At 53.1% G+C, this 57,671-nt stretch carries 52 protein-coding genes (2 of these 52 running past the window's edge); 11 read left to right on the forward strand and 41 right to left on the reverse strand.

Annotation, left to right across the window (positions count from 1 at the left end; genetic code table 11):
• From KNP95_RS10580 to KNP95_RS10630, 11 genes are all read right to left on the reverse strand, one after another.
• Positions 1-639, reverse strand: the 5' portion of a protein-coding gene (locus KNP95_RS10580) for a class I SAM-dependent DNA methyltransferase (protein ID WP_021066646.1). It extends 87 nt beyond the left edge of the window; the window shows 639 of its 726 coding nt (coding positions 1-639); its start codon is at positions 637-639; its stop codon lies beyond the left edge, outside the window.
• Positions 639-986: a ribosome silencing factor gene (gene rsfS, locus KNP95_RS10585; RefSeq protein ID WP_021066647.1), complete on the reverse strand. Its 348-nt coding sequence runs from the start codon at positions 984-986 to the stop codon at positions 639-641. Before rsfS ends, KNP95_RS10580 begins: the two co-directional genes overlap by 1 nt.
• A 10-nt stretch (positions 987-996) precedes the next feature.
• Positions 997-1,554, reverse strand: a complete 558-nt coding sequence (gene yqeK / locus KNP95_RS10590) for a bis(5'-nucleosyl)-tetraphosphatase (symmetrical) YqeK (RefSeq protein WP_021066648.1) — start codon at positions 1,552-1,554, stop codon at positions 997-999.
• Positions 1,544-2,113: a nicotinate-nucleotide adenylyltransferase gene (locus KNP95_RS10595; protein WP_058763065.1), complete on the reverse strand. Its 570-nt coding sequence runs from the start codon at positions 2,111-2,113 to the stop codon at positions 1,544-1,546. The genes yqeK and KNP95_RS10595 overlap by 11 nt, the downstream gene beginning before the upstream one ends.
• Entirely contained in the window at positions 2,110-2,406 is a 297-nt protein-coding gene (gene yhbY / locus KNP95_RS10600; protein ID WP_021066650.1) for a ribosome assembly RNA-binding protein YhbY, read from the reverse strand. The genes KNP95_RS10595 and yhbY overlap by 4 nt, the downstream gene beginning before the upstream one ends.
• A 5-nt stretch (positions 2,407-2,411) precedes the next feature.
• Positions 2,412-3,197, reverse strand: a complete 786-nt coding sequence (gene aroE, locus KNP95_RS10605; RefSeq protein ID WP_021066651.1) for a shikimate dehydrogenase — start codon at positions 3,195-3,197, stop codon at positions 2,412-2,414.
• Positions 3,194-4,306, reverse strand: a complete 1,113-nt coding sequence (yqeH, locus tag KNP95_RS10610) for a ribosome biogenesis GTPase YqeH (RefSeq protein ID WP_029595938.1) — start codon at positions 4,304-4,306, stop codon at positions 3,194-3,196. The genes aroE and yqeH overlap by 4 nt, the downstream gene beginning before the upstream one ends.
• Before the next feature lie 134 nt (positions 4,307-4,440).
• Entirely contained in the window at positions 4,441-5,067 is a 627-nt protein-coding gene (locus KNP95_RS10615; RefSeq protein WP_021066653.1) for a YqeG family HAD IIIA-type phosphatase, read from the reverse strand.
• A 128-nt stretch (positions 5,068-5,195) separates the two neighbouring features.
• Positions 5,196-5,978, reverse strand: coding sequence for a phosphatidylserine decarboxylase (locus tag KNP95_RS10620; RefSeq protein WP_051627745.1), 783 nt, complete (start codon positions 5,976-5,978; stop codon positions 5,196-5,198).
• Entirely contained in the window at positions 5,975-6,394 is a 420-nt protein-coding gene (locus KNP95_RS10625) for a thioredoxin family protein (RefSeq protein ID WP_021066655.1), read from the reverse strand. The genes KNP95_RS10620 and KNP95_RS10625 overlap by 4 nt, the downstream gene beginning before the upstream one ends.
• Before the next feature lie 66 nt (positions 6,395-6,460).
• Positions 6,461-6,655, reverse strand: coding sequence for a YjzD family protein (locus tag KNP95_RS10630; protein WP_021066656.1), 195 nt, complete (start codon positions 6,653-6,655; stop codon positions 6,461-6,463).
• A gap of 164 nt (positions 6,656-6,819) precedes the next feature.
• On the opposite strand from KNP95_RS10630, the gene KNP95_RS10635 reads away from it, so the two are divergent.
• The gene (locus KNP95_RS10635; RefSeq protein WP_029595940.1) at positions 6,820-7,632 is read left to right on the forward strand and encodes a Cof-type HAD-IIB family hydrolase; all 813 of its coding nucleotides are present in this window, start codon (positions 6,820-6,822) and stop codon (positions 7,630-7,632) included.
• Between the two features lie 56 nt (positions 7,633-7,688).
• On the opposite strand, the gene KNP95_RS10640 is transcribed toward KNP95_RS10635, so the two are convergent.
• From KNP95_RS10640 to KNP95_RS10690, 11 genes are all read right to left on the reverse strand, one after another.
• The gene (locus KNP95_RS10640; protein ID WP_021066658.1) at positions 7,689-8,360 is read right to left on the reverse strand and encodes a 5'-methylthioadenosine/S-adenosylhomocysteine nucleosidase family protein; all 672 of its coding nucleotides are present in this window, start codon (positions 8,358-8,360) and stop codon (positions 7,689-7,691) included.
• Between the two features lie 74 nt (positions 8,361-8,434).
• The gene (locus tag KNP95_RS10645) at positions 8,435-9,283 is read right to left on the reverse strand and encodes a YitT family protein (protein WP_214837051.1); all 849 of its coding nucleotides are present in this window, start codon (positions 9,281-9,283) and stop codon (positions 8,435-8,437) included.
• A gap of 145 nt (positions 9,284-9,428) precedes the next feature.
• Positions 9,429-11,726: a glycoside hydrolase family 65 protein gene (locus KNP95_RS10650; protein ID WP_021066660.1), complete on the reverse strand. Its 2,298-nt coding sequence runs from the start codon at positions 11,724-11,726 to the stop codon at positions 9,429-9,431.
• 210 nt (positions 11,727-11,936) lie between these two features.
• The gene (locus KNP95_RS10655; protein WP_021066661.1) at positions 11,937-12,344 is read right to left on the reverse strand and encodes a general stress protein; all 408 of its coding nucleotides are present in this window, start codon (positions 12,342-12,344) and stop codon (positions 11,937-11,939) included.
• Positions 12,341-13,150 carry a YsnF/AvaK domain-containing protein gene (locus KNP95_RS10660; protein WP_021066662.1) on the reverse strand — a complete coding sequence of 270 codons (810 nt, stop codon included), beginning with the start codon at positions 13,148-13,150 and terminating at the stop codon, positions 12,341-12,343. The genes KNP95_RS10655 and KNP95_RS10660 overlap by 4 nt, the downstream gene beginning before the upstream one ends.
• A gap of 87 nt (positions 13,151-13,237) precedes the next feature.
• Positions 13,238-14,209, reverse strand: a complete 972-nt coding sequence (locus KNP95_RS10665; protein WP_214837054.1) for a YsnF/AvaK domain-containing protein — start codon at positions 14,207-14,209, stop codon at positions 13,238-13,240.
• 236 nt (positions 14,210-14,445) lie between these two features.
• A complete protein-coding gene (locus KNP95_RS10670; RefSeq protein WP_214837056.1) occupies positions 14,446-15,489 on the reverse strand; it encodes a LacI family DNA-binding transcriptional regulator in 1,044 nt (347 codons plus the stop codon).
• Positions 15,490-15,539: 50 nt separating this feature from the next.
• Positions 15,540-17,051 (reverse strand): alpha-amylase family glycosyl hydrolase, encoded by a 1,512-nt coding sequence (locus KNP95_RS10675; RefSeq protein ID WP_214837058.1) that lies wholly within the window; start codon positions 17,049-17,051, stop codon positions 15,540-15,542.
• 23 nt (positions 17,052-17,074) lie between these two features.
• Positions 17,075-17,908, reverse strand: coding sequence for a sugar ABC transporter permease (locus KNP95_RS10680; protein ID WP_021066667.1), 834 nt, complete (start codon positions 17,906-17,908; stop codon positions 17,075-17,077).
• A gap of 1 nt (position 17,909) precedes the next feature.
• A complete protein-coding gene (locus KNP95_RS10685; protein ID WP_021066668.1) occupies positions 17,910-19,265 on the reverse strand; it encodes a carbohydrate ABC transporter permease in 1,356 nt (451 codons plus the stop codon).
• 105 nt (positions 19,266-19,370) lie between these two features.
• A complete protein-coding gene (locus tag KNP95_RS10690; protein ID WP_214837060.1) occupies positions 19,371-20,636 on the reverse strand; it encodes an extracellular solute-binding protein in 1,266 nt (421 codons plus the stop codon).
• A 372-nt stretch (positions 20,637-21,008) separates the two neighbouring features.
• Here KNP95_RS10690 and KNP95_RS10695 point away from each other — a divergent pair, with 372 nt between their 5' ends.
• Both KNP95_RS10695 and KNP95_RS10700 read left to right on the forward strand, forming a co-directional pair.
• Complete coding sequence (locus tag KNP95_RS10695) at positions 21,009-22,793, forward strand: glycoside hydrolase family 13 protein (RefSeq protein ID WP_214837062.1); 1,785 nt, start codon at positions 21,009-21,011, stop codon at positions 22,791-22,793.
• A gap of 156 nt (positions 22,794-22,949) precedes the next feature.
• Positions 22,950-24,308: an MATE family efflux transporter gene (locus KNP95_RS10700; protein WP_021066671.1), complete on the forward strand. Its 1,359-nt coding sequence runs from the start codon at positions 22,950-22,952 to the stop codon at positions 24,306-24,308.
• A gap of 46 nt (positions 24,309-24,354) precedes the next feature.
• On the opposite strand, the gene KNP95_RS10705 is transcribed toward KNP95_RS10700, so the two are convergent.
• Positions 24,355-25,089, reverse strand: a complete 735-nt coding sequence (locus tag KNP95_RS10705) for an enoyl-CoA hydratase/isomerase family protein (protein WP_029595950.1) — start codon at positions 25,087-25,089, stop codon at positions 24,355-24,357.
• A 155-nt stretch (positions 25,090-25,244) separates the two neighbouring features.
• Here KNP95_RS10705 and ybaK point away from each other — a divergent pair, with 155 nt between their 5' ends.
• The 6 genes from ybaK to KNP95_RS10735 all read left to right on the forward strand — a co-directional run bounded on the left by ybaK (position 25,245) and on the right by KNP95_RS10735 (position 30,477).
• A complete protein-coding gene (ybaK, locus tag KNP95_RS10710) occupies positions 25,245-25,709 on the forward strand; it encodes a Cys-tRNA(Pro) deacylase (protein WP_021066673.1) in 465 nt (154 codons plus the stop codon).
• A 20-nt stretch (positions 25,710-25,729) separates the two neighbouring features.
• Positions 25,730-26,428, forward strand: coding sequence for a CDP-diacylglycerol--serine O-phosphatidyltransferase (gene pssA / locus KNP95_RS10715; protein ID WP_021066674.1), 699 nt, complete (start codon positions 25,730-25,732; stop codon positions 26,426-26,428).
• 87 nt (positions 26,429-26,515) lie between these two features.
• Positions 26,516-27,268 carry a carotenoid biosynthesis protein gene (locus KNP95_RS10720; RefSeq protein ID WP_021066675.1) on the forward strand — a complete coding sequence of 251 codons (753 nt, stop codon included), beginning with the start codon at positions 26,516-26,518 and terminating at the stop codon, positions 27,266-27,268.
• Positions 27,234-27,932, forward strand: a complete 699-nt coding sequence (locus tag KNP95_RS10725) for a lysophospholipid acyltransferase family protein (RefSeq protein ID WP_214837064.1) — start codon at positions 27,234-27,236, stop codon at positions 27,930-27,932. Before KNP95_RS10720 ends, KNP95_RS10725 begins: the two co-directional genes overlap by 35 nt.
• Entirely contained in the window at positions 27,929-28,996 is a 1,068-nt protein-coding gene (locus KNP95_RS10730; RefSeq protein WP_214837067.1) for a glycosyltransferase family 2 protein, read from the forward strand. The genes KNP95_RS10725 and KNP95_RS10730 overlap by 4 nt, the downstream gene beginning before the upstream one ends.
• A gap of 14 nt (positions 28,997-29,010) precedes the next feature.
• Positions 29,011-30,477, forward strand: coding sequence for a phytoene desaturase family protein (locus KNP95_RS10735; RefSeq protein ID WP_058763052.1), 1,467 nt, complete (start codon positions 29,011-29,013; stop codon positions 30,475-30,477).
• A 429-nt stretch (positions 30,478-30,906) separates the two neighbouring features.
• On the opposite strand, the gene KNP95_RS10740 is transcribed toward KNP95_RS10735, so the two are convergent.
• From KNP95_RS10740 to addB, 9 genes are all read right to left on the reverse strand, one after another.
• Positions 30,907-31,746 (reverse strand): phytoene/squalene synthase family protein, encoded by an 840-nt coding sequence (locus KNP95_RS10740; protein ID WP_058763050.1) that lies wholly within the window; start codon positions 31,744-31,746, stop codon positions 30,907-30,909.
• Positions 31,715-33,193: a phytoene desaturase family protein gene (locus tag KNP95_RS10745; protein WP_214755689.1), complete on the reverse strand. Its 1,479-nt coding sequence runs from the start codon at positions 33,191-33,193 to the stop codon at positions 31,715-31,717. Before KNP95_RS10745 ends, KNP95_RS10740 begins: the two co-directional genes overlap by 32 nt.
• A complete protein-coding gene (locus KNP95_RS10750; RefSeq protein ID WP_125318023.1) occupies positions 33,190-34,716 on the reverse strand; it encodes a phytoene desaturase family protein in 1,527 nt (508 codons plus the stop codon). Before KNP95_RS10750 ends, KNP95_RS10745 begins: the two co-directional genes overlap by 4 nt.
• A 73-nt stretch (positions 34,717-34,789) precedes the next feature.
• The gene (locus KNP95_RS10755; protein WP_021066683.1) at positions 34,790-35,791 is read right to left on the reverse strand and encodes a class I SAM-dependent methyltransferase; all 1,002 of its coding nucleotides are present in this window, start codon (positions 35,789-35,791) and stop codon (positions 34,790-34,792) included.
• A 102-nt stretch (positions 35,792-35,893) separates the two neighbouring features.
• Complete coding sequence (locus tag KNP95_RS10760; RefSeq protein WP_029595956.1) at positions 35,894-36,274, reverse strand: YisL family protein; 381 nt, start codon at positions 36,272-36,274, stop codon at positions 35,894-35,896.
• A gap of 144 nt (positions 36,275-36,418) precedes the next feature.
• Complete coding sequence (locus KNP95_RS10765) at positions 36,419-38,977, reverse strand: HAMP domain-containing sensor histidine kinase (RefSeq protein WP_214837070.1); 2,559 nt, start codon at positions 38,975-38,977, stop codon at positions 36,419-36,421.
• The gene (locus tag KNP95_RS10770; protein ID WP_021066686.1) at positions 38,974-39,336 is read right to left on the reverse strand and encodes a response regulator; all 363 of its coding nucleotides are present in this window, start codon (positions 39,334-39,336) and stop codon (positions 38,974-38,976) included. Before KNP95_RS10770 ends, KNP95_RS10765 begins: the two co-directional genes overlap by 4 nt.
• A gap of 115 nt (positions 39,337-39,451) precedes the next feature.
• Complete coding sequence (gene addA, locus KNP95_RS10775) at positions 39,452-43,054, reverse strand: helicase-exonuclease AddAB subunit AddA (protein ID WP_214837073.1); 3,603 nt, start codon at positions 43,052-43,054, stop codon at positions 39,452-39,454.
• Positions 43,038-46,478, reverse strand: coding sequence for a helicase-exonuclease AddAB subunit AddB (addB, locus tag KNP95_RS10780; RefSeq protein ID WP_214837076.1), 3,441 nt, complete (start codon positions 46,476-46,478; stop codon positions 43,038-43,040). Before addB ends, addA begins: the two co-directional genes overlap by 17 nt.
• Before the next feature lie 159 nt (positions 46,479-46,637).
• Here addB and KNP95_RS10785 point away from each other — a divergent pair, with 159 nt between their 5' ends.
• The gene (locus KNP95_RS10785) at positions 46,638-47,018 is read left to right on the forward strand and encodes a truncated hemoglobin (RefSeq protein WP_021066689.1); all 381 of its coding nucleotides are present in this window, start codon (positions 46,638-46,640) and stop codon (positions 47,016-47,018) included.
• 55 nt (positions 47,019-47,073) lie between these two features.
• Positions 47,074-47,430, forward strand: a complete 357-nt coding sequence (locus KNP95_RS10790; RefSeq protein ID WP_021066690.1) for a hypothetical protein — start codon at positions 47,074-47,076, stop codon at positions 47,428-47,430.
• A gap of 29 nt (positions 47,431-47,459) precedes the next feature.
• On the opposite strand, the gene KNP95_RS10795 is transcribed toward KNP95_RS10790, so the two are convergent.
• The 9 genes from KNP95_RS10795 to KNP95_RS10835 all read right to left on the reverse strand — a co-directional run.
• Complete coding sequence (locus tag KNP95_RS10795; RefSeq protein ID WP_021066691.1) at positions 47,460-47,870, reverse strand: hypothetical protein; 411 nt, start codon at positions 47,868-47,870, stop codon at positions 47,460-47,462.
• A gap of 130 nt (positions 47,871-48,000) precedes the next feature.
• Positions 48,001-51,069, reverse strand: coding sequence for an efflux RND transporter permease subunit (locus tag KNP95_RS10800; RefSeq protein ID WP_214837079.1), 3,069 nt, complete (start codon positions 51,067-51,069; stop codon positions 48,001-48,003).
• A gap of 108 nt (positions 51,070-51,177) precedes the next feature.
• Positions 51,178-51,627, reverse strand: a complete 450-nt coding sequence (locus KNP95_RS10805) for a competence protein ComK (protein ID WP_251026131.1) — start codon at positions 51,625-51,627, stop codon at positions 51,178-51,180.
• Positions 51,628-51,749: 122 nt separating this feature from the next.
• The gene (locus tag KNP95_RS10810) at positions 51,750-53,096 is read right to left on the reverse strand and encodes a sensor histidine kinase (RefSeq protein ID WP_251138527.1); all 1,347 of its coding nucleotides are present in this window, start codon (positions 53,094-53,096) and stop codon (positions 51,750-51,752) included.
• Positions 53,097-53,125: 29 nt separating this feature from the next.
• On the reverse strand, positions 53,126-53,788 hold the full coding sequence (locus KNP95_RS10815) for a response regulator transcription factor (RefSeq protein WP_021066695.1): 663 nt from the start codon (positions 53,786-53,788) through the stop codon (positions 53,126-53,128).
• A 345-nt stretch (positions 53,789-54,133) separates the two neighbouring features.
• Positions 54,134-54,340: a copper chaperone CopZ gene (copZ, locus tag KNP95_RS10820; RefSeq protein WP_214837082.1), complete on the reverse strand. Its 207-nt coding sequence runs from the start codon at positions 54,338-54,340 to the stop codon at positions 54,134-54,136.
• Entirely contained in the window at positions 54,337-56,448 is a 2,112-nt protein-coding gene (locus tag KNP95_RS10825) for a heavy metal translocating P-type ATPase (RefSeq protein ID WP_214837085.1), read from the reverse strand. The genes copZ and KNP95_RS10825 overlap by 4 nt, the downstream gene beginning before the upstream one ends.
• Before the next feature lie 12 nt (positions 56,449-56,460).
• Complete coding sequence (locus KNP95_RS10830; RefSeq protein ID WP_021066698.1) at positions 56,461-56,763, reverse strand: metal-sensitive transcriptional regulator; 303 nt, start codon at positions 56,761-56,763, stop codon at positions 56,461-56,463.
• Positions 56,764-56,859: 96 nt separating this feature from the next.
• On the reverse strand, positions 56,860-57,671 hold the 3' portion of the coding sequence (locus KNP95_RS10835) for a long-chain-fatty-acid--CoA ligase (RefSeq protein ID WP_214837088.1). It continues 736 nt past the right edge of the window; only the last 812 of its 1,548 coding nucleotides appear in the window; its start codon lies off the right edge, out of view; the stop codon is at positions 56,860-56,862.

A 57,671-nucleotide genomic window follows, 5' to 3' on the forward strand; every position in this document is an offset into this window, starting at 1 on the left:
GCCGGCTCCGATGAGCCATTGCATATATTGCCCCGGCTCATACGTCCGTTGCTCATGCGTCTCTTCGACACGCTCATACGTGCCATCCTCAAGGGCGACAAAGAACGTCAAATCGTGAACGACCGAGAGCGGTGCTTCGCCTGGGTCGGCGAACCAGATATACGAGCAATCTTCCCCGTTCGAGGCATACGTCTTCTGGTTGAAAAGCGTCTGCATCTTGTTCGGCGAATGCACATCAAAGATGAACATGCCGCCCGGTTTCAATTGTTCGTACACCGCCTCGAACGTGTCGATGACATCGGCCTCATCCTCGAGATAGCAAAGCGAGTCACAAAGGATTGTCACGGCGTCGACCGGGTGTGGCAATTCAAGCTCCCGCATATCCTGTTGCCAGAGCGGAAGCGTGATGCCTGCCTCGAGCGCTTTCTCTTGGGCGACTTCGAGCATCGACTCAGATAAGTCGAGTCCGATCGTCTCGTAATACTGCGCCAAGCGAATCGTCGCCGAGCCCGTCCCGCATCCGACGTCAGCAAGCGATGCACCGTCTTTGACATGGCGGCGCACGAAGGCGACCCAGTCCTCGTACGGGGCATCTTTCATCAACTCATCGTAGACGTAGGCGAACCCTTCGTACGCCATTAGCCGACTTCTACTTCCACTTGTGGCGCATCTGCCCACAGTTTTTCAAGGTTGTAGTAGTCGCGGTCATCGCGATGGAAGATATGGACGACGACGTTTTCGAGGTCAGCGAGCACCCAACGTGCCGAGTCCATGCCTTCGAATTTGTGGAGCGGAAGCTCATGCTCTCCGGCCACGTCTTTGATTTCGCGCGCGATCGCTTGGACTTGCTTCTCTGAGTTACCGTGGCAGATAACGAAATAATCTGCAACTGGTGAGATGCCTTCCATGTCGAGGACGACGATATCTTCGGCACGCTTATCGTCAGCGGCCTTCACGATCAATTCTAATTCTTCTTTTACAGTCATACTGTACCTCCTAGGGTGTTTTCACAAAATGGTTATACGTCTCAATCGTCAGCGGGAAAATCCGCACCGACTTGTTCAATAAATAAGCAATCGTCTGGCGCAACGTCGCGACGACGGCCGCTTCGAGCGAACGATCCGCGAGGTCACGTAAGACGTCGACGCCGGGATACGACCGATTCGGTTCGATCGCGTCCGCAACGAATAAAATCTGGTCGAGCCGGGACATGCCCGGTTCTCCGGTCGTGTGGTTCTTGATGGCCGACACGACGGCCGGGTCAAGGTCGTACGCTCGGTCTAACAGGATGGCCCCGACCGGCGCATGCAACAGCTCGTCATCGAACGCAAGCAAGCTCGGGTCGAGGTTCTCCTCGACCACGACTTGCCGCATCATGTCGGCATCCAAATATTTCGCATAGTCGTGCAACATCGCCGCGAGTCGCGCCGCTTCCACATCGGCACCGTACAAGCGGGCCAACCGGTCGGCCGTCTCGACGACACCGAGCGTGTGGATGTAGCGTTTCTCGGGCAACGTCGCCTCAATCAATGATTGTGCTTCCTCATACGTCATACAAGTCGCGCTCCTTGATATAAGTTTCGACATCGAGCGGGACGAGATATTTGATGGACTTGTCCCGTCTCGTCCGCTCCCGGATATCGGTCGACGAGATCTCGAGTTGCGGCATATCGATCGTGCGCACATCTGCCTGTTTCGGGATGCGGTAGCGGCTGCCCGGACGCGCGACAGCCCCGAACGTGACGAGGGTGACGAGCGTCTCGTAATCGTACCACTTCTCAAGTGATTCGAGCGAGTCCGCCCCAATCAAGAAGAAGAACGTGTCGTCCGGAAACAAGTCCCGCAACCGTCTCATCGTCTCGACCGTATAGGACGGTTCGTCACGTTCAAACTCAATCAAGCTTAGTTTGAACGCAGGTTGATCTGCAATCGCCCGCCGGGTCATTTCGATTCGGTCTTTAGCCGGGCTGAAGCCCGCCTTGTGCGGCGGAATCGCCGCCGGCAGAAACCAGACCTCATCGAGTTCCAACTGTTCGCGCGCCTGTTCGGCGATCAATAAATGACCGAGATGTGGCGGGTCGAACGTGCCTCCCATCAGGCCGATGCGGCTCATGGGAGTTTGATTTGGCGATTTTCTTTCTCAGTCGCCTGTTTGTACAAGACGATGACTTTTCCGATGACTTGAACGACTTCGGCTTTCGTGCCTTCAGCCAATTCTCCGGCTACGTCTTTCGGCGTATCGGTACAGTTTTGAAGCACTTGAACTTTCAAGAGCTCACGTTTTTCGAGCGCGTCGCTGATGTCTTTACACATCGCTTCACTCACTCCATTTTTTCCGACTTGATAAATCGGCGAGAGGTGGTGTGCCTCGGCACGTAAAAAGCGTTTTTGTTTACCTGATAACATACTATTTATTCCTCCAATAAGCGTTCAATTAACTTCATTCCGACAAGTTGATCCGGTCTCACACCTGTCCAATATTCAAACGCCAAAGCGCCTTGTCCGACGAACATGGCAGTTCCGTTGACGATTTTCGCGTCTGCTTTGGCGGCTTCCTTTAAAAACGGTGTGACGAGTGGACGATATATGATATCACAAACGACGGTGTTTTGTCGTAAACCTTTTAACGATCGTGGTGAATCGACGCCGTCCATGCCGACCGATGTCGTCTGGATGATGACGTCATACCTTGCGATCTCGACATCTGTGAGCGCCTGCGCCTCGATCCCGAACGCGTCCGCGAGACGCTCCGCCCGTTCCATCGTTCGATTCGTGACCGTGACGTCACGGGTCGGCAAGGCACTGATGATGCCGCGCGCTGCCCCACCCGCCCCGATGACGAGCACATGGCCCGTCCAATCAGTCCAGCGGTCGAGCGCGGCGACGAGGCCAGCACCGTCCGTGTTCGTCCCAATCAGCTTCCCGTCCCGCTTATACACCGTGTTGACGGCACCAGCGGCTTCGGCCGCCACATCGAGTGTATCAAGGTACGGGATGACAGCCTCTTTATACGGGATTGTGACGTTGAATCCGTCCCAGACACCGTCACGCATCTGTTGAAACAAGTCCTCGATTTCGTCCGGGGTGACGTCGAGCGCCTCATAGCGCCCGAAAAGCCCAGACGCTCTCAGCCACTGCTCGTGCAGGACGGGAGAGAGCGAATGAGCAATCGGGTGACCGATGACGGCCAGTCTCATACGAGCGCCTCACGCAATGTGACGGCAACTCCTTTTGGTGCCCACGCGGCGATGCGTCCACCTTTTCCGTGAATCGCAACCCAACCGAGTCCGCTGAAGACGATGTCTGTCTTGACGCCGTCACGGAGACTGAACTCGTGACGCACGAGCGGAGGCAATAGTTGCAACGTTTTCTCGTTCGGCGGATTGAGCATCTTACCGATATGGTTTTCGTATAGTTCATCTGCTTTGTCGAGCTTGGTCCGGTGTGTCTTCAACTCGTTCGACATGTAGACAACGAACGAGCGCTTGTTGCCTTCCATGTAGTCGAGACGGGCGAGTCCACCGAAGAAGAGTGTCTGCTGCGGGTTCAATTGGAACACGTGCGGCTTAATCTCTTTTTTCGGGGTGATCGTCTTCAAATCTTTCGCATCGACATAATGCGCCATTTGATGACGGTTGATAATCCCCGGCGTATCGTACAGGTTCGCATCATCGTCGAGCGGGACGTCAATCAAATCGAGCGTCGTTCCCGGGAAATGACTGACCGTGATGATGGCCTCGTCTTCTGCTCCGAAACGCTTGATGATTTGGTTGATGAGCGTCGACTTCCCGACGTTCGTACAACCTACGACATAGACATCCTTGCCTTTACGATAGTACTCAATCTTCTCTGCGAGCTCGTCGATGCCGTGCCCTTTTTTGGCACTGATCAAGTGCACATCGACCGGGTTCAAGCCGAGTTCTTTCGCTTCAGACTTCATCCAGTTGGCCATCCGGTTCGGGTTGACCGACTTCGGTAACAAGTCGACTTTGTTCCCGACCAAGAGGACGGGGTTCGTGCCGACTGAGCGTTGTAGCCCTGGCAACCAGCTGCCATTGAAGTCGAAAATATCGACGATTTTAATGACGAGCGCTTCTTTGGAGCTGATGCCGTTCAAGATGCGCAAGAAGTCGTCATCTGTCAATTCGACGTCTTGAATTTGATTGTAGTGCTTCAATTTGAAGCAACGTTGGCAAATGACGATCTCGCGATCGAGTGCCGATTTTGGTGCATAACCGGCACCGGTCGGGTCTTCCGTTTGAATAGCGACACCGCAACCGGCGCAATAACGTGTTGTTTCTTCCATAATGTTGTCTGCTGTCATTTAAGTTGCCTCTTCTTCATTCACTGTAGCGCCTCGCCGCTACTCCTGAAGCGTTAATTCCGACGCCTTACGCGCCGTACATGGACAGCCTCCTTCTTCCTGTGCGTTCGAGGTCCTTATTCATCTTTTTTATGTGAATCTTCGGAACGTGAGTGCATCGCTTCACCGATTTTCTCAGCGACGGCCACTTTGGCGCGCTTCGCATCGACGGCGAGTTCCTCAACTTTTTTCGTGATCAACACGTACTTTCCGCGACGTTTCATATGGGCGAACACGACTTTTTCAAGCATGCGATTGAACTTCGTGACGAGTCCGTCCGTCTTGACGACCGGTTGCACGTGGATGACGTGAATCCCGGCCATGTTGGCACCGAGTACGTCCGTGAACAATTGATCGCCTAAGAAGATGGCTTCTTTCGTCGAATAGCCATATTTTGCGAGCGCCTGTTTGAATCCAGACGGTAACGGCTTTTTCGCACGTGCCACATAGTGAAGGCCGAGCGGTTCCGTGAACGTACGTACGCGGTTCTCGTTGTTATTCGAGACGACGATGACATCGAGGCCGTGTGACTTCACTTTTTCAAGCCATAGCAAAAGAAGCTCTGGTGCGTGCGGGACGTCCCAGGCCACGAGTGTATTATCAAGGTCCGTCAAAATTACACGTACCCCACGGTCTTTCAATTCTTCAAGGTCGATGTCAAATACTGACGCGACGAACTGTTTCGGATAAAGTCGATTAAACACGGTTAAATTCCTCCAATTAGCTAAAGCGATTCAACTACTATACATGTAGTGATATCCCTTCTATGGTAAACGAAAACCGACCAAACGACTAGTGTATCGTTCGGTCGGCCTGAAAAAGTTTTAAAAAATCAACCGTTTTGCATCGTCCCGATGACTTCTCCGAGTCGAACCGGGCCGATTTTGGCTGGGTCGATGGTGACGCGGCCTTTCTCAAAACAAAGGATGACGGTCGAGCCGAATGAGAAATAACCGACCTCGTCGCCTTTGCCCGCGTGTTCGCCTTCAAGCGTCCATTCGATCGTATTGACGTTCAACGCCCCGACCATGATGTGCTCGTATACTCCAACGGCCGTCTCGAAGCGTGTGACGCGACGATAGTTGCGTGAGAGCGGACGAACCGTCTCCGTCAACCCGATGTCATTCACCGGTGCCGAACGGTCACCGAGTTCATAATGACTGAGCACCCGCCCGGCGAGCGGGACGTGGACGCGGTGATAGTCACGCGGGCTCAAATAAAGTACACAGACCGTACCGCCGGCGTAACGTCTTGCTTCTTGTTGCGATCCGAGCAGTTCGGCGAGCGTGTACGACTGACCCTTGACCTCGAAGCGGCTGTCGTCCGTAATATCGGCCACGATGGACAGTTTGCCGTCGCATGGTGAGACGACCGAGTTCGGGTTGGCGTCAATCGGCCGGACCCCGTCTTTCAAATGACGTGTGAAAAAGGCGTGCAGGCTCGGATAAGCCTCGATCGGTTCCGCCGCTTCATCAACGTTGATTTGATACGTTTTCGCAAACGACGGGATGAAGGCCCGGCTCGCTGACGATTCAGCGAAGGCACGGAGTCGCTTGGCAATGACCGGGGTCGCGTTCAATTCAAACAAAGTCTGATATAAGCGGCTTTTGATCACTGTGTGCCCTCCTCGTTTTTAAAGAACGTTTCATACTGTTGCTCAGAGACCGCTCCTTCAACACGTCCGACTTCTTTTCCATCTTGGAAACGAATCATCGTCGGTGTCCCGTTGATGCCATAAGTCGTCCAGACGTTGTGGTCGGCCAAGTTGATGGAGACGGCGTCATTCTCTTCGATGAGTGGCTCGACGTATGGTTTGACTTGCTCACAGTATTCGCAACCTGTCTGCCAGAAGTAGACGACGACTTCCTCTTCTTCTGAAATCTTCGTCTCGAGCTCGTCAGGTGTGACGGCGTTGACGCCCGTCTCCTCGTTCGCGTTGTTCAAGAAGAACAACAAGCCTAGACCGATGACGATGATGACTCCGATGATGGCGAACGTGATGAAGTTCGCCCGTTTGGCATTGTTTTTCATATTCGATTCCTCCTAATAATATAAAAAGAACTGACTCGGATATGAGCCAGCTTGGTTGTAGACGTCTTACTTCTCTTGTGCGACGTCGCTAATCCCCATATCTTGGTTAAGCGTGTCCAAGAGTACAATAAAGATCGTGATGACGACGCCAAAGAATGTCGCGAGCATCGCGTTGAACGTCACGCCATCGACAGCAGAAATGATAAAGATTGCTGTATTCGAAAGCAAGATCGCCCAGAACAATGTGACTAAGTAACGCATCGATAGTCCCCTCCATCTCACAGATGATTCATGAAAAATTCATACGTCCTTAGTATAGCATTGTTACCGTAAAATGTGCGACCTCGATTGTATATTCTTTCCGTCGAAACGGGAAATATGGTACGGTTTGAGAAATAAGCAACTCGTAGAAAAGAGGAAACCCTATGTCACGTTATTTAATCGCAGTCGATTTGGATGGAACGTTGTTGCGCGACGACAAGACGATCAGTGAGCGCAACGTGCGCGCGCTTCAAGCAGCCCGTGAGGCGGGTCATGAAGTGATGATCGCGACCGGTCGCCCACAACGCCACTCGATCATGTATTACGAAGAGCTCGGCTTGACGACACCGCTCATCAACTTCAACGGCGCGCTCGTCCATCACCCGAAAGATCCGTCATACGCAGTGACGCACCGGCCGATTCCCCTCAAGACGGCGCACGAAATTATCGAGGAAGTATCGGAAACGAAAGCGCACAACATCGTCGTCGAAGTGACCGACCACGTCTATTTCCATAAAGATCCGCAAGAGTTTTACAGCCCGTACGCCGAGCGCGCGCTCAGCGTCACGTCGGGCAACTTGCTCAAACACTTGCAGGAAGAACCGACATCGCTCCTCATCCACGCGACGAAAGAGCACGTCGACAACGTCCGCGCTCGTTTGAATAAAGTCCACGCCGAGGCCGTCTTGAACCGCCAATGGCGCATGCCAGAGCACATGATCGAGGTCATGAGCCAGAACACGTCGAAAGCGCTCGGGTTGCGCGAAGTATCGAAACATCTCGGTATCAACCGCAAAAACATCATCGCGTTCGGCGACGAGGAAAACGACCTCGAGATGCTCGACTACGTCGGCACCGGCGTCGCGATGGGCAACGCCATCAGCCAGTTGAAAGCCGTCGCGGATGAAGTGACCGCTTCGAATATGGAAGACGGCATCGCCATCTACCTCGAAGAAAAACTTGGCATCAAAGCATAATCCACACACCGACTGTTCATGCAGTCGGTGTTTTTTGCGTTCGATTCTAACCATGGTCAAATAAAGCGCCACAAATAGTCGTCAAAAATCTTGGTCATCACTTTCGGGGTGTTCGCGATGTACACGTTGATTTGTTCCACGTTCGATTCATACGGATCCGCGTCACGTTCATCCGTCGGGAAGTCTGAGATTCCTTTGATGACGATGCATTCGACGTCATTTTTCTTGCAGATATACGCGATGGCGCCTGCTTCCGTATCCGCGATGGTGATGTCGTGTCCTTTCAGTTCCAGGTAGTCGTTCCACATCACGACCGCCCGATCGGCCGTCGCAATGGTACCCGTCAAAAAATCGTCCCCGTAGTTCGCTAGTTCAATGTCGACGATGAACGATTGCTTGATCAGCGGCTCTACTTCTTTGACCGTGCAATCGTATTGAACAGCGCGATGAGGGATGAGGATATCCAACTGGTTGAACGTATCGTCGATTCCGGCGCACGTGCCAGCCACAATCACTTTCATTAAATTGAAGCGAGACATCATATATTGATTGGCACCGACCCCGTTCGCTTTCCGCACACCGGTGCTGTAGAAAACGAGTTCGACATCATCAAGCGTCCTCTTGAAATACTCGCCATACGGGTAACTGAACCGCTCATCCACGCTAACGTCATAATACTCCAATGTCGCTTCATACTCCCATTTCGTCGCAATACTGACTCCAATCATCACACGTCCCCCTCACACTCGTTTTATCTCTACCTATACAATAACCCCCGCTGAGCGTTCAGCGGGGGTTTATTTTAGCGTCGGAACGCACCTTCGACATCTTCAGTCGGGACCATATTGATGAAGACGCTTGGATCGGCGTCTTTACAGATGCGTGTGATTTCACGCACTTCGTGTCGTTGAGCGACCATCATGAGCGTCGCTTTCTCGACTTTCGAGTATGTGCCGATCGCCGGCATGAGCGTGATGCCGCGGAAGACGTGCTGGTGCAACTCCTTCGTCACTTCGTCCGGATGACTCGTGACGATGAAGAGCGTCTGGCGCTGCGTATTCGTATAAATCTCATCGATGACTTTCGACGTCACATATAAGAAGACGATTGTATAAAGCGCGGTCTGCCAACCGAACAACGCACCGGCCCAAAGCGCGATCATCATGTTCATGAGGAACAGATAGACGCCGACCGAGTTGTTCGTGAACTTCGCTAAGATCAGGGCGACGATATCGAATCCGCCGGTCGAGGCACCGAAACGAATCGTAATGCCCGAACCGATGGCGAGCAAAACCCCACCGAACACAGCGTTCAAAAGCGGGTCGTCCGAAATGATTGACGACTGCGGAAGCACGCGAATGAACACGGTGACTGCCGCGACGCTGATCAATGTATGAATCATCATGTTCTTGCCGAGCATGAAATAACTGACGATCAACAGCGGTAGGTTCAAGACGAAGAACCAAATCCCTTCCCCGAGCTCAAACGGTGTCCCCGCAAACAGTTGCGTAAAAATTTGGGCGAGCCCCGTAAATCCGGTCGAGTATACCCCCGCCGGGATTAAAAATAATGTCATGGATAATGCAACGAACACTCCCCCGATAATCGAAACGATTCCGATGCGAGCGTGTTCTTTAACGGCTTCCGTCAAGTTTTGTCTCCCCTTTCAAAAATGGCTAAGAATCAAGATAACATAGTTTTCTAGTGCTGCCTACCATAAAAATAATGGGATGTGTCCACGCTCTTCATAAAAAAACAAGCCGGCCGAGGCCGACTTGTTGAGCTGATGCGTTTGGTCACGCTTTCACCGTCTCGATTGTCACGGCATCGTTTGCCGGGACCGTGACGATGTTTCCGTATACGCGGATGGACACGTCCGTGCCACCTGTCTGTTTGATCGTCACTTGTTCACGCGTCGACGTGACCGTCAAATGATGACCGCGCCAGAGCATGTTGAACGAGTACCCGTTCCAGCCCTTAGGAATCATCGGGCTGAATGTGAGCTCCGACTCAAGGGCGCGCATTCCTGCGAAACCGTGAACGATCGACATCCATGAGCCGACCATCGACGTGATGTGAAGCCCGTCTTCTGTATCGTTGTTATAGTTATCGAGATCGAGTCGTGCCGAACGTTGGTACAACTCGACCGCCTTGTCTTCATAGCCGACTTCGGCTGCGATAATCGAGTAGACGCAAGGCGACAAGCTCGACTCATGGACCGTACGCGGCTCATAGAAGTCGAAGTTGGCCCGCTTCTGTTCGACCGTGAAGCGATCGCTGAACGTATACAGTCCTTGGAGCACGTCCGCCTGCTTGATGAAGTTCGAGCGGAGGATACGGTCCCACGACCAGTTTTGATTGAGCGGCAAATGTTTCGGATCGAGGTCTTTCACCAAAATCTGTTCTTTATCCATGAAGCCGTCCTGTTGCATGAACACGTCTGGGACGAGGTCATCTTTCGGGTAGTACATCTTCGTTTGGATATCGTTCCACTTCGCGAGTTCTTCGTCTGAAAGACCGAGCGTCGCGACAAGTTCTTCAAGGCGCGCCGGCTCTGCTTCTTTCAAATAGTTGTACACTTCTTGCGTGTACTCGAGCGTCCAAGCGGCAATCAAGTTCGTATACCAGTTGTTGTTGACGTTGTTGTCGTATTCGTTCGGACCTGTGACGCCTAGAATCATATACACGTCTTTGTGCGGGACAAAGTTGACGCGGCTCGCCCAGTAACGCGAGATCTCGACCAATACTTCAAGTCCGTATTGACCTAGGTATGACTTGTCGCCCGTGAAGTTCGTATAGTTGAAGATGGCGTGCGCGATCGCACCGTTCCGGTGAATCTCTTCATGCGTGATTTCCCACTCGTTGTGGCACTCTTCCCCGTTCATCGTCACCATCGGATAGAGGGCGCCTTCCATGCCGACGTTTTTGACCGAGTTCTCTTTTGCTTGCGGCAATTGGTTGTGACGATATTTGAGCAAGTTCCACGATACTTCCGGTTTCGTCGTCGCCAAGTAGAAGTGGAGGCAATACGCTTCCGTGTCCCAGTATGTGGCGCCGCCGTATTTCTCGCCGGTGAACCCTTTCGGTCCGATGTTGAGGCGCGAGTCCTCGCCCGTATACGTCTGATACATGTTGAAAATGTTGAAGCGGATACCTTGCTGCGCTTCAGCGTCGCCGTCGATGCGGACGTCCGCGTCTTCCCAACGAGCGAGCCATGCTTCCGTCTGCTCGGCGAGAAGCGTTTCGAAGCCTTTTTCGAACGCCATCTCGACACGTTGCATCCCTTCCGATTGTAACGCCTCGACTTCATAATCACGGTTCGTGACGACCGAGACGTACTTGTACGCCGTCGCCGTCTCACCAGCTGGTGCCGTGACCGTGAACTTGTTGGCGACGTAAAGGTCCGTCGCTTCGAGCACTTCGCAACGTGCCCCCTCGACGTCAGCAATCATCGATGCCGTGACGTGCCAGTCGAGCTTCTTCGTTTTCGTTGTCACGAAACCGAAACGCTCTTCGACGCCGTGTTCGACCGGCAACCAGAACTTCTCATCGTAGTTCGAGTCTTCGTTGACGACATCGCCGTCCAAGAAAGGTGTGAATTCGACTTTCGCTTCGTAGTTGACCGGAGTGACGTTGTAACGGATCGCCAAAATCTCTTTGTCGACGATTGAGAAGAACCGGACGACTTCGACGTTCGTCTCTTCCGTCCCGTTCACGAGCGTGAACGTCCGCGTCAAGACACCGCGCTGCATATCAAGTTCACGCGTAAAGTCTTTCACTTCCCACTTCGCCAAGTCGACCGGCGTCCCGTTGATGGCGACACGAAGCCCAACGACGTTCGTCGCGTTCAATACTTTTGCGAAGTATTCCGGATAACCGTTCTTCCACCAACCGACACGTGTCTTATCTGGGTAATAAACACCGGCCACGTAAAAGCCTTGATGTGTATCGTTTGAATACTCTTCTTCAAAGTTGCCACGCATCCCCATATGTCCATTCCCGAGCGAGGTAATTGATTCCGCCAGGCGATTTTCTTCCGGATGTAGGCCTTTTTCCGTTACTTTCCATTCGTCGACTGCAAACAATCGTTTCATCTGTCTGCCACTCCTTTTTCTCTACAAGGCTACTCGTCATTAGACAATCGAATCATGCAACCGTTTGTCTATGAAAGCGCTGTATTTCAATCTCACCTCTCATTTTACACGACTCGCACGAGAATGCAATCGTTTGCATAAACTTTTTTCTTACTTTTTGGAGCAAACAAAAAACCTACCACCTTTTCAAGAAGGCAGTAGGTGCTCTAGTCACTTGTCTTGGTCGCGCCCGAACGCCGCGTTCGCTTCGTGCCCTTCGAACGCCGGGTTGTTTCCGTCATTGAACCCCGTGTCCGGTTCATCGAGAATCAAGGCGTAGCCTCCGTTCAAAATATCGCCATACGCGCGGTTGACGTCGTCGTCAGCGAGACCGAGGTCGAGCAACGCCCGCTTCACTTCCTGCTCGCCTTCGGCCACACCCGCGAACTTTTGCATCCAGTTCGCGCTCGCTGCTTCCACTTTTGCGTCGGTGTTCCGTTTGACGAGCGAGACGTCATCTTTGTCTCTCGCGACGACATATAAGTCGCTCTCCTCATAGCCTTCCTCGGTCAGTTGATCGATTTTGGCGACGAGGGCCGCCTCGTCTTGGTATGTGTCTACAAATCGACGTTTGCTCATCGTGTCTCATCCTTTCGGGTTGTCTGGTCATGAATCGTGACGTCGGCCTGGCCGACCTCGGTCACTTCAATTTCTTCTTTACGGAGCGTCTCCGTCATCGTCTTCACGTCTTCGGTCACTTGTTTCCGAACGATAATCTCTTCGACGACGACAGGACGTTTGACGATGAACGCCCGTTCCTCGATGACTTGAATCCGGAGATGGTCCCCTTCGTCAATCGTGCGAATGCCGGGCTGATTAAAGTCATAGTCCTCGAGCACGTCTTCTGACCCTGGTGTCCGCTCCACATGAACCTGTTCCCTGCGGACCGGAACTTCAATCTCTTGAACTGTCTCCGCGACGTGTCGATTGATGACGACCTCGCCCGTTTGAACGGCTTGTTTCTCGACGGTCAAGCGTTCCTCGTGCAAGGCAAGCGTCTGTTCTTCCGTCTCCGGTTCTGATTTCATTTTCGGGCGGCCGGCCTCAAGCGATTGGTCGCCACGGTCGGCATCGACGTACAAGAAGAGTCGTCCCTGCTCGACTTCCTGAGCGAAGCGATCCTGTTGCTCCTTCGTGAGCCGCATGCTACCAAGCCAGCGTTCAATCGGTCGCTCGCTCGATGTGACGAGTGAGGCGACCGTACCCGGTTCGTCGGTGACGAGCACATATAACTTCGACTGGCGTCGGACCGCGTCCGCAACGTCGGCTCGTTTGACGAGGACGTACATGTCCTCTTCGGCGTATCCTTCTCGTTTCAAATCGACCGTTCGATTGAGCAGCGCCTCCGGCTGGTCAAATACTTCAGAGATAATCGCATGTTTCATAGCATTGATTCCTCCTATGGTTACTTGGCGAAAAAAAGGATGGTCCCTCAGAGAGAGCCATCCTTGTCGAGGTACTTGGTCAATCGATTACAGGCGGTCACGCTCGTCGCGACGTTTGCGATCGAGATCATGATCGCGATGGCGAAGGTCGTCTTCCCCTTCGATATGCGCTTCTTCTTTACGCAACGTCTCACGTACCGTTTCCGTATCTTTGACTTTCTCTTTGCCGACGATGATTTCTTCGGCAACGACATCTTTCTTCGTCACATCGACACGTTCTTCCGTGACCGGTACGCGAATCTCATCGCGGTCAGTCGTCGCATCGAACGAATGCCCCGTCGCTTCACGGTCCCCATCGACACGGCGACGTTCGACATACACTTCATCGTGCTCGACTTCGACATCGACGCGTTCTTCGCGTTCGACGACCTCTTTCTCGACGCGAACTTCACCAGTCTGCACACGTTCCTTGTTCACAAGGAGACGCTCTTCGTGCAACTCGAGTTTCTGTTCGTCCGTCAAGTCCGTACGGTTACGGATGTCCTCATCCATATCGTTGAAGCGGTTCGAGTTGACGCCTGCACCTGTTGCACCGATGCCGGCACCGGTTACGCTAGACCCTGTTCCGAAGTCACGCGCGGTCATATTGCCCGCTTCGTTACCTTCTGATCCGTAACCAGCTGATGTGCGGCCGCCTTCGAACGTATCGTTACGTCCGTCGTCAAACACGCCGTCATTCTTGTCGAGCAAGAGGACCATGCCGCCGTTTTCGATATCTTGGTGATGACGCGCCGTCTCTTCTTCTGAGAAGCCGAGTTTATCGAACGTGTGACGTACTTCGTCTCCGCCGTCTGCTACTCCGAAGAAACGATCGAGCCATGACGCTTTCGTTTCTTTTACTTCTGCATCCGTTGAACCTCGAACCATTGAAAGGTTCGATTTATCTTTCACTACTACGTATAAATCATCTTCGCGATGCCCTTGAGCACGAAGCTCATCAATTTTTGAAACAAGCTCTGACTCCTGATAGTAAGTGCCTACATAACGTTTGTTATCCATGATTGTATCTCCCTTTCAAATTCTTTATTTTTTGGTTGTTGGCTGAGCGGATTCGCAATGATCTGCCATTCGGCCGGTAATGTAAATGTTCCCCCACTCTTTCTTTTCAAGCACTATTTTCACATTTGTAACCTTTTTGTAACATCATGACTTTTGACCGATTGATTATTCTACTATTATTATGTCTCATTTTTTACACAAAAAAAATTCTTCCGCAGTATGCGGAAGAATTTCGCTTAATCGACGACTTCTGTTTTCTTTTTCTGACCACATGACTGACGAACGACCAAATAATGCGGAACGATGACGCGTTTCCCGTAAGGTGGCGCGCTGTCTCCAATCTGTTCAATCAGACAGTTCGTTGCCTCGAAACCGAGGCCGAAGATGTTGATTTCGACCGAAGTGAGCGGCGGATTCGAATGTTCGGCGATGAAGACGTTGTTGAAACTGACGACGGCGACGTCCTCAGGTATCTTAAGCCCCATCTCACTGAGCGTGCTGATGACGCCGAGTGCCATCATGTCGTCACTGACGACGACGGCTGTTGGCGGCTCTTCTAGTCGAAGCAACTCTCGTACAGCTTTAGCCCCACCCTTTGTCATGAACTCGGCACGGGCGATATAGTCTTCCCGGACCGGGATGCCCGCTTCCATCAACGCTGTCGCGTACCCGTTACGACGATCTTGCGTGACGGCGAGTTTATCCGATCCCCCGATGAAGGCAATACAACGATGACCAAGATTATACAAGTGCTTCGTCACTTCACGCCCGGCCAAGTAGTTGTCCGTATCGACATATGTGATTGACGAGGCGTCCCCAAACGGCTTCCCGACGACGACGAACGGGAATTTTGTCTGACGTAAATATTGAACGACTTTGTCATCTTCACGTGAGTACAAGACGATGACACCGTCGACACGGCGCCCTTGGACCATCTCGATGACCCCCGACAAGACCTCTTCTTCGGTCACGCCCGTCGTCATGTAGAGCGAGTAACCGTTTTGGTGTGCTTTCGTACTAATTCCACGCAATACTTCAGGAAAAAAAGGATTTTGTAGCGTTTTCGTCGCTGCGCTTGGCATGACGAGGCCAATCGATTGCGTCGAGCGGTTGGCGAGACTTCTCGCGTGAATGTTCGGATGGTACCCGAGTTCCTCCATCGAACTGCGTACACGCTCTTTTGTTTTCTGACTGATTCGCGGACTGTTGGCGATGACGCGAGACACGGTCGACGGTGCGACATTGGCGTGTTTAGCGACATCTTTAATCGTGATTTGCATGATGCTCCCCCTTGCTTCCGTTAATTCATAGTTCCCTAGTCAGGGTATCGTCAGCTCGCGCTCTTGTGACGTCTCCACATGACCAATCCAGTCAAGAAAATCGGGATGGTAATGACGAGTAGACCGATCGTCCACATGTTCACTTCCGACTCTTCGACAATGTAGGCGTTCGCGCTTTCTCCTGCGAGCTTGATAGTGAACGTGCCACGGCTTTCCGTGACAAGTTGTGAGAACAAGAGACCACGAAGGCGTGTATCTTCTCCGACTTCGTTTACCTCGAATTCAATCTCTCGGTCCTCAGCGTTCATATTGATGGCGTATAAGGCGACATCGTCGCCGTCACGACGTTCAAACACGGCCATGCCGTCCTTCGAAGCGATCATACGCTGTTCGCCGGTCGCGAAGACTGGATATTCTTCTCGCATCCGGTTCATCATCGTGACGTATTCATGGAGCTCTTCATTTCCAGGGAAATCGGTCATGGCCCGGTTCGCCGGATCGGCTCCGCCCTTTTGTGCGTTCTCCGTCCCTTGGAAGACGATCGGCATGCCTGGAGACGCATAAAGGGCGAACAACCCGAGGCGTAGGCGACGCTCGGCCGACTCGGCCCCGCCGAGTTCCGCGACGTGCATGAATCGTTCTACGTCGTGGTTATCGAGGAACGTCGCCATTTGGTTCGGGTCGTTGAAGAACGTCTCGGCGTAGCTGGCGGCCACGTCGATTTCGTCTACACTCGCCGACTTTTGCGTCATCGTCTTCGAGACGCGGTCGTAAAACGTGAAGTTCGTGATGCTGTTGAAGCCTAGGTCATCATATTCCGCGACGTACTGTGGATCTGGGTCGAACACTTCGGCCAACAGATAAAAGTCGGGGTCGACGGCCCGGACCGCTTTAACGAAGTCTTCCCAAAACGGTTTGTCGACGTGACGTACCGTATCGAGACGATAGCCGTCAATGCCGGTCTCTTCAATCCAATACGTTGCCGCCTCGAGTAAGTAGTCTTTCACTTCCGGATCTTCCGTCTCGAAGTCCGGCAAGTCGAACAGCCAGTGCGTCTCGACTTGTTCTTGATCGTTCCAAAGCACGATCGGCAACTCGTCATGGAACCAGTCCGGTCGTTCTTCGACCCATGGATGTTTCGGACCGACGTGGTTGACGACGAAGTCGAGGATGACTTTCATGTCCCGTTTATGGGCCTCGTCAACGAGTTCTTGCAAATCTTCTTTCGTCCCAAATTGGGGATCGATGTTATAAAAGTCTTTAATCCAATATCCGTGATAACCGTCCGGCATGTTCTCAAACACCGGTGTCAGCCAGACGGACGTGAACCCGAGCGACTCGATATAATCGAGCTTTTCAATCACGCCGCGGATATCGCCCCCGTGAAAGGCTTTCGGGTCATCTTTGTCGACCTGCGCGTTGTTGTCCGGATTCCCGTCAACAAATCGGTCGACCATGATAAAGTACATGCGTTCCTGTTCCCATGATGCTGCTTCTTTCGCTCCGACGATTGTTGGAAACAAAAGAAGCGACAGAAGAACGAGCACGACGCCTCGCCTCATATCGCTTCCCCCTTAAGTGAGTATTATCCTTTCGTACCACCGGCAGTGAGACCCGAGACGAAGTAGCGTTGGAACATGAAGAACAAGAGGACGATTGGGAGGGCCGAAAGGACGGCGCCTGCCGCGAACAACGTGAAGTTGTTGTCGAACTGTCGAGAGATCATGTTGTAAAGACCAACCGCGAGCGTCTGTTTCTCTGGTGAACGAAGGACGAGCGATGCCAAGATGAAGTCGTTGAACGGGCCCATGAAGTTGAACAAGGCGATCGTTGCGACGATTGGCTTCGCGAGCGGCAAAATGATTTGCCAGAAGATACGAAGGTGACCGGCACCATCCATCCGAGCAGCTTCATCGAGCTCTTTCGGAATCGTATCGAAATAACCTTTTGCCAAGTACGTGTTCATCGGGATTGCGCCTCCGGCATACAGCAAAATAAGGGCTGTGTGCGTATCAAGAAGGTTGAGCATGTTCAAGAGCACGTAGATGGCGATGATGGCAACGAATTGCGGGACCATCTGTAAGACGAGGAACATGACGAGCGAGTTCTTCCGTCCCACGAAACGGTAACGCGAGAAGACATAACCTGTAATCGTTACCAAAACGACTGAGAGCAACATTGTGATGACTGCAATTTTTAATGTGTTCACATACCATAAACTATAATCCGAAATAGATAGATCGAACAAGTTTTTATAGTGAATAAATGTCGGGTTCGACGGAATGATGGTCGATGTGATCGTACGACCCGGGTTGAATGACGTCCCGACCACCCAAAGCATTGGATAGAGAATGATGATCGACGCAAGCGTCAAGATGACATAAGAGAACGCCAAATTGATTCGTTTTTGTTTTTTCATATCAGATCATATCCTCGTCTTTGAAAGATTTTGTCCGACGGAACTGGATGACGGCAAGTGTCATGATGAAGAATGACAAGATGAGCGTAATCGCAGCCGCAAGTCCGTATTGCGGGTTGGCTCCGAGCGACAATTTGTAAATCCATGAAATCAAGATATCGGTACCACCGGCAGTTTGGCCCGGAACAGCCGGTCCACCACCGTTAAAGAGATAGATGATGTTGAAGTTGTTGAAGTTGAACGTGAACTGCGTGATGAGAATCGGTGCTGTTGCGAACAAGAGCATCGGCAATGTGATTAAACGGAACTTATCAAAGATGGTCGCACCGTCAATCGTCGCCGCTTCATATAAGTCACCCGGGATGGATTGAAGCACCCCAGTCATGAGCGTCATGATGAACGGGAAGCCGAGCCACCATTGAATCAAGATGAGCGCACTGCGTGTCGCCGTCGGATCGGTCATCCAGTTGATCGGATCAAGTCCGAACGCCGGAAGAATCGTCGTATTGAATACCCCGAACGATTCGTTGAACATCGAACGGAAAATCAAGATCGTGATGAACGCCGGTACGGCCCATGACAAAATCAAGATTGAGCGGAACAAACGACGGAAGCGAAGACCTTCTTGGTTCAAGAGAACTGCAAGGAAGATCCCGATGGCGATGACACCGACCGTCGAAGCGACTGTCCAGACGAGCGTCCAACCAAGAACGCCGACGAACGTGTCACGGAAAATATCAATTTCAAAGATTCGTGTGAAGTTCTCAAATCCGACCCATTCCACGAGTTTCGCCGGTGGTGCGTTGTTGTAGCGATAGTTCGTGAAGGCGATCAAGAATGTGAAAATCAACGGAAGAATAACTGTGAAGACGAGCAAGATGAGCGACGGAATTAACATCAGGTATGGGAATCCGTGGTCGCGCAAGTTGCGAAGTTGCACTTGGAACGTTGCAACGTTTAGGTGCTGATCACGAATGCGACCGACTCGGTAAGCGTCACGAATGTTCCAGACGTAGAACGCGATTCCGAAGAAAAGTAAGATCAATGCGACAATACCTTCTACCATCAAGAAGATGGAATGGTCGTTACGAGGTCCTGCCACTTCGCCAAGCGTGATCAATCCCCAAAGGCCGCCACGGTCGCCAGGTCCAGCGCCTGCTCCTTTGAAAAAGAGATCGTAGTTTACTGCAAAATAAGACATGATGACAATAAAGAAAGCGATCGCTTTCGCTTTTTGGTTGTTATAAAATTGACCGGCTCCCGGAATGATCGAGAGTAATGCAGCGTTCCGAGCATGATTGGTCGGTTGTTTGTCCGGACGTTGATCCGGCGTTTTCGGGTTCGCAATTGAAGCCATCCTCAATTTCTCCTTTCAATTTGAGCAAATCAATCGAGCAAGCGTTTGCTCAATTCTAGAAAATGAGGGGGAACGCCAGTCGGCGTACCCCATCATCTCTTGTCCTTATTGGTTGTTCGCTTGGATTTGTTGCTCGATGACTTTAACAGCATCGTCAGCTGATTTTTGTGCATCTTGCTTGCCAGTTGCTACGAGCTGAAGTGCTTGTGCCATTGGCTCCCAAACTTGTCCCATTTCAGGAATGTTAGGCATTGGGATTGCGTTCGTCGCTTGATCGAATACCGCTTTCGCAACTTCGTTCGACGTGATTGTCTCATTCGACTCGAGTGCTGCTACTGGTGGAATCTCGTTGTACGCTTCGAACATTTTCAATGCGTTCTCTTCGTTCGTGAGTTCTGTGAGGAACATTTCAGCCCACTCTTGGTTTTCTGTGTAAGCAGAAAGTGCGTATGTCTTCACGCCCATGAACGTCTTGATTGGCTCACCGTTTGGAAGTGTCGGCAATGCAGACGCTCCAAGGTTGACGCCAGCATCTTGGTAACCAGCTACGGCCCATGGTCCGTTCATGACTGTGTGTGCTTTCTTCTCAGTGAAGAGTTGGTCCATCGCTTGGCCACCAGACTCGCCGATCAACCCTTTAGGGAAGAGGCCTTCTTGGTACCATTTGCCGATGTAGTCGAAGCCTTCAACTGCGCCTTCGTTGTTCAAACCGATGTCAGTTGGGTCGAGCGCGCCGCCGTCTTCTTTGAAGACGTAACCGCCGAAGCCAGCCACTACACCGTGAGCGAAGTAGAAGTTATCCCAAAGACCGAGGAAGCCGTACTCGCCTTTGTCTTTAAGATCTGTAGACAACTTGTACAAGTCGTCCATTGAAGTAGGAGCTTCTGATACCAAATCCTTGTTGTACATGAGGACTGGTGTTTCAACTGATTTCGGATAGCCGTAAGCTTGTCCGTCGAACATGACAGCCGATTTCGAAGCGTCTGTGAACGCTTCAAGTGCGCCTTCATCCGTAAGTGGAGCCAAGTGACCTTGGTCAGCGATCGTTCCGATTTGGTCGTGTGGTACGAGAACGATATCAGGACCTTTACCAGCTGGGCCATCAAGCGCCAACTTGTCTTTTTGATCCGTCATTTGGACTTCAACGACTTCAACTGCGACGCCGTGTTCTTCTTCAAACGCCTTCGCAACTTCTTTCGTCGTTTCCGACTTTTCAATATCTTCCCAAATTACGATTTTTTCTGGCTTGTTCTCGCTAGAAGAACCGCCTTCGTTAGTAGAACCGTTGTCCGTACCGCCACCACATGCAGCAAGTGCACCGAAAGCGAATACTGCCGTTGAAAGTCCTGCTACCATTTTTTTCATCTTCATGATGAAAAACCTCCCCAAGGAATAGTATGGTCAGATTTGCGCAATCGCACTGGCCTACTGATTTTAAACAACTCCGCTACAGAATCAGTAGGTTAGTGAAAACGTTTGCATCCTCACCTCAATTTTTATTATACAGTTGTGTAAGCGTTTTACAAGACTTTTTTTTAGGAATTTTTCCTGCTGTTGTCCCATTTATCTCTTTTTGAACTTTTTGTAGGTGTTTTTCTTATGAAACAAGGAATCGAACGATTGACAAAATGTAAACGCTTTATTACCCTTTGCTTGAGCAAACGTTTTCACAACTGTTATTTCTTTTCTGAACAGACAGTGTAAAATGGTTATAACCCTTAATAGAGAAAGGAATTCAAACCCATGATCAAAGAAGCCATCTACCACCGCGCCATGTCCCCTTTCGTGTACAAGTACGACCGAGAAACGATACATATTCGATTCCATACGAAAAGAAATGATATCCAATCTGTTGACTTAATTTGGAATGACCCCTATGACTGGCATTCGGAAGACCCGGCCATGTGGAACTTCGATCCGGACAAGCCGAGCTTCTGGCGTACGTTCGAGACACCGATGGAAAAGATTGGACACGACGACCAATACGACTATTGGTTCATCGCCATCAAGCCGCCATTCCGCCGGCTCCGTTACGGCTTCCGCCTCCATGACGGCAATGAGACGGCCGTCTATACGGAAAAAGGTTGGTTCGAAGATAAGCCGCTCGATGACACGGGCTACTATTTCTGCGTCCCATTCATCAACCCGGTCGACATCTTCCATGCCCCGTCGTGGGTGAAAGATACGGTCTGGTATCAAATTTTCCCGGACCGATTCGCGAACGGCGACTCGTCACTTGATCCGGAAGGCACACTCCCTTGGAACAGCACCGAACCGACAGTCACAAACTTCTTCGGCGGCGACTTCCAAGGAATCATCGATCATATCGACCATATCGTCGACCTCGGCATTACCGGTATTTACTTCTGCCCAATCTTCAAGGCGACGACGAACCATAAGTACGATACGCTCGATTATATGGAAATCGATCCTCAGTTCGGAACGAAGGAACAGTTCAAACAACTCGTCGACCTTCTACACGAGAACGGAATCAAAGTCATGCTCGACGCGGTCTTCAACCACGTCGGGTACAACCACCCGTGGTTCCTCGACGTCGTCGAGAACGGACCGCAGTCGGAGTACCGGGACTGGTTCTACCTTCGTGACTTCCCGATCGAGACGACACCGAAGCCGAACTACGATACGTTCGCGTTCGAGAAGAACATGCCGAAAATCAATACGGAGCACCCGGCGCTAAAAGCTTATCTATTAGAAGTCGCGCGCTATTGGGTCGAGGAGTTCGGCATCGACGGCTGGCGTTTGGACGTCGCCAACGAAGTCGATCATGCGTTCTGGCGCGACTTCCGGAAAGCCGTGAAACAAGCGAACCCAGACGCGTACATCCTCGGTGAGATTTGGCATGACGCGCAGCCGTGGCTTCAAGGCGACCAGTTCGATGCGGTCATGAACTACCCGTTCACGAACGCGAGCCTCAACTATTTCGCACTCGACCGGACGTCCGCTTCCGAGTTCCGGGATGAATTGACGCGCGTCGAGATGATGAACACGACGAACGTGAACGAAGTGACGTTCAACTTGATCGATTCGCATGACACGCCGCGTGCCCTTACACGAGCGAAAGGACATAAAGGAAAGTTCAAGTTGCTCATGACGTCAATGCTCACGTATACAGGTAGCCCATGTATCTATTACGGTGATGAAATCGGTCTCGAGGGTGAACAAGATCCAGGCTGCCGCCGTTGCATGCCGTGGGATGAGACGCAGGAAGACCGTGAACTGTTCCGCTATATCCAAAAATTGATTCGCCTTCGTAAAGAGCACCCGGTGCTCGCCAACGCCGGCTCGTATCGCTTCAACCTCGTCGATGACGAGTCGAACGCGCTCATCGTCGAACGCTGCACGAAAGACGAGACGTATTTGATATACTTCAATAACTCAGAGACGGTATCGAAGCTGAACCCGCTCTGGCATACAGGAAGCGCTTACGATTTGCTTCACGACCGCGATGTAGACTCACTCGAAGTCGAGCTCGCACCGTTCAGCGCGACGATTTTGAAAATGAAATAAATTCGGTTTTGCACCCGCCTCGGCGGGTGTTTTTTTTGTTGAAAATAATTTGCTAAATCCCTTTCTTTTTCATTTCAAAAGGAGTAACATGACCCTTGTGATTTTGACAACGTAAATATTTCATAGAGAGAATTGTAGAAACAAGGGAGAATACACATGCCGAATAAAAACACCGAACAGCTCAGTTTATTTAAAATATCGTGGCCAATCTTCATCGAGCTCGCGCTCCATATGGGGACCGGGATTATCGCCACGCTCATGCTTGCCCATTACTCTGATGCCGCCGCTTCTGCCGTCGGCGTCGCCAACCAAATTTTGAACGTCTTCTTAATCGTCTTCAGCGTGACGTCGGTCGGCGCGACCATCTTAATTGGTCAAGCCATCGGCGCCAATCGGATGAAGAAGAGCCGTGACTTCGCCCGTTCTGCCGTCAGCTTGAACATGTGGCTCGGTGTGATCATGGTCGCCGTCGTGTTCTTGTTCGGTGAGACGTTCCTCCGCCTGTTCGGTCTATCGGATGAGCTGTTCGACCACGGTCTCTTGTTCTTACAAATCGTCGGGTTGTCGCTCTTCACCGAGGCGCTCATCATGGCGCTCAGTTCCGTCCTCCGGAGTCACGGGATGACGAAACATGCGATGCTCGCGACGCTTCTCATCGATATCATCACGGCCATCGGAGCCATGATCGCCGTCATGGGTTGGTTCGGCCTCCCGGTGACAGGTGTCGCCGGTGTCGCCTGGGCCATCGTCATCGCCCGTTTCTCGGCGATGGTACTCTTGTTCTGGATCGTCAAGAAGCGACTCATGCTCCGCTTCCCGCTCAAAGAATTGATTAAGCCGCAACGCGATGATATCCGTGCCTTGCTCCAAATCGGGGTACCATCGGCCGGAGAGAACTTGTCGTACCAGTTCTCGCAAATCATCATCACCGGTTTCATCGCCACGATGGGTGAGGCGTCCCTCGCCGCTCGCGTCTACGTCATGAACTTGTCGATGCTCGCCTTCTTGTTCACGGTCGCAGTCGCGCAAGGAACACAGCTGTTGATTGCCCGTGACATCGGCGGGAAACGGTTTAAAGAGGCGTATACCCGCGCCGTCAAGACGTTGAAGCTTGCCATGTTCGCGTCACTCGTGGCCTCACTCGGACTCGCCGTCTTCGGTAAGTCGTTGCTCGGCCTGTTCACGTCGAACCCGGACATCATCGCCGTCGGCGTACCGATTTTATGGGCGACACTCATCCTGGAGCCAGGTCGTGCCATGAACATCGTCTTGATGGGATCGCTCAAGTCGGTCGGCGACGTTCGCTTCCCGGTCATGATTGGAATCGCCTCGATGTGGGGCGTCGCCGTCGTCTTCAGTTATTTGTTCGGTCTCCAGATGGGGCTCGGCGTCCTCGGGATTTGGCTCGCCTTCTCACTCGACGAGTGGTTCCGCGGTTTCTTCGCCTTCCGGCGCTGGAAATACGGGACGTGGCAACAAAAAGGCTTCCAGTTCGAACCGAAGCCAACTTCATAACCAATCAAAAAGAAGCGGTCGCTGTGACCGCTTCTTTTTTTATCGATTATCGATTTAAGAATGCCTGCATCGCCTGGCGATGAACGTCCGTCTGCCCACATTTCCGTTGCCAGATAATCTCTTGCTCGAGCCCGTCCTCGAACGAATCGGCTCGGAACAACGCCTTCATGCCTTGCACCGCTGTCGGTGACTTGGCTGCGAGCGTCTCGGCGTATGTCGTCAACCGCTCCAAGTACGCCTCATCCTCGACGAGCTCCGTGACGAGACCGAACGTCTCGGCCTGTTCGGCGTCAATCGTGCTGCCGCTCCACATCCAAGCGAGCGCGAGATCTGGTCTCATCAAGCGTCGTAAATGGTATGGTCCCCCGGCGTCGGCGACGAGACCGATTTTGATGAACGCCGAACTGAACTTCGTCGACCTTGCGACGAGCCGGACGTCCGCGGCGAGCGCCAGACTGAGACCCGCCCCCGCGACGACCCCATGAATGCCGGCAATGATTGGTTTCGGACAGTCGGCAAGCGCCCGCACGAGCGGATGATACACCTCTTCTAAATACACTCCATAGTCGGCGTCACTCTCAATCGTCAAGTCCTGTCCCGATGAGAAGGCACGTCCTTGCCCGACGAGCACGATGACGTGGACGGCCTCATCCGCCACGAGCTGCTCCATCGCTTCCCTCGCCTCGCGAAGCAACGTCTCATTTAATGCGTTCAATTTTTCCGGCCGGTCCCATTTCAGCCAGCCGACCCCGTTCCGCTGTTCCAGTTGAATCGTTTCCATCCTAATTTCCCCCTTCATGATAAAATGAATCACTATTCATTTCTCTATCATGGATTCTGTTTCCTTCTTGTCATGAAAATTTTCCGAGTTCGATTGCCCGACGCTACCACTATTTGCTATTCTTAAAAGAGTCGTTCAACGAAAGGGTGGGACCGATGCAACTGACAAACGCCGCAAGACAACTGAAACAACGGAACGTCCCGTTCACGTATCACACATATGAAGTGGACGAGTCCGACGTCTCGGCCAAGCATGTCGCCGCATCACTCGGTAAACCGCTCGACCAACTGTATAAAACGATTTGTCTCGAGAACGAGCAACGCCGATTCGCCTTCTTTTTGATTTCAGGAGAGCTCGATATCGACTTAAAAGCGGCCGCAAAAGCCTGGGGTGCCAAAAAGGCGTCGCCCGTACCGATGAAGGAACTCGAGGCGCTGACCGGGTACATCCGGGGCGGGGTCTCGCCGATCGGTGCGAAGAAACGATTCCCTGTGTTTCTTCACGACAGCGCCAAACGAAAAGACACGATTATCATCTCGGCCGGAAAACGCGGCTATCAACTCGAACTCGCTCCGGCTGACTTGCTCGGATTCACGGACGGTCGCTGGTTCACTCAATAACAAAGATGGAGGCAATACCTATGTGGAAAGAACGAATCCGCTCGTGGATTCCTAACTCATTTACGTTCGGCAACTTGTTCTGTGGCGTCTTGGCCATCGTCTATGCGGCGCGCGGCGACTTTTCGAACGCGACGTTACTGATTATCATCGCCATGATGCTCGATAGTCTCGACGGACGGCTGGCCCGTATGCTCGGAGTGGCCGGTGACTTCGGGAAAGAACTCGACTCGCTCGCCGATGTCGTCACGTTCGGGGTCGCCCCGGCGTTACTCGCCTACTACACGTTCTTTATCGATTACGGCAATTACGGCCTCTTCTTCGCCGCCCTATTCCCGTTGTTCGGCGCCTACCGCTTGGCCCGCTTCAACTTATCGGCGACGAACGTCACGGCCAGCTACTTCTCAGGCGTCCCGATCACCGCGGCCGGCGGACTGCTCGCCGTCGTGACGACGTTCGGGGACCAGATTAATGAACTGCTCACCCCAATCTTTTTCACGGGTCTCGCCCTGCTCATGGTCAGCCGCGTGCGTATCCCGAGTTTCAAAGATGTGCCGCTCCCGCGCCATTCGTTCATCATCACAGTCAGTCTCATCTACTTGACGTACATGATTTTCGCCCGGTGGAAAGAATGGCCGTCGTTCTGGTTCATCGCCGTCACATTCTACGTCTTATTCATCGCCTTCTCGTTCGTCAAGAAACGAAAACGGATGGCGAATTGATGGGTCCCTCTCGAGGGGCTCTTTTTTTGCATGCATTTATTAGACGGATGTCACAAACCTCTCTAGAATGGTAATAGAGGTGATGAAATGAAAGTGTATCCATGGATTTGGAAATGGTTTTTAGTTTGGTATGTCATCGGGGTCGTCCTCGTTGGCTTTGATTTGTTGCCGAGTTGGCTCGAATGGGCAAACCCGGTATTCTTATGGCTCGCTGGGGCCATCGGCGGTTGGGTGATTGCGGACGGCGTCCGCCACGCCCGCTGGATTGTCCCGTTCATCTTCTTCGGCTCGATCGCTGTCGAGACGCTCGGTGTCAAAACCGGGTTCCCTTTCAGCGAGTATATTTATGCCGAGGCGTTCGGTCCGACCGTGTTCGGTGTACCGGTCACAATCGGTGCGGCCTGGCTCGCCGTCATCGGCTCGAGTTTTGCCGTCGCCCGCTTGTTCTCGTTCAAGAACCGCACGCTCTGGCTCGTCCCATTCCTCGCTGTTTGGCTCGACATGGCGATCGATCCCGTCGCCGCGAACGTGAAAGGCTATTGGGAATGGGCCAATGACGGTTTGTATTATGACATCCCGACGCAAAACTTCGTCGGCTGGTTCGGACTGTCGCTCATTTTCTCTTGGTTGCTTGACCGGTTTGAAGTCGAGGCGGAACCGATGTTGCTTGGGCACGGCCGTTATTTGTTCGTCATGCTTCACGCCTTGTTCGGAGTCACGGCCGTCAACGCCGGTCTCTACGGGATCGGTGTCCTCAGCCTCGTGACCGCCGCAGGTCTCATCTTGATAGAACGGAGGAGCCGTCATGATCGAAGCGAGCAAAAAGAAATGGTTCAATAACCTGTTCTCGACGTTCGTCAAAGAGCGTCAAATCCGTCCGTTTTTCCATACGATTCACGTCCGGGCCGATGACGTGCCGACACCTGGATTGTTTTTGAGCACACACAGCTCGTGGTGGGACGGGATGATTCTGCTCATGTTGAACGAATATTATTTGCGTCACGACGTCCACGTCTTGATGGATGAGGATGGACTGCGCCGCTTCCCGTTCTTCCGCCACTTAGGTGCGTTCTCCATCAAAAAAGGCAAACTATCGGACGTGCGCGCCTCGCTCGACTATGCTAATCGGCTGTTACTCGCTGGCAAGTCCGTCTGGGTGTTCCCGCAAGGACGTGAGTATCCACAGGAGCATCGCCCGCTCGAGATCGGTTCCGGTGCAACGATGCTGATTCACAATCCAGAAGTCCGGTTGTGCGCCATCTATTATACGTTCGCGTCCCACGCCGCCCCGCTCGTCTATGTGCGGTTCCGCAACCATACGGTCGTCTCTAAGACGCGACGTGACCAAAAACAAGAGCTCGCCAAAGCACTTGAGCGACTATATGACGATACGCGCGACGACGTGATCGCACAATCCGACCGCTATATCGAGCTGTTCCCTCCGAAGCGCAGCTTGGCGGATTGGACAGAGCACGTGCTCCAACTCGGAAGAGGCCACTCATGATTCTGTTCGTCATCACGTCCCTGATGCTCGTCTTCACGCTGGTGAACTTGCTATTCCTCCGGCCGCTCACCGCTCCGGTCCCTGTCCCTTCGACCGCAATTTGCATCCCGCTTCGAAACGAGGAGCGGAACGTGCCGAAGCTCGTCACAAGTTTGAAGGCCGCCTTGACGGATGAATGCCACGTCTATTTATATGAGGACCGGTCCGAGGATGATACATATGAGGCGCTCGTTCAAGCGATTGCGGACGATTCCCGCTTCACCATCTTCCGTGGGGTGCCGCTCCCGGAAGGCTGGGCAGGCAAGGTCCATGCATGCCATCAGTTGGCGACCCGGACGACCGAGCCGTATGTATTGTTCCTCGATGCCGACGTGACGATCGACCCGACGTTCATCGGTCGACTTCACGGCACACTCGCCCGCGAAGGAGCGGTCTTCTTGTCCGGCTTCCCCCGTTTCCCGACACCGACTTGGCTCGGCAAACTGTTGATTCCGATGCAGCACGTCTTAATCGCCCAGCATTTGCCCCTGTTTTGGCGAAAAGTCCGTCATCCTGCCTTCGCCGCGGCCAACGGGATGAACGTCCTCGTCGAGCGGGCGAGCTACGAGGATGTCGGAGGGCACGCCTCGATTCATGATTCATTGATTGACGACATCGATCTCTGCCGCGAGTTCAAACGTCGGAAAAAGATCACGTCGCTCGTCAACGTCTCGCCGTATATCACGTGTGACATGTATGCGACGAATGAAGAAGTCTGGAATGGGTTTTCAAAGAACGTATTCAAGGGAATGAATGAAGCAGTGGGCATCGCCCTTTATTTCTTTCTCTACTACGGCATCCAGCTGTCTGCTTTCATCGTCTTTCTCGTCCGCATGGACTGGATTTCATTCTTGGCATGCGCGTTCGTTTTGCTCGCGCGCCTCGCCATCGATGTCAAATCGGGTGGCCGCCAGTTTTGGCTCCACCCGTTCAGTCTCATCGCCTACTTGCTCCTCTTGTCGAGCGCGGTCGTGCGCAAATGGCGACGGAAGCCGATTTCATGGAAAGGCCGGACGTATCAATAATTAGGAGGCATACTATGAAACATATCGCCATTATCGGGGCCGGTCTCGGCGGCTTGAGTGCCGCCGTCACCTTGGCCGCCCGCGGTTACGACGTGACCGTCATTGAAAAGAACGAGCATGTCGGTGGGAAGCTCATGCCGATTATCACCGATGGACACCGCTTCGACTTCGGACCGAATACGATTACGATGCCGGACGTGTTCCGCTCCGTCATCCGCAACAGCGGCGCCAACCCGGATGACTATTTTGAGCTCGTCAAACTCGAGTCGCACACGGTCAACCACTTCTCCGACGGTTCGACGTTCACATTCGATTCGGACCGCGAAAAAATGGAAGCTGAGGTGCGCCGTCTGACCGGCGACAAAGCCGATAAAAATCAATTGGCCGCTTACTTAGACGAGGCGGAAAAACTGTTCGAGATTGCCAATCACCGCTTCTTCACGCGGATGGACTCGAAAATCGATACCGGTCTTTGGGCCGACATGATGAAAGTGCATCCGCTCAAGAGCCTGCATGCGCTCCATAAAAAGTACTTCAAGGACCCTCGCATCATCCAAGCGCTCGACCGGTATGCGACGTATATCGGCAGCAGCCCCTACGTCACACCAGGCACGTTCGCGCTCATCTCGCATCTCGAGCTGAATGACGGCGTCTATTTCGCCAAAGGCGGGAACTGGACGATCGCGAAAGGCTTCGCGAAACGGGCGAGCGAGCTCGGCGTCGAGTTCCGGCTCGGCCATGAGGTGACGAAAATCGAAGTGACGAACGGGAAGGCCCATGCGGTCGTCATCGACCACGAAGAGGTCATGTCTTGCGATGCCGTCCTTCTGAACGGGGAACTGCTCACGCAATATCCGCGTCTCGTCGACGCGATGGACCGTCCCTCGTTCCCGGTACCGACACGCGACACGATCGAACCATCGGTGTCCGCTTTCGTCATCATGATCGGCTTGAACAAACGATTGAACCTCGCCCATCACAACGTCTATTTCTCAGACGACTACGAGGCCGAGTTCCGGGCCTTGTTTGAAGAGGAACGCTATGCCGATGAGCCGACGATCTATATCTCGAACTCGGCCCATACCGACCCGTCAATGGGAGAAGCCGGCGATAACTTGTTCATCCTCGTCAATGCGCCGGCCCATATGACCGATATCGATGCCGAGACGTATGAGCATTTGATTCGTCGACGGCTCCGCACGTTCGGTGTCGATTGGGAAGACAGCGATGTCTTGTTCCATCGCCGCGTCACTCCACTCGATTTGACCCGTGATTTTTACGCCTACTACGGAGCGCTTTACGGGACGTCGGCCAACTCGAAAAAAGGAGCGTTTTTCCGTCCGTCGGCCCGTTCCGAAGACGTCTCAAACATCTGGTTTGCGGGCGGTTCGACCCACCCTGGTGGCGGTAGCCCGATGGTGACGCTTTCAGGACAATTCGCGGCCCGATCGATGTTAGAGGACATACCTCTGACAATTTGAACATTTTGTGAACAGAGGATTCGACACTTGTCGACACGGGACAGACGTGATAATATCATATTCGAGTTCAAGCAGTTTTGTAACGTTAGTTACACCTGTAGCGATCGAATGGCTTCCCCGAGCCTATCGCGTTTTGAACTTGTCACACCCGAGAAAAAAGTGATGAGCGAGTTTCCCCACTCGTATCCCGCAGCTGGAACAGCATGCATCTGATGTTCCCCCTTAGTCCATCAAGCATCCTGCTTCAGCGAAGATGCCCCATTGTTTCATTCCCCATGAAACGAGGCACATCTTTAGGGTTCATCACGTCCGATTCGTTCGTTTCCCCGATGAACGAATCACATAACGCTTACACCACTTTTGGTCCCCCGCCAAAAGTGGTTTTTTTGTGCGCAAAAAAGGCAGCCGTCTCAAGACGACCGCCCTTGCTTATAATCTGGTCAACAGTTTGCCTTTTTGAATCGTCGAGACATACGCCCGCTTCGTGAAGACGTCATGCCCGTTCTGCCGGGCCGCATCTAAAATCCCTTCATAGAGGAGCGCTGCCGCCGCGACAGGCTTCCGGCTCGTCACAGGATACAAGTGATGCGTCTCCCGAGCGCTGCTGTATAACGCTTCCGCGCGACGGGCCACTGTCTCCCAGACGTCGATGAACGCCGGAGTCACTTGCCGCGCAAACAAATCGGCTTCCTCGACACCGAACTCGGCGAGCAACGATTGGGGCACATAAATCCGGTCCCGATCGAGGTCTTCCCCGACGTCGCGCAAGATGTTCGTCAACTGCATGGCAATTCCTAAATCGATGGCGCCTTGCTTCAATTGCTGGCGTCCACCCGCATCGGCGTCCGGCGCGAGAATCGGTAACAGCATCAAGCCGACGGTACTGGCCGCGTAATAGCCATACTGCTCCGTCTCCTCGAGCGTCGCATAACGCGTCTTATGTAAGTCCCATTTCATGCCTTCGGCCAACTCGAAGAACGGTTCGACGTCCATGTCGTATCGCTTCCAGACATCCTCGAGCGCCACCCAGAGCGCATCCGGCAATGGTTCGCCCGCCAAGAAACGATCGAACTCGGCCAAAAAATGCGTCAAACTTTCCTCGGGGCTATCAGATTCGTCGACCGCGTCATCGAGTGTCCGACAAAACGTATAGACCGCAGCCACGGCTTGGCGGTCAGGTTTAGAGAGCAGGGAAAAGGCCCGATAGAACGTGAGCGAGCCTTTTTTCATTACGTCTTCACATTGACGATACGCTTCTTGTGTCGTCATGGTACAATGCCCCCATTTCTTCTTCCATTCTTTTCACTAACAGTTGCGAGCCGATCATGACGATTGGAACGCCTCCGCACGGATGGACCGATGCCCCGACCGCATAGAGACGGTCGATCTGGGCATACGGACGGGCCTGCGGTTTGAACGCGGCCGACTGGGCCAATTTCGGGGCGATGCCGAAGCTTCCGCCCTCGAACAAGCCGAATCGTTCCGCGTCCATCGGCGTCCGGACTTTCATTTCCAAGACACGGTCTCTGAAATCGGGCACCATCCGTTCGATGCGGCCGATCAAATGCTCGATTGCACCGCTCGTTTCAAAGTCTTTCCGTTCCAATTTACGAGGCACCGGTACGAGTACGTACAGCACACTCGTGCCCGTCGGTGCGAGCGAGTCATCGATGAGGGACGGATTGAACGTATACATCGCTGGATACTTGCTCAGTTTACCATCTTCGAAGATGGTCCGCATCGACCCGGCGAAATCAGTCGGCAAATCGAATTGGTGGACCGGCAAGTCGATGTCCCCGTTCACGGTAAAATACAACAAGAGCGTCCCACTCGACGGTTCATACGACTTTGGCTTGACGCCATCAATCAAGCGTTCCATGAGCGGGAAGTCGCCGTTGACGACGACCGCATCATACGGATGGACGACTCCGTCGACGACGACCGCATCCGCCCGACCTTCGGCGACGCGGACGCGTTCCACGTTCGCGTTCAGCTTGAACGTGACGCCCCGGCGCTTCAACTCTTGTTCTATTTTCGTCGCCAGCGAGAAATATCCTCCTTTGACGTACCAAATCCCCTCTTCTTGCTCCCGATACGGAATCAAGCCATAGAGGGATGGCGTGTCATACGGGTTGCCGCCGATGTAGAGCGTTTGCAGACTATAGGCGACACGAAGACGTTCGTCCTTAAAGAAGCGTTTCATGTTCTCGTGGGCCGTCTCATACGCTTTCAAGCGCATGAGGAGCATCAATAACTTCGGCTCGAACAAATCTGTCTTGCTCTTATAGCCCCGGTCCAAGAACGCGTCGAAGCCGAGGCGATACTCTTCTCGTTTTTGGGCCATATATTTTTTGAATCCGGCACCCTCGTTGAAAAGACGGTCGATTTCGGCCGCCTGGCGCTCGATATCGCGATATTTATAGAACGTCGTCCCATCCTCATAACGGAGGCGATAGAGCGGGTCGACTTCAAGCAGTTCGAGCTCACGTTCCGGGAACCCGGCTTCTTGAAGCTGACTTTTCAGTTTCCCGGGTAACAGGACGATGGTCGGCCCCTCATCGACGCGGGCGCCGTTCTCGAATTCGACATAATTGAGTCGCCCCCCGACGCGGGATTCTTTCTCATAAATGGTCACGTGTAGCGACGGATATTTATGGGTCAGAAGCAAGGCCGCGTAAAGCGACCCGATTCCGGCACCGACGAAGCTGATGTTCATTGGCCGACACCTGCCCGGTCACGCAATAGGTTCGCCGTGATCCGCGCCGACTCAAAAATCGTCGGCAGTCCGCTGCCTGGATGAGTGCCCCCTCCGACGAGCCAGACGTGATCGAGTTCCTCGAACTGATTGTGCGGACGGAAATACATCATCTGCGATAAGTTGTGTCCGAGATTGAACGTGGCTCCTTCATATACACCGAACGCTTCCCAGTCGTTCGGCGTGAGCGGCTGCATAACCTCGATATGGTTACGAATGTCGCGATACGGTGAACGCGTCTCAAGCGCATCGAGGACACGTTCCGTCATCGTCGCCTCGAGCTTCTCCCAAGGCAAGTTCGACAGATTATTCGGGACCGGCACGAGGACGTAGAGTGACGATTTACCGGCTGGTGCCAGCGTCGGATCAATGTTTGACGCGTTCTGCACGTAGAAGGAGAAGTCTTCACTCAGCTTCAAGTCTTGCGTCATCTCTTTCACGTTACGCTCGTAGTCGTCTGCGAAATGAATCGAGTGATGGGCGACGTCGTCATAGACGCGATCGAGCCCGAGATAGAGCATGAACGTCGAACACGAGTAGCGCTTCTTCTTCAGTTGTTTCGGACTCCAACGCGTGAGCGCATCGCTCGGGACGAGCGTCGTCATCGCATGGGCGAAATCGGCCCCGACAATCACTTCATCGAACGCGTAATGCACGTTGTTCGCCACGAGACCGTTGACACGCTTCCCATCGAGCAAGAGACGGTCAACGCCTTCTCCGAGACGAATCTCACCGCCCTCTTCTTCGATGACGCGCGCCATCGCTGTACATAGTTGGTTCACGCCGCCAATCGGATGATGGACGCCGTAGGCATGCTCCATATACGACAAAATCGAGAAGCCGCCAGGGCAATCCCAAGCCGACATCCCTAAATATTTGGCTTGGAACGTGAAGGCGTACTTCAGCTCCTCGCTCGTGAAGTATTCCGATAACACGTCATATAACGATTTACCAATCGACAAGAACGGCAACGCCTTCAAGACGCGTGTGGCCACGTAATCCGTCAGCTTGTCATGCGCCGTCTGCAGGACCGGCATCAACTTCGACAGCTTGATGGCTTGTTCGGCCATGAAACGTTCATAGCCTTCCCCGTTCCCAGGGAATTGCTCTTCAATCGCCTGATGCATTTGATCGCGGTCGGTCGTCATCGACAGTACCCGGTTCCCTCGATCGAAATAAAGGTCGTACATCGGTTCAAGGCGTTTCATCTCGACGTAGTCATGTAAATCGCGACCCGTCTCTTCGAAAATCTCTTCTAAAATATACGGCATATTTAAAAAAGTCGGGCCACGATCGAACGCGAATTCTCCGACTTGAAGACGAGACGTTCGTCCACCGACGAACGCCTGCTTCTCAAATACTGTTACCTTCACACCACGGCTTGCGAGCAGCATCGCAGCCGCAAGTCCTCCTGGTCCGGCACCGATCACGGCGACTCTTTTTTCCGACACGTTGAACAACTCCCTATGTGAATAGTCTCTTATGCTTCTATCTCATTATAGAAATGACTGGAGACAAGTTCAAATTTGAATCGGCTCGTCGTGTGTCCGCCATGTGTCAATTGCCGCGTTCGGCAATGACGATATACCATGATCCTTCCGGGATGAATGGGATAAAGCGAATATTTTCAAAGCCGACTTGCTGCATTTGACGACGCAACTCTCGAATTGTCGGTAACGGATGCAAGTTGTCGTGGAGGGTCATGAACGCATTGAACGCCGAGGCAAACCGAGAGCCGAGCGGCGTCTCTGCGAGCGGAGTGACGAGGACGGCGACACCGGACGCCTCGAGGTTCTCGAGCATCCGTTCGAGCAATTCGATTCGTTTTTCTGGCGAGAAGTAATAGAGCATGTTGTTCATCATGACGGCATCGAACCGGTCCTCATGATCCCATTCCATGAAATCGGCCACTTCGTAACGAATGTCGCCCGACTCATCCTGCTCCCGGGCTTCGGCGATGACGTCTTCTTCCAAATCAATCCCGGTCAACTTCCACTCTGGTTCGAGGCCATGCAGTTTACGCAAGTAACCACCGTGCCCGCATCCGATATCGAGCATCGTCTTCACGTCGGCCTGACGCAACAGTTGTTGGACGACTGGGAAAGCGACCGTCTCGACGAGCGTCGACGTCTGTGCAACGACCTGTCCATGCGTCGCCCCATCGAACGTCTTCTGTTTGCCCGACTCTAAAAAGTCAGGGTAAGCGATGAGCGCCGGGATATGCAGCTCCATCATCTCTTGCAGCATGAAACCGATACTTCGCTCATCCTCATGCGACAATTGATATTTCAAACTACGTGTCGGGAAGTAACGCCAGCCTCTCTTTTTCAAATGACGAACGGCGACCCCTACTTCAAGCCAACGCTCCAGCGCGAGCTTCGTCAACGGTTGCTTCAAGCGAAGCGTCATCTCCGCAAAGCTGGCACCGCCTTGGAGTGCATCGAACAATCCATATTTATAGCCGATATATCCGTGCCAAAGCGGCAGGAACGATTCCGTTTGTTTCATCCATCTTCGCGCGTGCAAGACGCGTGACCATTCATTCATTTGTTGTTCCATCATTTCACCTCATCATCGTTATCACTGATTTTTTTATTTTCCCCTAATAATTTACGGACAAACAAAAAAATCCCACTCCGATGTGCGGAATGGGAATCAACCTTAAATGAAATTGCTAAAGAACGACTGTCCGTATGGCAACGCATAGCCGATGAAGATCGTCACGAGTGCAAGTACGACGAAACCGCCGAACATCGCGTTCGCTGGTTTTTTCTTCTTCACACGGATGAGCGTCATCTCACCGAAGATGAGCGTGAGCAGTCCGACCGTGATTTTCACGTGATAGAACATGCCGCCACCGTTCAATTGTAAATACAAATAAAGTCCTGTGCCGAACGCGACGAGCAACATGAGTCGAAACACCATGTGGGCAATCTTCCCGCTCTTGTTCGCGTTCTTATAGCCGACGTAGGCGACAGCGAACAAGACGAGTAATAAAATCCAGCTCGTGACGTGCGTGTGTAGGAATGCAGTCAATGGCATTCAAAGTCCCCCTTTCCATTATGTACAATCTCTATTGTACACGAGTCGCTCGCTTTACGGTCAAGCAGGTGATTGAAAAATCTTCGCTTCCACCAAAAAGGCGCCCCATCGATGATCGATAGGCGCCTTGCGTTGCTGACGTGATTAAGCTGTCGTCGTTTCTTGTTCACGGACGGCGTATTCATAACTTGGAATGACGACCGTGAACGTCGAGCCTTGATGCTGCACCGACTCGACATGAATCTGACCGGCGTGACCGCGGACGATCTCCTGACAGATCGGGAGGCCGAGTCCGGTACCGCCGATTTCACGGCTGTCCGAATTGTCGACACGATAGAACTTGTCGAAGAGTCGGTCGAGCGCATCGCTCGGAATCCCGATTCCTTGGTCTTTCACTTTAATCGAAATGGATTGGTCGTGATGGGCCAGTTCAACCGTGATTTTCCCGCCACGCGGCGAATACTTCACGGCGTTCGAGAGCAAGTTACTCATCAACTGTTTGAACTTCTGACAGTCGGCGAACAGTTCGTACGGGCGATCATCGGCCGTGACGAGTTCGAACTGGTGTTTCAACGATGACGCCTCATAGAACGTCATCATATCGCGAATGACCGGCTCGACGTCGAGCTGTTCGCGGTCATACATTTGACTGCCGGCTTCCATCCGTTGTACGTCAAGGAAGTCGTTGACGAGATGCGTCAAGCGCTCCGTCTCGGCATGAATCGTCTGCAAGTATTTCGCTTGCTTCTCGTTCGGCAACTGCTTCTTGACCATGAGCTCGGTGAACCCATAAATCGAAGAGAGCGGGGTCCGTAATTCATGGGAGATGGTCGAGATGAACTCGCTCTTCAAGCGTTCCGCCTCGGTCTCGCTCGTGATGTCACGGAAGACGAGCAACGTTCCTTTCGATAACCCGCCGACGACGATGCGTTCCGCATACATCTGTAGGTTCATTTCCCCTTTACGGATCGAGAAACTCACGCTGTCATGCGGGAAGTCGTCCGTGAACAAACGATCGGTATACTTCAAGAAATCGTCTTCTTGATCGACTGTCGTTGAAATCGTCTCGCGCCATTCGTTCCATGATAGTTCCGCGAGTTCGCTCGACGTGATCTCGTCAAGCTCAGGGAACATCTCATAGAGCGGACGGTTGACGAAGACGTCATCGGTCGAGTGTTCGACGTAAATGACCGCCTCGCGAATCGAGTCGAGAATCCGTTCCGTCTTCCCTTTCTCACGGGTCATCTCTTCAAACAGACGCATCCGGAGAAGTGAGAGCGACAACTGACGGGCGAACGACATGATGTCGCCCATCTGTGTCTGCGTGAAGCGGTCTTTATAACGAACGAGATAGATGAACGCGATAATCGAGTCATCCGTCGGATCATGGACCGGCACGGCCGTCTCATACATATAGTATGGATACGGGAGCGGATGGTCGCTCGCGACTTGTTTCGACGAATGGACGGTCGTCCGCAGTGTCATCGCCCGCGTCAAGACCGAATTCTCGCTATCGAGCAATTGACGCGTGAGCGTCTCGTTCAAGCCGTGGCTCGTGATCGAGAATGAACCTGTCGCATCGACGAAGACGAGCGCGCCGACTTCTGAGTCGGTGATGGCGACGAGCTTCTCGATAATTTCTGGATAGGCCGTGAGCGAATCGCGGGCCGCGAGCGTCTCGGTCAATTCGTTACGATAAGCCAAGTGTTGCTCGTTCTGTTGCGTCTGCTCCAAGATCTCTTCAAGCTCTTGCTGCTGGGCTTGAAGCTCCTCTTGTTGTGCAATCAATTCTTCTTGTTGCGCCTGTAACTCATGGTTTTTCTCAATCAAGTGACGTTCATTGTCACGAAGCGTCTCGGCCATCTTATGGAACGACCGTGACATCGTCCCAATCTCATCTTCGCGTCCCATCTGATCGCTCAAATCGACGATCTCGCCCTTGAGCAGACGGTCCGAAGCGATTGAGAGACGCGAAATCAAACGCGTTTGACGACGCAAGAACGGTTGGATGAACAGTAAAATCAATGCCGCGAACGATAAAATGCTCGCAATCCAGAGGAATTGAAGAATATCGTTATTCAATTTCCAAGCATCGTACACTTTTTGTTTCTCGCTATTCATCAAAGATTTATAATCTGACAATGATGTCTCAATCTGTTGAATCGGTCCGAGCGTATCAATCCCGCGCTCTGGGCTGTACGGGACGACGCCCTGCTCAATCAAGCGCTGGGCGGTCGGTAAGCCTAATACGGTCTCCGGGTCGATCGTCGTCTCGGTGATTTCACCGTCAGCACGCAACTGTCCATATTCCGTCGTCACCGGAAGGATGACGCCAAAATAGAAATCGTGGAACTCTTGCAAGTCTTCCGCAAAAATCTCACCTTGTTTCGTCTGAACGACACTCTTGAACCAGTTGATTTCTTGTTGGAACTCATTCTCTTTCGCTTTGGCGCGATCGAGCGCTTCGGTGTCACCGAAGACGAGATAACCTCGGGCCTCATATTGGACCCCTTGCCAGTCGTCCCACAGCGTGTTCAAACGGTCGATGCGTTGATCGACATCTTGTAGCCGTTGTTCGTTCGCCGCAACACGCTCTTGCATGTGCAAATACATAAAAATCGAGCCGACGAGCGCGAGCGCGAGGAACGAGTAGAGGACGACCATGAGGTCGCGACCAAGTTTTTGTTTAAACCATCTGTTCAATTCACGATGCCTCCTATAATCTTCACCAATTCAAGTGGACTGAACGGCTTCGAAATAAAGTAGTCGACGCCAATCTCATTCGCGCAATCACGATCAGATTGTTGGCTCTTCGCCGTGAGCATCATCACTTTCGTATGTTGACGTCCTGGCAGTTTTCGTACTTTCTCAATGACCTCAAGACCGGTCATGCCTGGCATCATATGGTCGACAATCACGAGGTCGTACTCGTTCTGTTCGATTAGCCGATAGGCTTCAAGGCCGTCTGGCGCTTCATCAATGTCATATCCTTCATCTTCTAATGTATCTAAAACAAGCATGCGTAATACTTCTTCATCTTCTGCTAGTAAAATTTTTACCATGACGATTCCTCCATTTTTTATCCCATTTCATTATTTTAACGGATTCAGTTCGTAATCACAAAAAATAAGGGTGTACGGTGTATAACCGTACCCCTTTTTCTTCACAACGTCTACATTATAATACAACAATTTCCTGCAATTCGAGCGAATAAATGAGCATCTGCCCGACCGTGATTCCCCAAATCGCCTCAATCGCCTCACGATAAAGCGAGAGTTGGACGTGATAGCGGTCACGTAACATTTGTTTTGCCGCGTCACGGGAACCGCTCGAGAAAAGCACAGAGTCCGATTTATAATCGAGAAGTACATACGTCTCTCCGTCATAAAACAGACAATCGATAATCCCTTGGATCAGCACGTGCTCGTCGGTGAACGTCCCCGTTGGATTGACTCGCTCGGCCGGGACCGTGTACGTGAACGGTAGCTCGCGCCAACCTGTCCCGGTTTGAAGCGCTGCGGTCAACGCGCGTCCTGTGTCCGAGGCAAAGAACGCCTTGATTTCAGGACTCGCAAGCCGTGCCGTCTCGGCCTCGACCGGGCTAAGCATGCTTTCCGCTTCCCAGCGGTCGATTTGGACATCGAGCGGCTCAGACGGGTCGATCAATTGGAAGACGAGATGTAACGTCGTCCCCCGTTCGGCCCCTGTCTGCTGAGCTTGCTTCCATTTTGGTTCTCGATACGGGGTGTCCGTCGCCCGGTACGTCTCTTCGAACGCCGCCTGTTCAAGCTGGAGCGCCCGCTTCAATTCGGTCACCGTTTGTTTGGCCGCCGTCTCCGTCGCAGCCTGTGCCGGATAGGCGTAGGCGAACGCCTTGTGGACGAACTCACTGACGTTCGCTTCGTCTTTCACCGGAAAATCGATCGCCTCGAACTGTTTGACATGATGGAGCTGCGCCATCATCTCTTGGAGTGTGGCGACTTCTGCCAAATCCTCTTCACCAATGATGCGATACGTCCACGGTGTCGCTTCTGGTTGCGGAGCGATAACCGGCAAGCCTTGTTGTTCTAAGAACGAGGCAGCCCCTTCAAGTTTCAGGAGTGCCGGCGCGACCCAATCGAGATACGTCTTCGCGTCACGACGCGACTCAGCCGACAACGTCGTCCCGGTCTGCTCGACATGCAGCCACTGCTGAATCTGCTTCCCCGGTTCTTTAATCGTCCCGACCAAAATCAGTTTCTCTTTGGCCCGAGTGAGCGCGACATATAAGACCCGCATCTCTTCGGCTTTCATCGTGGCATCGAGATCGCGGCGAATCATCTCTTTGACGAACGTCTCCGTCTTCGTCCGGGTGACGACATCGATGGCGTCGAGCGAGATGCCATACCGTTTATGGAAGATGACGCGCTGCATTTGGTCGCGTTTATTGAACTGCTTTCCAAGCTGGGCGACGATCGTGACCGGGAATTCCAGTCCTTTCGACTTATGGACCGTCATGATTCGGACGACGTTCTCTTCTTCGCCGAGCGAACGCGCCTCTGACAAATCCTCACCGTTATCTTGCAGTCGGTCCATCACGCGGAGGAAGCGATACAAACCGCGGTATCCGCTCCGTTCATAGGACAAGGCCCGATCATAGAGCGCCTTCAAGTTTTCTTGGCGTCCTTTCCCACCTGGCAAGCCGCCGGCGAAATCGTAGAAGCCGGTGTCGTTGAACACTTGTTGAATCAGCTCCGACAAACTATGGTTCCGTGCGAACGTGCGCCACGCTGACAACGCATCGAGCACATCGCCGCACTTCAGACCGAGGTCATCCTCATCGTCCGCTTTCGCTTTGAGCGCCTCGAAGAACGAGTCCTCCGATTCAAGACGAATCTTGGCCAGTTCTTGGTCACTGAAGCCGAACATCGGTGAACGGAGCGCTCCCGCGAGCGGGATGTCTTGAAGCGGATTGTCAATCAGTTTCAACACGGCGAGCATCATGCGAATCTCGGTCGCCTGGAAATAGCCGCCGTCTGAATCGGTATAGGCCGGGATGTTGTACTGTGTCAAAATATCCATCAGCTGTTCGACGCGCTCTTTTTTTGAGCGGACCAAGATGACGATATCGCGATATTCGCACGACCGCAGCAAGCCGGTCGCCTCATCGGTCACTTTGAACGGTTCCTCGCCCGAGACAAGTTCTAAAATCCGGGTCGCGATGGCGCGTCCTTCGAGCTCTTGTTTCGAGAGATCACGACTCTCACCATTGACGAGAATCAGCTCAGGTCTCGCCTCGAGCTCCTCATACGCCCGGCCTGGCACGAGTCGGGCCGCCTCATCGTATTCGATCTCACTTACTTCCTCGTCCATCAACCGGACGAACAAGTCGTTGATGCCATGGAGCACTTCGGCCCGGCTCCTGAAGTTTTGGGACAGGTCGATCCGTTGTCCCGAACCACCTTGTTTGAACCGGGTCGCCTTTTCGATGAACAGACGCGGCTCGGCATGGCGGAACCGATAAATCGATTGTTTGATATCGCCGACCATGAACAAGTTGCCGACGTGTTCGGCTTCGTGGCTGACGAGTCCGATAATCGTTTCTTGGATCTCGTTCGTATCTTGATACTCATCGATCAACACTTCGGCGAAGCGCTGTTTATAGAGCGATGCGACCGAGGACGGTCCGTCCCCGTCGCGCAAAATCGCGAGCGCATAATGTTCAAGGTCGCTGAAATCGACGAAAGCGCGGTCCCGCTTCGCCTGCTCATAGGCGGCACCGAACGTCCGGACGGTCTTGACGAGCGTCTCGACGAGCGGACGTTGCGTCATCAAGACTTCTAAATAGTCCGCTCCGCTCGTGCCGGCCTGTGCGGTCGCTTCGCTCAACTTCTTCTTCGCCTGGTCGTAGGCCGGTTTCAACACCGTGTGGTAGACATGATGTTCGTCTTTCTTTTGGACGGATTTCATCGTCCCGAATTTGACGGCGCGGGAAGCCGTCTCGAGCTCGCTCCACTTGAACGAGTCCGGATCAAGGTTCGCGAACGGCAAAATCGCCTGTTGCACGTTCTCGGATTGCGCCTCATAACCGGCGAGCCGAAGCTCGATGGCGACGCGACGAAGTTGACGCAACGCCTTCTCGATGTCTACCCAAAGCTGGTGACCGAATTCGATCAGCAATTGCTCATCGTCCGGGTCCCCGTCAAATTGATACAACGAGACGAGCTCATCCAAATAGGCTTCCGGGTCAGGCAGTGTTCGCGCATAGTGATAAAGTCCGAGAATCAACTCCTCAATCTCACTGTCCCCGCGGTCGGACGTATAGGCGTCAATCAAGGCGAAGAACGCTTGGTCTTGTTCGCCATAGGCGTCTTCGAGCACGTCTTCGAGCACATCGTCCTGCAAGAGCACCAAATCACGCTCTTCAGCGATTTTGAACGCCGGGTCGAGGTCGAGCAAATAGTAATTCTCTCGAATCACCTCGAGACAGAACGAGTGAATCGTCGTGATGAGTGCTCGGTTGAGCATTTGGCGTTGTTTGCGAATATATGCGTTCTCCGGGTCGTCACGAAGCGCTTGATCGAGCGCTTTGGCGATTCGCCGCTTCATCTCGGCCGCGGCCGCATTCGTGAATGTGACCACGAGCATGCGGTCGGCCGTCAGTTCGTCCGTCTCATCCAAGAGACGGCTCGCAAGTCGTTCCACGAGGACTGCCGTCTTGCCGGAACCGGCTGCCGCCGAGACGAGCACGTGCGATCCTCTGGCATCAATGGCCGCTTGTTGGTCATTCGTCCACTTCATCGACGTCACCTCCTAATCTTGACAAGACGTCATCTTTTTCTAGCTTTTTCAATTGCCGTGCCTCGTTGGACAACGCCTCATCAAAGTGACAGACACTTTGGAACGGGCACGTCTGGCATGGCCGGCGTTCTTTATACTCATACGGTTCGACCCCGATTTCACCGTCATACATCGCCTCGGCGCTCGATTGGGCCAAATCGATGGCATGGTCCATCAACTGTTCGAGTTGCGGTGGCGAGACGACTTTTTTCGTCGTGTTCGCATCGAGCGTCCCGTCTTTCTTGTACTTGACCGGGATGACGATTGATTTTTTCTGGTCGAGTTTCGCCGTCCGGTCCATCATCTCTAAAATGGCCGGATCATCGACGAGCAACCCTTGCATCTGATACGACTCGAGCACCTTGCGTTCGGTGTCGGTATCCGTCTCGGCCGGAGCGACGAGCGGGCGATGGACGTGGAAATAGAGCGCGGCCGCTGGGGCGACGTTCTCTTGCGTCCAGGCGTTCGCCTGCTCAATCAACACTTTCAAATAGATGAGCATCTGCATCGCGAGCCCGTAATAAATCTCGGCGAAGTCGATCTCTCGTTTACTCGACTTGTAATCGACGATCCGAACGTACAATTGGTCGTGAATCGAAGCCGTATCGACCCGGTCAATCCGACCGACGAGTTCGCACGTCGCCCCGTTACTGAGCGTGAACGATACCGGCGGGAAATTGCCGCTGCCGAAAGCGAGCTCAAAGGCGACCGGATCGAACCCGTCTCGTTTCGACTGCTCGATTAACACTTCCGCCGTCTTGCTGACGACGTCGGTCAATTTTTTCTTCAAATAGCCATACCGGTTCGAACTCATCAAAATCGCGTTTTGAATCTCTGGTGTGACGAGCTCGACGGCCGCCTCGGCGAGAGACGAACATTCCTCCCGGCTCACATCACGCCATTCTTTCCCTTCCATCTGCACGGTCTGGGACATGTGCTCGATGGTGCGATGATACAAGTTGCCGATATCTGGCGCCTCTAAGCGATACAAGCGGCGCTCTTTTAAACGAAGGCCGTAACTCGCGAAGTGACGGTACGGACAGGCTTGGAACGTCTCGAGCCGCGAGACGCTCGCCCGAATCGAGTTCGTGTACAGCGACTTGGCGACGTCTTCCGGTAACGGCTTGGGCACGTTTTGATAGAAGAGCGCGCTCGTCAATAACCGGATCCGCTCGCGGCCTTCCGGATGTTTCAACAGCTCGTTATATACCGTGAACCACGTGTCTTGAATCGGGTAGTGGCGACTGAGCCGCTGTAATTCGAGCGCCGTGACCGCTGCCGTCTGATTCACGTTCGTGATAAACGACAACTGGTCGCTCGGGCGATGTTCCCCGGCTTCTGCGAAGTGGGTCGTCACGACCTTGCCGCCGCCAAGCCGCGCCTTGAGGTCCGCGATGAAGCTGGCCGGCTGAATCGCCTTGCCGGCGCGGTCGACGAGGGCGTAGCTGACGAACAGCCGATGACTCGGTGCAGTGAGCGCCTTATACAAATAGTACGTCTCATCGTCAAACAAGTGCTCGGTCGCTTTCCCGGCCCGGACGCCGTTCTCGTGCATGAAGTCGAGGTCCTGGTCGGTCAATAGTTTCGACTGGGTCGAGACGAGCGGGATTTGATCTTCGTTCGCTCCGAGCAGGAAGACGACTTTCTTATCAAGCAACCGGCCCCGAACATAATCGGTGACCGTCAATTGATCCAAAGAAGGCGGGACGAGCGCATAGCGCAGACTATCGAGCCCGGTGTCCATCATTTGGAGGAACAGCTCGGTCGAGAGCGTCTCGTCCGGTGCGGCCGCCTCTAGCTGTTCGAGCAAGTGCAACACCGCGTCCCATACTTGCGTATGTTCGCGCGCCTCGAGCAAGCGTGCCTCTTCGAGCGCCTCATCTCGCCAATGGGCAAGACAGGACGCCACGCCGACTCGTTTCAAGAATGCGTAGATGGCATGCGTGTACGCCTGCATCGTCTTCGCTGCCTTCAAGTCATCCAACAACGGGTCGAACGTGTCGACGACGGTTTGCCGATAGCGATTGAGCGCCGTCTCTACGTCGAGTTCTTCCCCGGTCAACCGTGCCTCTTCCTCGGCACGACGTTTCAAGTACCACGCATCATGCCAATGGTAATGTTTAATCCCCCGTTCAATCACGAACGCCTCGAGCCGATCGACCGATGTGCGTCGATGCTCCGCATCGAGCAGAATCAATTCCGTCTTCAGTGCGCGAAACACCGGCTCTTCCCGGTATCCACGGAGTGCGACTTCAATCGTCGCCCTCAGTAATTCGACGACCGGATGATCGAGCATCGGTTGTCGCTCATCGAGGAAGAACGGCAAGTTCATTTTTTGTAGCGCCTGCGTCGCCAAATCACCGTACGCTTCAAGCGAACGGGACACGAACGCGATATCGCGGTAACGGAAGCCTTCCTCACGAACGAGACGCACGACTTCACGGACGGCGGCCTCGACTTCCACCGACCGGTCGACGGCCGCGTGTAACACGACGTTCGAATCGGGACGGGTATACGGGGCTGCCATCACTTGCCCGAACGTGGCCTCGAGATAGGCCAAGCTCGGATGTTGGAAGCGAGGCGCACCCGTATGAGGCGTGTCACTCGACGAGATGCCCCGTTCGGATAACAGCTCTTTGAAGCGCATGAGCGTACGCTGTGTCGGTCCGAACGACGGATGGGGCCGGTAGAGCGAATCCGGGTCAATCGTCAACAGGACATCGAGCGGCGCCTTCTCCGCCAAAGCGACCAGCACCGCCAGCTCCTGCTCGGAAAATTCATTGAACCCATCGACGTAAAACCGGGTCCCGGTCAAGTCGATGTCCGGTAACAGTTGCAGCAGCACGTTAAAGTAATCTTCGGCGTGCAGCGATTTCCCCGCTGTCATCGTCAAGAAACCTTCATACAGGATGGACAGGTCCTGCAGTTTCAGTGACCGGTGTTGGTCTTGTTCGCTCAAGCGGAGCAACTGCTCCGGATCGACGAGTCCTCGTTTGAGGAGCGTGATCAACGCATTCAATTCCTCATAGAAACCGAACTGATTCATCGTCCGGCGGAACAAGGTCAAGCGTTCCTCGTTCATCTCGACGACACGGCGCAACAGCAAATGTGTCCCCGTCTGGTCCAAAAACTGTTCGGTCGCGACGCCACGGTCGCGCATCATCAAAAAGGCGAGACGGCGCATCGATAAGACTTGAATCCGGGTCGACCCGTTCAAGCCGTCGGTCATCGCCATCTTCCGTTCCATTTCAAACGACATTTGGTCTGGGACGAGCATATAGATAGTCGGTCCGCTCGGGTCACGCTTCAGCTCTTCGATGACTTGTTTCGTCATCCATTCGCTTTTTCCGCTCCCGGAACGCCCGACGTGAAAAGTGACCGTCATTTAGGCGAACACCCCTTCCCTTTTTTCTTTATTATGACCCATTCTGCGCAGTTTGTAGAGGGAAATCCTTCGAGACCCCGGCAAGAAAATTGACCAGCCCGCATCCTTCCCAATTTCAGCGGAAATCGATTAGACTGGACGTATGAGGGGGAAATGAACATGAGTGCATATGAACAATTCGGCGGCGAGCGTGGAGTCCAACAGCTCGTAGACGCCTTTTATGATCTCGTCTACGCCGACCCGGTCTTGTTGCCGTTGTTTCCGGACGACAAAGAGCGGGTCAAAGCGCATCAATTCGAATTTTTAACACAGTTGCTCGGGGGACCGAAACTGTATACGGAACGTCGTGGTGGCGGTAACTTGGCGATGATTCATCGTGACCACCCCATCTCTGAGACGCATGCCGGACATTGGCTCGGCTGCATGGAGCAAGCGCTCAAAACGGTCGATGCGCCCGAGTCGATCAAACAACAGCTGTTCCATCGCTTGATCATGTCATCCTCGAACGTCGTCCGCGTCTGCTCGCACCATTTTGAGTAGTCAGCCTTTCGAAAAGCGGGTATGATAAGAAAGTAAGTAAAGGAGGTCGTTTTTCATGACAGAAGAAGAAAAGAAAGAGGCCGTTTCGTCTGAAGAAGAAACGGAAGAAGTAGAACCGACGGCAGTCCTCGCCGACGCCCTCGAAGAGGACGAAGAGGAAGAAGACCAACCCGAAGAAAAGAACATGGACCACATTAAAGGTGTGTTCAACTATATGCACGAGAACGGACGAGAGTACCGCGTCGTCTTTTATCAGGACCGCAAAAACCTCGTCTTCCGTGAACTCGGCAACGGGAAAGTCGAATTCGTCGGACGTTTCACTGACGAGGCATACGATGAAGAGAATGAAGCAGAGATGCGCGAACTCGGCGAGCAACAGCTCGAGCGGATTCTTGCGGATCGTCTCAAATAAAAAAAATCGCCCGAGTTGGGCGATTTTTTTTATTTTCCTTTGTTCCGCTTTTTCTTGCGCAGTGCATAAATGACTCCGGCAATCCCACCAGCGACGGCAATCCCGGCCATGGCAGGCACGAGGATTTTCTTCGTCGGAATCATCTCTTTGACCCGTTCGTACGGTGTCGGCACCGACAACTCGAGTTGAACGGCCGACTCACCATGACCGTTGGCCCGCGCTTTGCGTGCCGCATCAGTGATGACGACGCGCCCCGTCGTATAACGGCGATTTCCATGCTCATCCGTATACGGACGACGGACGCGTTTGACACCGCGAACCGTCTTCCCCCGCGCTGCATCCGGACGGACGACGCGTTCGCTCGTCCACGCCCGGCCTCCTGTCGCACTGTAAGCCGGGCGAATCGTCCGGCGATTTAACCATGTGTATGAATCATTCATCGTTGATTCCCTCCAATATTGTGAAGTCCTTCTCTTATTATACCCATAGAGCATCTCACAAAAACATACCTTCCCTTGGCAGCCGAACAGATGACATGAAAAAAGACCGGCACGATGGCCGGTCGTTTCCTTACTCTGTGAACGGTTTATCCCGGTGGCGACGTTTCGCCAAAATCAAGTAGTAGGCCGGGACGAGCACGAGCGTCAGTACCGTCGAGAACAGAATCCCTGACACGATACAGATGGCAAGTGGTTTGAAGAGCGGGTCTTGTCCGAACGCGACCGGCAAGAGGGCGACGACGGCGGTCAAGGCCGTCAACAGGATCGGACGAATCCGGGCCCGCCCTGCCTCATAGACAGCGGTCGTGACAGCCATGCCGTCCCGAATCCCTTGCTCGATGAACTCGAACAAGACGACGGCGTTCCGCACGACGATTCCGGCGAGCGAGACAATCCCCATCGAAGCCATGAAGCTAAATGGCGTCTGTGTGATGAACAGTCCGACGACAGCTCCGGCAATCGCCAAGTAAATCGTGAACAGGACGAGCATCGGTAGTGACAATGAATTGAACTGGAATGCGATAATCAAGAAGATTAAGAACAAGACGACGACGAACAACGTGGCGAGTTCAAGGAAGAACTCGTTTTGTGTGTCACTTGCCCCCGATTGATCAAAGGCAATCCCGTCATCGGTCAATGCAGATTCTGCATCGGCGAGCACGCGGTCGACGTCTTGTTTGAACGCTTCCTCGTCCATACCTTCGCTCGCAAAGATTTGGAGCGTCACGGTCCGTTCTCCGTTTTCACGCGGAATCTGTTGAATCTGTTCCGTCGTCGTTTCGGTGACGAACGTGCTGAGCGGTGCGACCGGTGGGCCGGCTTCCGTTTCGACTGGGACGAGAATATCGTCTAAAGCGAGCGCCTCACGGTTTGCTTCCGCATCGACGACAATTTTCACATCGCGCTGTTCGACACCATCATCGAACGTTCCGATCGGAATCCCGTCCGTGACGAGGCGAATCTGGTCACTGATCGCTTTCGCGGTCACGCCAGCGGCCGCCATCGCGTCACGGTCGAGCTCATACGTGAGTGTTTGGAACGGCTCTTTAATGTTATCGAGGACGAGTGCGCCGTCAATCTCTTCGAGGTCTGCTTTCACGGTATCCCGTGCCGCCACGAGCTCGTCGATTGTCTCGCCGCGCATCGTGAACTCGACAGGTGCCGAAGTCGGCGGTCCTTGTTGTTGCGTATCCAAGAAGATTTCAGCGTCCGGGTTGTTTTCCCGGATTTGTGTCGTATACTCATCAATCAATTGAATCGCATCGATTGTCTCGTTATCGACACGGACGACGATTTGGCCGGTGTTGTCACCTGTTTGGTCGAGACCACCCGTGAACAGGCTCGGTAACCCGCTCCCGGCAAAGATGGACGTCTCGGTGACGCCATCGATGCTTTGGAACTCTTCCTCGATGGCTTGAAGTCTCCGTTCCGTCTCTTCCAAGTCGGTCTGGACCGGTAATGTGACGCTCGTCACGACTTCTGGTCGGTTCGCGGCCGGGAAAAATTCGAATGGTGTCAATAGAATCAATCCGTACAAGGCGGTCGTGATGACGAAACCGACGAGTCCGAACGTCCATGGACGCTTCGCAACTTTTGGCAACAACGTGTCCGCATAGAAATTACTGAGACGGTTGAGTGGTTTCCCTAACCAACCCGGCTCTCGTTTCGAGACTTTGACTTGTTTCCGGTTCAACCAGTATTGGGCAATCGGGACGAGAGTCAAACTGATGACCATCGAAGCGAGCACCGATAACGCCAATACGGTCGGCAAGGCGCGGATAAAGTTCCCGTTCGCACCTGACAAGAGGGTCAATGGCAAGAAAGCGAAGACGACGGCGAGCGTCGAAGTGACGATCGAGCCCCACACTTCTTTCGTCCCGCGTACGGCACCTCCCATCGCCGTATCCCCTTTCCGGTAACGACGCAGGATGTTGTCGTTGACGACGATGGCGTCATCGACGAGAATCCCGAGGGCGATGATGGCACCGATGATGGAGATTTGGTTCAAGTCGACCCCCGTGAAGCGAAGCGGGATTAACGCGAGCAAGAACGATAATGGAATCGCCAAGCTGACGATGATGGATCCTGATACCGTCAATCCAATCGTCGTGACGACGATGACGGCAATCATGGCGACGATGAACTCTTTTGTCAACGACGAGAAGATCGCGTCGACCGCTTTGGCCTGCTCGTAATAAGGGACGAGCTCGACGCCAGAGACGTCTCCGACTTCTGCGGCGACGACTTCATCGACGCGTTCTTGCAGCGTCGGGATATCTTGTCCCGACTCGATTGTGACCGTCAAGGAAATGGCGGGCATCCCATCGAGCGAGACGAGGTCGGTGACCGCTTTTTCCGTCTCTTCGACCGTACCGACGTCTTCGAGTAGAACGGGCGTCCCGTCTACCGATCCGACGACGACTTGGCCCATATCATTGACGTTCGTCAAACTGTCGATCGCCAACTGATAGATGCCCTCTTCCGTCGACTGGCGTCCGAGCGGTGTCGTCTTATATTCTTCATTGATGGCCGTCAAAACGTCCGGGAAGGCGAGTTGACGCTCCCCGAGTTCGGCCGAGTCGAGCGAGACGACGAATTCGGTTTCTGGCAATCCTTTGATTGTCACACCGGTCACGCCTTCGGTCCGCAACAATCGTTCCTCCAACCGCTCGACATCTTCTCGAGCCGCTTGCAACGTTTCGCGGTCGTCCGAAGTCAACAAATATGAAGCGACCGGCAATTGTCCGATCGAATCATTGACGGTCGGTGCCAGCGCATTCTCAGGCAAGCGCGGTGCGGCATCCGAGATGGCTTGGCGCACGTTCGCCTGGAGCTCACTTCGGTCGAAGCCGTCTTCATACTCGACTGTGATGTTTGAGAACTCGGATGCGGATAATGATGACACTTTCTCGATTCCTTCGAGTCCTCTCAATTCAGTCTCCAAAATATTCGTGACGTTCCGTTCGACCGTCTCTGCGGTCGCGCCTGGATATGGCGTCTGAATCAAGATGATATTGACACTCGTCTCCGGAATTTCACGCTTCGGAAGTTGGAAGAACGTGAGCACCCCGACGACGACTGCGACGAGTAAAAACACGATGACCAGTTTTCCTCGTTCAATCATTTTTTGAAAAAACATGTTGACCCCTCACTTTCAGATGATGTGCAAATACACATATGAACTATTCTTCTTCATCATAGAGGGGTTCGTCATCGATTTCAATCTTTAAACCTGACTGAATGTGTTTCAGTGAAAGCGTTTCTGGAAGGAGTACGATAATTGGATGGCGCGTTGTTTTTGTTTGTCGACCGTGTGACTGGATACCGGGACATCGACCGTTTCTCCCGAATGGAATAAAATTTTGCTCCCTTTTCCACTTTTATTCGCCTTGTGCACATGTGAAAAATTGATCCAAGCACAGTCCGGGCTTTCTTTGGCGATGGTCGGGAAAAAGATTGTATCTGCGTGCCAATCCATGATGACGGGCGTTTTCCGGTGCGGGCCGAGTACGCCACGGGCCGCTTCAATCCGTCCTTGGATACTTGAACCGTAATATAGACAGGCGGATTCGAGTAAGTGAAGGGGTGAGCCTTTCAAGCGTTGAACCCCATCGGATTGATAGACGAGCGTCTCCGCCTCCCCGTACTCATTAAACACCGGAATCAAAGCTCTTGTTTCATTCGTCAACTTAGTCATCTGATCTGCCTCCATCATGGATGTATTGCCTTACCTCTCATTCATAACAAGGAATCATCGTTTTCACAAATCGAACTCCAACATTTCCCATTAAAAAAAATCAGCCAACGAGTGGCTGATTTTTAATTTCGAGAATCTAACTTTAGTTTTTTTATCGAATTCGAGGGCGGAAAGTGAAAATGCACAGCAACTCCGTCACTTGTATTTCCCAATGCGACCGTCCCCTCATGGAGCGTCACAATCCGTTGAACGATGAAGAGACCGAGCCCAAACTTTCCTTGTTTTCCGCGTGAGAATTGATGGAACAAGTCGAGGTTCTCATCGACAGGTGGGCCATCGTTCTCAATCGTGATCTCGACGCCTGCCTCAGTGTGCGACAGACGGATATGAATCCTCGATTCGGCGTAACGCAAGGCGTTATCGAGCACGTTCTCGAACGCGACGCGAATCTGTTCCCCATCACCGAGCATCTCACCGGCATGTCCTTCGACCGTCCAGTCCAAGTTGCCACGCAATTTGAACCGGCTGACGAGCAGCTCCACCAATTTATCGAGATTGATTGGTTCAAGCCGCATCTCTTGGCCTTTGAAATATTCCAGCTTGGTGACGTACAACAAATCGACGACTTTTTTCTCGAGACGCGATGCCTCTTCATCAATGACTTCGGCCGACCCTTTCAAGTCTCCGGTCGGATAGATGCCGTCCCCAATCGATTGGGCGTAACCACGGATGACCATGATTGGCGTCTTCAAGTCGTGGGAGATGTTTTGAAGCAACGCCTGTTGGGCCACGTCCTGCTCTTGCAGCTCTTGCCGCATCGCATCAATCGAGCGGGCCAATTGGCCGAGCTCGTCTTGACGGGCGAGCGGGAGCACCGTCTCCCATTGACGGTTCGAGATTTTTTCGACCGCCCGTTCCATCTCGACAATTGGCTTCGTCAGCTCACGCGACATCCATAAGGCCGGAATCAACGACAGTAAGCTAATGACCCCGATTAAAATCGAGATGCGCCAGTAGAGCGTCGAAACGAGCTCACGGCGATAGGCGTCCCACGCATAAGATGCCTGATAGATGAGCTCCCCGTCGTACTCGTTTTGACGGATGATATAGTAGACATCCTCTCCGTCAATCGTCGTCTGATATTTAGCGACCTCGCTCGTCTGTTCGATCGCCTCTTGATACATCCGGTTCGTCAGTTCGAGCGGGGCCGACCCATAAATGATTCGTCCGTTCGGCAGAAAGATGAGCTGGTTGACCGAACGGGACTCTTGTTGCCGCCGATCATATTCAATCGGATTTTGCGGGATATTTTCCAACTCGTTCGTATTACCCAGGTAATAATCGACATCTTGCAACGTCTCATACACTTGTTCATCGATGAACTGCGTGATCGAGGAACGAATCGTCAATAAAATCATCAAGGCGAGCGTCACGATGATGAGGAGAATCAACACCCAGATTTTCCACATGAGCCGCTTCGGCTGAAGGTGATCGAGCTTCATGGCTTAACGAGTCGATAACCGACGCCATAGAGCGTCTCGAGCTCCAAGCGATGCAATTTCTTCCGCAGGCGCCGCACCAAATCATCGACGACGCGGTCCGAACCGAAATAGTCATGGCCCCAGACACCTTCGAGAATCTGTTCACGCGACAACGCCGAACCCGGATGTTCGAGGAAGAGGAGCAATAAGTCGAACTCTTTCGACGTCAAATCGATTTCATCCTGTTCGTGTCGGATGAGACGTTTCTCGGGATAAATCGTATATTCCCCATACTCGATATGTTCGTTCGATTTTGAGCCGTACACCCGGTCAATCAACTTCTTCACCCGGATGACAAGCTCGCGCGGCAAGAACGGTTTGGCGATGTAATCGTCAGACCCCATCTCGAGCCCGATGATTTTATCGATGTCTTCGTCACGTGCCGAAATAAAAATCGTCGGCGTGAAGGCGTTCGTCGCCTTGATTTGTTTCAACAGTTGGAACCCGTCCAAGTCTGGAAGCATGATATCGAGCACCCATAGGTCCGGCTCGTCCTTGATGGCAGCTTGAGCCGAGATTCCGTCCGTGAACGACCGAACGCGATACCCTTCCTGCTCCAAATATGTGACGAGCATTTTGTTCAAATTGATTTCGTCATCCACTAAATAAATTGTGTACATTCGAGTCACCTCTGCAACGTTTTTACATATCATATCAAACAATTATGGACAAAAGATGGGAATGGGGTCGTTTCTTGGGCGCTGAATGTGCTCGCCACACGTCAACGAATCGACAAAAAAAGAAGGGTCTCCCCTTCCTTACCGTGTCGGCCGAGTACGCATCTGTTGCGCGAGGAACACTGTGCCTCCACTCAGTAAGGCCAGTACGCCGCTAATCATTACGAGTTCCATCTTGCCCCCACCTTCCCCATTGATAGCGATTCTCATTATCACCTATAATATAGCATGTTTTGACTCGCTTGAACATCACAAAAAAAGCTCCCGCCGTCAGGCGAGAGCTTTGAATCATGCGTTGACGTCGTAGCCTTGTTCTTCGATGGCTTCAATCATCGCTCGTTTCGAGATTTTATCGTTATGGATGACATCGACCCGATGGTCCTGGAGCGAAACGTTCGCTGATTCGACGCCGTCTAATTCCGTCAGCGCCCCTTCGACCGCTGCTTTGCAATGGTTGCATGTCATACCTTCTACTTTTAAAGTCGTTTCATTCATGTTGATTTTCCTCCTTGTGTTTTCAATCGTAACGCATTCAAGACGACAGAGACCGAACTGAACGCCATCGCTGCCCCGGCAATCCAAGGGGCGAGCAGCCCCGCTGCTGCGACCGGGATGCCCAGACTGTTATAAGCCAGCGCCCAGAACAGGTTTTGCCGAATGTTACGCATCGTCAATGAACTCATCTCGATGGCGCGATTCACGCCCTCGATGTCTTGTCCCATCACGGTGACGTCAGCCGCTTCTAATGCGACATCCGTCCCGCTTCCAAACGCAATGCCGACATCCGCGACGGCGAGAGCCGGTGCATCATTCATGCCGTCTCCGACCATGGCGACACGTCCTTGGCGCTTCAACGCTTCGACGTGATCCGCTTTCTCGACCGGTAGCACCTCGGCGATGACGTTCGTTTCGGGAATCCCGAGTTGACGTGCGATATCGAATGCGACTTCTTTGCGGTCGCCGGTCAAGACGTACACTTGTCTCGTCAAGGCTAGATGTTGCACGACGGCACGGCTCCGCTCTTTCAATTGATCTTGTAGACCGAACGCCGCGACGATTCCAGACTCGTCAGCCACATAGACAGGCGTCATCGCCTGCATGTCCCAGTCCGGTAAGGCGAATCCGGCTTCTTGCATCATGCGGACTGAACCGATACGTAGAGGTTTCCCATCCACGACCGCTTTCAATCCTCGACCGGCCAACTCTTCGACACGTTCGACCTGGCCGCTGCCTTCACCACGACCAATCGCCTCGGCGAGCGGGTGTGTCGACTGGCGTTCGGCCATGATGGCCAACTTCAAGAACGCCGCGTCTCCGAACGTCGCCACCACTTCCGGCGTCCCTTTCGTGAGTGTCCCCGTCTTATCAAAGACAACGATGTCGACACCATTCAACGATTCGAGTTGGCCACCACCTTTAAATAAGACGCCTTGTTCGGCGGCACGGCCTGTCCCGACCATAATCGATGTCGGCGTCGCCAAACCGAGCGCACATGGACAGGCGATGACGAGGACGGCGATCGAGGCCCGAATTGCCATGTCTAAATCGTTGAACCCGAGTGTCCACACCCCGAACGTCAAGGCGCTGATGGCGACGACGATTGGGACGAACACACCCGAAATTCGGTCGGCCTGCCGTTGAATCGGCGCCTTGTCCGTTTGGGCCTGTTCGACGACGCGGACAATTTGAGCGAGCATCGTCTCGCTACCGACACGTTCGGCGACCATCAACACCCGATGTGAACGGTTAATCGTTCCGCCGACGACGTCAGCTCCGACAGTTTTCTCGGATGGAATCGACTCCCCGGTCAGCATCGACTCATCGATGACCGTCTCTCCTTCGACGATTTTCCCATCGACCGGCACTTTTTCACCTGGACGAACGACGATGACGTCACCGGCTTTGACCAAATCGATCGCGACCGAGCGTTCTTCACCGTCTACGAGTAAAATCGCCTCTTTCGCCTGTAACGACAGAAGCGATTTGAGCGCGTCTGTCGTTTTCTCTTTCGCTCGGGCCTCTAACCATTTTCCGAGTAATACGAGCGTGATTAGGACGGCACTCGTCTCAAAATAGAGTGACGGATGCATCGGATGGGCGAGCATCTCGAAGACGGAGTAAAAATAAGCCGCCGACGTCCCTGTTGCCACGAGCACGTCCATATTGGCCGTGCCGCTCTTCAAACTCTTATAAGCACCCTTATAAAACTGGGCCCCAATCCAAAACTGGACCGGCGTGGCGAGCGCGAATTGCCACCACGGGCTCATCAGCCAATCGGCCTGGAACGCCACACCTGGGATGTGCGTAATCATGACGAGCAGAAGCGGTGCCGACAACAGCGCCGAGATGAGCACTTTTCGCTCGAGGGGGCGCAGGTCGTGTTTTGGCGTCAGTTCCGCCTTTCGTTCTGCGCCGTAACCGATTTTTTCGATGCGGGCGATCAGCTCGTCTTCGGTGATGCCGTCGTCGACGCGAATCGTCGCCGTCTCGAGCGGCAAGTTGACGGTCGCTTCGACACCGTCCATTTTATTTAACACTTTCTCGATGCGGGCCGAGCATGCGGCGCATGTCATCCCTTGAATCGACAGTTCGACGGTTTTCATCGGAACACCTCCTTACTTCTTGATGCGGCTGACGATTGTCATCAATTCGTCAATGTACGGGTCCATGTCTTCCGTTTCACTCGCATGGACTAAACATTTACGCATGTGACGTTCGAGCAGTTGCATCTCGACTTGTTTGAGTGCCGCTTGAATGGCTGACGTCTGGGTCAAAATATCGACGCAGTAGCGGTCGCTCTCGACCATCTTTTGAATCCCACGTACTTGTCCTTCGATTCGGCGCAGCCGTTTGCTGAGCGCTTCACGTTCTGCGTCTTCACGCGGAACGATTGGTTGGTCATGCATGAATTCTTCCATGATTATCACCTCACCATCAATATACCCCTACCCGGTAACGGTGTCAAATCTTTTGAACAAAAAAAGGACGACTGATTTCGTCGTCCTTCTCTCCCGTCAATTGCGTTGGAATTGCTCGCTCTTCAAGACGGTCCGTAAAATCTTCCCGGTCGTGTTCCGCGGCAGCTCCTCGATGATTTCGATATGCGTCGGCTGTTTGTACTTCGCCAGTTTCGTCGCCGCGAACGCTCGAATCTCGTCGAGCGTCACCTGTTCGTCTCGCGTGACGATGAACGCTTTGACCGCTTCCCCTTGTTCGGCATCCGGTACCCCGATGACGGCTGCTTCGACGATACCCGGATGTTGATAGAGCACTTCTTCGACTTCGCGCGGATAGACGTTATAGCCACCGACGATGACCATGTCCTTCTTCCGGTCGACGATATAAAAGTAACCGTCTTTGTCCCGTTTCGCCAAGTCGCCCGTATAGAGCCATCCATCGCGAAGCGTCATCGACGTTTCTTCCGGTAATTTATAATAGCCTTTCATCACGTTCGGTCCACGGACGATCAGTTCACCGACCTCGTCGACCCCGACCTCTTCGCCGAGTTCGTCGACGACCTTGTTCTCGACGTGGACGATTGACGGACCGATTGACCCGGCTTTCCGCTCGCCGTGGAGCGGATTGAAACACGTGACCGGTGACGCCTCGGACAGACCGTATCCTTCGAGGATCTTACACTCGAACTTTTGCTCGAACGATTCGAGCAACTGTACCGGCAGACTCGCTCCACCGGATACGAAGACGCGGACGTGCTTGAGCGCCGAGGCGTATGCTGGAACTTTCATCGCCGTCTGCAACAGGAAGTTGTACATCGTCGGGACACCGGCAAAAATGCTGACGCGATGTTTTGGGACGAGGTCGAACA

Origin of the sequence: Exiguobacterium sp. s36, assembly GCF_018618345.1 — a bacterium.
In the GTDB taxonomy this organism is placed as follows: Bacteria; Bacillota; Bacilli; order Exiguobacteriales; family Exiguobacteriaceae; genus Exiguobacterium; species Exiguobacterium chiriqhucha.

Coding starts and splice junctions, on each gene's coding strand:
- KNP95_RS10665 (WP_214837054.1), bottom strand. CDS start 14,209: ATGGATAACAAACGTTATGTAGGCACTTACTATCAGGAGTCAGAGCTT.
- rsfS (WP_021066647.1), bottom strand. CDS start 986: ATGACTGTAAAAGAAGAATTAGAATTGATCGTGAAGGCCGCTGACGAT.
- KNP95_RS10740 (WP_058763050.1), bottom strand. CDS start 31,746: ATGACGACACAAGAAGCGTATCGTCAATGTGAAGACGTAATGAAAAAA.
- KNP95_RS10760 (WP_029595956.1), bottom strand. CDS start 36,274: ATGCCATTGACTGCATTCCTACACACGCACGTCACGAGCTGGATTTTA.
- KNP95_RS10830 (WP_021066698.1), bottom strand. CDS start 56,763: ATGGAAGAATTCATGCATGACCAACCAATCGTTCCGCGTGAAGACGCA.
- KNP95_RS10825 (WP_214837085.1), bottom strand. CDS start 56,448: ATGAAAACCGTCGAACTGTCGATTCAAGGGATGACATGCGCCGCATGC.
- KNP95_RS10720 (WP_021066675.1), top strand. CDS start 26,516: ATGAAAGTGTATCCATGGATTTGGAAATGGTTTTTAGTTTGGTATGTC.
- addA (WP_214837073.1), bottom strand. CDS start 43,054: ATGAAGTGGACGAATGACCAACAAGCGGCCATTGATGCCAGAGGATCG.
- KNP95_RS10810 (WP_251138527.1), bottom strand. CDS start 53,096: ATGTGGAAAATCTGGGTGTTGATTCTCCTCATCATCGTGACGCTCGCC.
- KNP95_RS10635 (WP_029595940.1), top strand. CDS start 6,820: ATGTCACGTTATTTAATCGCAGTCGATTTGGATGGAACGTTGTTGCGC.
- yqeK (WP_021066648.1), bottom strand. CDS start 1,554: ATGACGTATGAGGAAGCACAATCATTGATTGAGGCGACGTTGCCCGAG.
- ybaK (WP_021066673.1), top strand. CDS start 25,245: ATGCAACTGACAAACGCCGCAAGACAACTGAAACAACGGAACGTCCCG.
- KNP95_RS10655 (WP_021066661.1), bottom strand. CDS start 12,344: ATGAGCAAACGTCGATTTGTAGACACATACCAAGACGAGGCGGCCCTC.
- KNP95_RS10725 (WP_214837064.1), top strand. CDS start 27,234: ATGATCGAAGCGAGCAAAAAGAAATGGTTCAATAACCTGTTCTCGACG.
- KNP95_RS10680 (WP_021066667.1), bottom strand. CDS start 17,908: ATGAAAAAACAAAAACGAATCAATTTGGCGTTCTCTTATGTCATCTTG.
- KNP95_RS10660 (WP_021066662.1), bottom strand. CDS start 13,150: ATGAAACATGCGATTATCTCTGAAGTATTTGACCAGCCGGAGGCGCTG.
- yqeH (WP_029595938.1), bottom strand. CDS start 4,306: ATGGAAGAAACAACACGTTATTGCGCCGGTTGCGGTGTCGCTATTCAA.
- KNP95_RS10815 (WP_021066695.1), bottom strand. CDS start 53,788: ATGTACACAATTTATTTAGTGGATGACGAAATCAATTTGAACAAAATG.
- KNP95_RS10705 (WP_029595950.1), bottom strand. CDS start 25,089: ATGGAAACGATTCAACTGGAACAGCGGAACGGGGTCGGCTGGCTGAAA.
- yhbY (WP_021066650.1), bottom strand. CDS start 2,406: ATGTTATCAGGTAAACAAAAACGCTTTTTACGTGCCGAGGCACACCAC.
- KNP95_RS10595 (WP_058763065.1), bottom strand. CDS start 2,113: ATGAGCCGCATCGGCCTGATGGGAGGCACGTTCGACCCGCCACATCTC.
- addB (WP_214837076.1), bottom strand. CDS start 46,478: ATGACGGTCACTTTTCACGTCGGGCGTTCCGGGAGCGGAAAAAGCGAA.
- pssA (WP_021066674.1), top strand. CDS start 25,730: ATGTGGAAAGAACGAATCCGCTCGTGGATTCCTAACTCATTTACGTTC.
- copZ (WP_214837082.1), bottom strand. CDS start 54,340: ATGAATGAAACGACTTTAAAAGTAGAAGGTATGACATGCAACCATTGC.
- KNP95_RS10640 (WP_021066658.1), bottom strand. CDS start 8,360: ATGATTGGAGTCAGTATTGCGACGAAATGGGAGTATGAAGCGACATTG.
- KNP95_RS10675 (WP_214837058.1), bottom strand. CDS start 17,051: ATGAGGCGAGGCGTCGTGCTCGTTCTTCTGTCGCTTCTTTTGTTTCCA.
- KNP95_RS10700 (WP_021066671.1), top strand. CDS start 22,950: ATGCCGAATAAAAACACCGAACAGCTCAGTTTATTTAAAATATCGTGG.
- KNP95_RS10785 (WP_021066689.1), top strand. CDS start 46,638: ATGAGTGCATATGAACAATTCGGCGGCGAGCGTGGAGTCCAACAGCTC.
- KNP95_RS10695 (WP_214837062.1), top strand. CDS start 21,009: ATGATCAAAGAAGCCATCTACCACCGCGCCATGTCCCCTTTCGTGTAC.
- KNP95_RS10730 (WP_214837067.1), top strand. CDS start 27,929: ATGATTCTGTTCGTCATCACGTCCCTGATGCTCGTCTTCACGCTGGTG.
- KNP95_RS10625 (WP_021066655.1), bottom strand. CDS start 6,394: ATGAAAAACAATGCCAAACGGGCGAACTTCATCACGTTCGCCATCATC.
- KNP95_RS10745 (WP_214755689.1), bottom strand. CDS start 33,193: ATGAACATCAGCTTCGTCGGTGCCGGAATCGGGTCGCTTTACGCGGCC.
- KNP95_RS10805 (WP_251026131.1), bottom strand. CDS start 51,627: ATGACTAAGTTGACGAATGAAACAAGAGCTTTGATTCCGGTGTTTAAT.
- KNP95_RS10755 (WP_021066683.1), bottom strand. CDS start 35,791: ATGGAACAACAAATGAATGAATGGTCACGCGTCTTGCACGCGCGAAGA.
- KNP95_RS10670 (WP_214837056.1), bottom strand. CDS start 15,489: ATGCAAATCACGATTAAAGATGTCGCTAAACACGCCAATGTCGCACCG.
- KNP95_RS10690 (WP_214837060.1), bottom strand. CDS start 20,636: ATGAAGATGAAAAAAATGGTAGCAGGACTTTCAACGGCAGTATTCGCT.
- KNP95_RS10630 (WP_021066656.1), bottom strand. CDS start 6,655: ATGCGTTACTTAGTCACATTGTTCTGGGCGATCTTGCTTTCGAATACA.
- KNP95_RS10735 (WP_058763052.1), top strand. CDS start 29,011: ATGAAACATATCGCCATTATCGGGGCCGGTCTCGGCGGCTTGAGTGCC.
- KNP95_RS10770 (WP_021066686.1), bottom strand. CDS start 39,336: ATGGTAAAAATTTTACTAGCAGAAGATGAAGAAGTATTACGCATGCTT.
- KNP95_RS10790 (WP_021066690.1), top strand. CDS start 47,074: ATGACAGAAGAAGAAAAGAAAGAGGCCGTTTCGTCTGAAGAAGAAACG.
- aroE (WP_021066651.1), bottom strand. CDS start 3,197: ATGAGACTGGCCGTCATCGGTCACCCGATTGCTCATTCGCTCTCTCCC.
- KNP95_RS10650 (WP_021066660.1), bottom strand. CDS start 11,726: ATGAAACGATTGTTTGCAGTCGACGAATGGAAAGTAACGGAAAAAGGC.
- KNP95_RS10800 (WP_214837079.1), bottom strand. CDS start 51,069: ATGTTTTTTCAAAAAATGATTGAACGAGGAAAACTGGTCATCGTGTTT.
- KNP95_RS10685 (WP_021066668.1), bottom strand. CDS start 19,265: ATGGCTTCAATTGCGAACCCGAAAACGCCGGATCAACGTCCGGACAAA.
- KNP95_RS10795 (WP_021066691.1), bottom strand. CDS start 47,870: ATGAATGATTCATACACATGGTTAAATCGCCGGACGATTCGCCCGGCT.